This is a genomic window from Kitasatospora sp. MAA4, from assembly GCF_029893355.1.
Taxonomy (GTDB): Bacteria; Actinomycetota; Actinomycetes; order Streptomycetales; family Streptomycetaceae; genus Kitasatospora.
Genome location: NZ_JARZAI010000007.1, coordinates 229,010 through 272,474 on the forward strand (window position 1 = coordinate 229,010; position 43,465 = coordinate 272,474).

Sequence of the window (43,465 nt, forward strand, 5' to 3'; positions counted from 1 at the left end):
GAACCCACGGGCGGGAAGGTCGAGTTCGAGGGGACCGACATCACCCACCTGAGCACCGGCCGGATGCGGCCGCTGCGCAAGGACATCCAGATCATCTTCCAGGACCCGTACTCCTCGCTGAACCCCCGGCACACCGTGGGCACCATCGTCGGAGCACCGTTCCGGCTGCAGAAGGTGGCCACCGAGGGCGGGGTCAAGAAGGCCGTCCAGGAGCTGCTGGAGCTGTGCGGGCTCAGCCCCGAGCACTACAACCGCTACCCGCACGAGTTCTCCGGCGGCCAGCGCCAGCGCATCGGCATCGCCCGCGCCCTGGCGCTGCGCCCGAAGATGATCGTGGCGGACGAGCCGGTCTCCGCCCTGGACGTCTCGATCCAGGCCCAGGTCGTCAACCTGCTGGACGACCTCCAGAAGGAGCTCGGCCTCACCTACCTGATCATCGCGCACGACCTCTCGGTGGTGCGGCACGTCTCGGACCGGGTCGCGGTGATGTACCTCGGCAAGATCGTGGAGATCGCCGACCGCGACTCGCTCTACGCGGCGCCCACCCACCCGTACACGGTCGCGCTGATGTCCGCCGTGCCGGTGCCCGACCCGCGGCGCAAGGAGCGCCGGGAGCGCATCCTGCTGACCGGCGACGTCCCCTCGCCGATCAACCCGCCGAGCGGCTGCCGGTTCCGCACCCGCTGCTGGAAGGCCCAGGACATCTGCGCCTCCCAGGAGCCGCCGCTGGTGGAGCTGCGGCCGGGCCACCAGTCGGCCTGCCACTTCCCGGAGAACACCGGCGCCTGACCTGACCGGCGCCTGACCTGACCGAATCCGCCGTGCGGCGCTGCCGCACGGCGGATTCGGTCGTTCCCGGTCCGGGCGTGGAGACTTGCCCGGTGACATCGCAGATCTTCTCCCCCGACGTTCAGCAGACCCTGGACCTGATCGGCATCTTCGTCTTCGCCCTCTCCGGAGGGCTGCTGGCGGTCCGCAAGAACATGGACATCTTCGGGATCTGTGTGCTGGCCGAGGCCACCGCGCTCGGCGGCGGCGTGATGCGCGACCTGCTGATCGGCGCGACCCCGCCGGTCGCCTTCACCAACCTCGGGTACTTCCTGACGCCGCTGATCGCCGGCCTGGTGGTCTTCTTCCTGCATCCCGAGGTCGAGCGGATCAACCGCGCGGTGCAGACCCTGGACGCGCTGGGCCTGGGCCTGTTCTGCGTCACGGGGACGGTCAAGGCGCACGACTACGGCCTGGGCTCGGTCGCCTCCATCGCGCTCGGGATGCTGACCGCGGCCGGCGGCGGCGTGATCCGCGACGTGCTGGCGCAGGAGACGCCCGCGCTGCTGCGCTGGGACCGGGAGATCTACGCCGTCCCGGCGCTGGTCGGCGCGATGACGGTGGCCCTCCTGATCGCCGCCGACCACCTCACCACGCTCACCGCGACCTCCGCCGCGATGGTCGCCTTCGTGCTGCGGATGTGCGCGCTCAGGTATGGCTGGCGCGCACCGCGTGCTTGGCACCGCAACGGTTCTCGCACCAGCGAGGAGTAGGCGAGCCGCCGTACGCCAGCGAGACCGCCTCGACCGTGCAGAGCAGTTCCGGCAGCAGCCGACTCAGCTCGCTCACCGAGGCCACCCGGGCCGGCGCGGAGATCGCGCAGGCCGCGATGGCGGTGCCGTCGATGCCCTGGATCGGGGCGGCCACGCAGTTCACCGCCTCCTCGTACTCGCCCTGGTCCAGCGCCCAGCCCTGTCGGCGCACCGCGGTCAGCTCGGTGCGCAGCTCGTCCGCCGAGCGCAGGCTGCGCGGGGTGCGGGCGGGGAACTCCTGGTTCTCCAGCGCGGCCGCCAGCTGATCCTCCGACAGATCGGCCAGCAGCACCCGGCCGGCGGCGGTGGCCGCGGCGGGGGCACGCTTGCCGATCCGGGAGGCCGGGCCGAGCCAGCTGTCGGAGCAGGGGTAGCGGGCCTCGACCTTGTCCAGGTAGAGCACCTCGGCGCCCTCCAGCACCGCCAGGTGCACGGTGTGGCCGTAGCGTTCGTTCAGCGAGGCCAGGTAGGGCGCGGAGACCTGGCGGACGTCGATGCCCTCCAGCGCCTGCTGGGCGAGCGAGAAGAGCCGGCCGCCGAGCCGGTAGCGGTGGTCGGACTGGCGGTGGACGAAGCCGTGCTCCTCCAGGGTGCGCAGCAGGCGCAGGGCGGTCGACTTGTGCACGCCGATCCGGCCGGCGGCCTGTTCCAGGGAGGCCGGTCCCTCGCCCAGCGAGGCGAGGATCGTCAGCGCCCGGTCGACGGTCTGCGACATGCCATCCCCCATCCCTGCCCTGTCACGTGTGCAGGAGCAGGAGGCTAACCGTGCGTTGCACGGGCTGCAATGGCCAAATCGTGACCCTCGCGGCACTTACACTGGTCCAGCCATGCCATACCTCGACCATGCGGCCACCACACCGATGCTCCCCGCGGCGATCGCCGCGATGACGGCGCACCTCGGTATCACCGGCAACGCCTCCTCCCTGCACGGGTCCGGCCGTCGGGCCCGCCGGGTGGTCGAGGAGTCCCGCGAGTCGCTGGCCGAGTCGCTGGGCGCCCGCCCGAGCGAGATCGTGCTGACCGGCGGCGGTACGGAATCGGACAACCTTGCGGTGAAGGGCCTGTACTGGGCCCGGCGCGGCGCCGACCCGGCCCGGACCAGGGTGCTGTGCAGCCCGGTCGAGCACCACGCCGTGCTGGACGCCGTGCAGTGGCTGGCCGAGCACGAGGGCGCCCAGGTCGAGTACCTGCCGGTGGACGGCTACGGACGGGTGCACCCGCAGGCGCTGCGCGAGGCGATCGCCACCGACCCGGCGTCGGTCGCGCTGATCACCGTGATGTGGGCCAACAACGAGCTGGGGACCCTCCAGCCGATCACCGAACTCTCTTCCATCGCACGGGAGTTCGGCATTCCGATGCACGCCGATGCAGTGCAGGCGCTGGGTCAGGTGCCGGTCTCCTTCGCCGAGTCGGGGCTGGACGCGCTGACCGTCACCGGGCACAAGATCGGCGGCCCGTACGGGGTCGGCGCGCTGCTGCTGTCCCGCGCGGCCTCGCCCGTCCCGCTGTTGCACGGCGGCGGCCAGGAGCGCGACGTCCGCTCCGGGACGCTGGACGTGCCGGCCGCGGCAGGCTTCGCGGCGGCCGCCGCGATCGCCGTCGAGCGGCAGCCCGAGCACGCCCTCGCGGTCGCCGCGCTGCGCGACGACCTGGTCGCCCGGGTCCGCGCCGCCGTCCCCGACGCGCTGCTCAACGGCGACCCGGACGGCGAGGGACGGCTGCCCGCCAACGCACACTTCTCCTTCCCCGGCTGCGAGGGCGACGCGCTGCTGATGCTGCTGGACGCCGCCGGGATCGAGTGCTCGACCGGTTCGGCCTGCTCGGCCGGGGTGCCGCAGCCCAGCCACGTGCTGCTGGCGATCGGCGCCGACCCGCGGCTGGCCCGCTCCTCGCTGCGCTTCTCGCTGGGGCACACCTCCAGCAAGGCGGACGTGGACGCGCTGGCCGAGGCGATCGGCCCGGTGGTGGCCCGGGCCCGCAACGCCGGGCAGCGCTGAAAGTCACTTCAGCCCACCCCGTACCCTGGAGGGCACTATGACTGACTTCCCTGGTGCCCCGACCGGCCCGTCCACCGGCCCCCGCCTGCGCGTGCTCGCCGCGATGTCCGGCGGCGTCGACTCCGCCGTGGCCGCCGCCCGTGCCGCCGAGGCCGGCCACGACGTGACGGGCGTGCACCTGGCGCTGTCCTCCAACCCGCAGTCCTTCCGTACCGGCGCGCGCGGCTGCTGCACCCTGGAGGACGCCCGGGACGCCCGCCGGGCCGCCGACGTGATCGGCATCCCGTTCTACGTCTGGGACCTCGCCGAGCGGTTCCGCGAGGACGTGATCGACGACTTCGTCGCCGAGTACGCCGCCGGCCGCACGCCGAACCCCTGCCTGCGCTGCAACGAGAAGATCAAGTTCGCCGCGCTGCTGGACAAGGCGATCGCGCTCGGCTTCGACGCGGTCTGCACCGGCCACTACGCCCGGATCATCGATCTCCCCGGCGGCGGACGGGAGTTGCACCGCGCGGTGGACCCGGCCAAGGACCAGTCGTACGTACTGGGCGTGCTGGACGCCGAGCAGCTGGCGCACTCGCTCTTCCCGCTCGGCGACACCGAGAAGGAGGAGATCCGGCTGGAGGCCGAGCGCCGCGGCCTGGCGGTGGCCAAGAAGCCCGACAGCCACGACATCTGCTTCATCGCGGACGGCGACACCCAGGGCTTCCTGGCCAAGCACCTGGGCACCGCGACCGGCGACATCGTGGACGCCGACGGCAGCAAGATCGGCGAGCACGACGGCGCCTACGGCTTCACCATCGGCCAGCGCAAGGGCCTGCGGATCGGCCGCCCGGCCGCCGACGGCAAGCCGCGCTACGTGCTGGACATCTCGCCGGTGAACAACACCGTCACGGTCGGCCCGGTCGAGGGCCTGGACGTGCTCGCGCTCACCGCGATCCGCCCCCGCTGGTGCGGCGCCGAGACGGTGACCTCCGGCTCGTACACCGCCCAGCTTCGTGCGCACGGCGAGGAGGTGCCGGTCACCGCCGAGTTGGTCGACGGCGAGCTGCGGGTCCGCCTCGACCGACCCGTGCAGGGCATCGCGCCCGGCCAGGCGGTCGTCCTCTACGACGGCACCCGGGTGGTCGGCTCGGCCACCATCGCCACCACCGAGCGCCGGCCGGTCACCGCAGATATCGCGTGATTGCCTTCGGTCTCGCGTGATAGACCTTTCAACACCATGAATATCTGCGTCTTCTGCTCCGCGTACTCGCTCGACGACCGCTACACCGCCCCCGCCGGCGAGTTCGCACGGCTGCTGGGGGAGGGCGGGCACACGCTGGTCTGGGGCGGCTCCGACGCCGGCCTGATGGGCGTGCTCGCCGACGGCGTCAAGGCGGCCGGCGGCAAGCTGGTCGGGGTCCTGGTCGAACTGCTCGCGCACAAGGGCTATCAGGGCGCCGACGAGCTGGTGATGGCCCGCGACCTGGCCGAGCGCAAGGCCCAGCTGCTGATGCGCGCCGACGCCGTCGTGGTGCTGGTCGGCGGCCTCGGCACGCTGGACGAGGTCACCGAGGTGCTGGAGCTCAAGAAGCACGCCCTGCACAGCAAGCCCGTGGTGGTGCTGGACCCGACCGGCTTCTACGACGGACTGCGCACCCAGCTGGAGCGGATGGACGCCGAGGGCTTCCTGCCGCGCCCGCTGGCCGAACTGATCACCTTCGCGTCCGACCCGGCCGAGGTCTTCACCCTCCTCGCCACTGCCCAGGAGTAAACCCCCCATGGCTACCCATCTGATCACCGGCGCCGGTTCGGGCATCGGCGCGGTCCTCGCCGAGCGGCTCAGCGAGCGCGGCGACGACGTCTGGCTGCTGGCCCGCAACGCCAAGCGCGCCGCCGAGCTGCGCCAGCGCTTCCCGTCCGCACAGACCCTGGTCGGCGACCTGGGCGACCCCGCCAAGCTCTCCTGGGCGCTGGGCCAGCAGACCCAGCCGGTCGAGCTCGACTCGCTGCTGCACGTGGCCGGCATGGTCGAGCTGGGCCCGGTCGGCGAGACGCCGGTCAAGGCCTGGAACGAGACCCTGGCAGTCAACCTGGTCGCCCCCGCCGAGCTGACCCGCCTGATGCTGCCCCAGCTGCGGCTCTCCCGCGGCCACGTGGTCTTCGTCAACTCCGGCGCGGGCCTGGCCGCCCACGCGACCTGGGGCTCGTACGCGGCCAGCAAGTTCGGCCTGCGCGCGCTCGCCGACTCGCTGCGCGCCGAGGAGCACGCCGCCGGCGTCCGGGTCACCACCGTCTACCCGGGCCGCACGGCCACCCCGATGCAGGAGAAGGTGCACCGCCAGGAGGGCACCGCATACGACCCGTCCCGCTGGATCGCCCCCGAGTCGGTGGCGACCGCCGTCCTCACCGCGATCGACCTCCCGCGCGACGCCGAACTCACCGACATCACCGTCCGCCCGGGCCGGTAGTCGGCGAATCGGGTGGTACCGGTACGAACGGGGCGCGCGGAGCCGATCCGCGTGCCCCGGCGGCCTGTTGGAGCCAGGGGCTCGGGCATTCTGTGGCCAGGTCGTTACACGGCGGTAGAAATATCCGCACCTTTCCCCAAGGTTGGGATTCTAGGGTCGGAGGTATGGCGTCGAAGATCTCCTCCACCTCCTCCGGGCCGGTGGCCAAGTCCCTGTTGGGTGTCCGTTTTCTGACTGTTAGTGCGATTGCCGGCGCTCTGCTCGCCGGTATGGCCATGCCGTTCATCGGGGGCCTCGGCCTCGGGGCGAAGGCGGCCGCCGACAGCTTCGACAGCCTCCCGGACGACTTCAAGGCCCCGCCGCTCTCCCAGGCATCGTCGATCTACGACTCGGCCGGGAACCTCATAGCCACCGCCTACGACCGCGACCGCACGGTCGTCGCGGGCGACCAGATCGCGCCGCTGATGCGCAAGGCGCTGGTGGACATCGAGGACAACCGCTTCTACCAGCACGGCGCTATCGACCCCAAGGGCATCGTCCGCGCGCTCGGCAAGAACTCCGCCGCCGGCGGCACCGCCCAGGGCGCCTCGACGCTGACCCAGCAGTACGTGAAGAACGTCTTCGTGGACGAGGCCGGCAACGACACCGCCGCCGTCCTGGAGGCGCAGCGCCAGACGATGGGCCGCAAGCTCCAGGAGATGCGCTACGCGATCGACGTCGAGCAGACCCTCACCAAGGACCAGATCCTCACCAACTACCTGAACATCACCTTCTTCGGTGAGCAGGCGTACGGCATCGAGGCGGCCTCCGAGCGGTACTTCAGCGTCCACGCCAAGGACCTGAGCCTGCCGCAGGCGGCCCTGCTGGCCGGCCTGGTGCAGTCGCCGACCAGCTTCGACCCGATCGTGCACCCGCAGGCGGCCAAGGACAAGCGCGACATCGTCCTGAAGAAGATGGCCCAGTACGGGAGCATCACGCAGGCCCAGGCCGACCAGGCGATCGCCACCCCGATCAACACCGTGGTCAGCCGCCCGCAGCAGGGCTGCATCACGGCCAAGCAGGGCGAGGGCTTCTTCTGCGACTACGTGAAGAACGTGGTCCTCGCCGACCCGGCGTTCGGCGCCAACGCCGCCGAGCGCAAGGCGCTGTGGAACCGCGGCGGCCTGACGATCAAGACCACGCTGGACCCGAAGGCGCAGGACGCGCTGAACAAGGGCCTTGCGGACAACGCGGACGCCTCCGACAAGCCGGCGGCCGTGATGAGCATGGTGCAGCCGGGAACCGGCAAGATCCTGGCGATGGGGCAGAGCCGCCCGTACGGCCTCGGGACGGACCAGACCCAGATCAACCTCAACGCCCCTCAGTCCATGGGCGGCGGCCTCGGGTTCCCGACCGGCTCGACCTTCAAGCCGATCGTGGCCGCGGCGGCGCTGGAGAGCGGGATGACCGCCTCGCAGACCTACACCACGGCCAACAGCATTCCCTGGCCCAGGATGACCGACTGCAACGGTGGTCTCTACAAGGCGGGGCAGGGGCCCCCGGTGCACAACGACAGCTCGGCCTCGCCCGTCACCTTCGACATGTCCGGCGCGCTGGCGCAGTCGATCAACACCTACTTCGCCACCCTGGAGGGCGACGTCGGCCTGTGCGCGGTCGACCAGATGGCCAACAAGCTGGGCGTCACCAAGCAGGCCGACGGCACCCCGCTCCACGTGGTCCCGACGATGACCCTGGGCGTCAACGACCTCACCCCGCTGACGATGGCCAGTGTCTACGCCACCTTCGCCTCGCACGGCACCTACTGCGCGCCGCTCGCGATCACCTCGGTGACCGGCCCGGACGGCAAGAACCTGCCCGTCCCGGCGCAGAGCTGCTCGCCGGTGATCTCGGCCAACACCGCGGACACCATCACCGCGATGCTCAAGGGCGTGGTCCAGGACGGCGGTACCGCCTCGAACGTCGCGCTGGGTAGCCGGCCGATCGCGGGCAAGACCGGTACCACCGACGCCGCCAAGCAGGTCTGGTTCGTCGGCTACACCCCCGACGTGGTCGGTGCCACCGTGGTCAGCGACACCGCCGACCAGAAGCCGCTGCAGGGTCAGATGTTCGGCGGCAGCCGGATCCAGCAGGCCTTCGGTGCCCAGGTCGCCGGCCCGGTCTGGCAGGCCGCGATGCAGGGCGAGGTCGCCGGCACGCCGGTCAACAGCTTCCCCGACGTCTCGCTGCCCACCCCGCCCGCCCAGAGCCCGCCGTCCACCAGCCCGAGCGCCCCGCCCACCCCGTAGTTTGTACGGTGTGACCACTGAGCAGCCCTTCCCCGACCTGTACGGCGCCGCGACCGGTGTCGGCTCCATGCCCGGCACCGACGCGCGCGAGGCCGCCAAGACCTCCGTCGGCGCGCTGGAGCAGCTTCCGCACCTGCCGGAGCTGCCCGCGCGCGGGCCGGGGGCCGACATGATCGGGCGCGGGGCGGGGCTGCTGGTCGAGCTCTTCGCGCAGGTGGAGCCCAGCGGTTGGCGGTTCGCCGACCGGCCGGGCCGGGACAGCAAGCGCGCGCACTCCTGGCTGCGCGAGGACCTGGACGCCCTGGAGGAGTTCACCCAGGGCTACCAGGGCGCGCTCAAGGTGCAGGCGGTCGGCCCGTGGACGCTGGCCGCCTCGATCGAACTGAAGTACGGCGAGAAGGCGCTGCGCGACCGCGGCGCCTGCCGGGACATCGCGGGCTCGCTCACCGAGGGCCTGCGCCGCCACCTCGCCGACGTCCGCAGCCGGGTGCCCGGCGCGCAGCTCGTCCTCCAGCTGGACGAGCCCTCGCTGCCCGCCGTGCTGAGCGGCGGGGTGAAGACCGCCAGCGGCTTCCAGCGGCTGCGCTCGGTGGACCGCCAGGTCGCCGAGGAGGTGCTGCGCTCGGTGATCAGCGCGCTGGACACCCCGGTGATCGTCCACTGCTGCGCGCCCGAGGTGCCAATCCCCTTGCTGCGCCGGGCCGGTGTGGCGGGAGTCTCGCTCGACTTCGCCCTGCTGACGGAGCGTGAGGACGAGGTGATCGGCGAGGCGGTCGAGGCCGGCACGGTGATCCTCGCCGGAGTGGTGCCCTCCACGGACCAAGGATTGTCGGACCCGGCCGGTAATGTCGCGGGTGTCAGGACGTTGTGGCGCAGGCTCGGGCTCGATCCGGAACTGCTGGGCCGCCGCGTGCTGGTGACGCCGACCTGCGGTCTGGCGGGCGCGAGCCCCGCCTACGCCCGCGAGGCGCTGTCACTCAGCGTGAGGGGTGCCCGGAGTCTGGTGGACAACCCGGAGTGAGACGGTAGGAGGAGTTCGGTGGCGGCTGTCGAGGGCTGGGACGACGTCCCGGCGGAGGCGCGCAGGCGGCACGCCGAGGTGGCGGCCGAGATCGAGGACCACCGGCTGCGGTACTACGAGCAGGACGCGCCGATCGTCAGCGACGCCGAGTTCGACCTGCTGATGCGCGAGCTGGAGGCGATCGAGGCCGAGCACCCGGTGCTGGTCACGCCCGACTCGCCGACCCAGAAGGTCGGCGGTGCGCCGGCCGAGGGCTTCGTGAAGGTCGAGCACCGCGAGCGGCTGCTCAGCCTGGACAACGCGATGGACGACGGCGAGCTGTCCGAGTGGGCCGACCGGGTGGCCCGCGAGCTGGACGGCATCGAGTACCACTACCTCTGCGAGCTCAAGGTGGACGGCCTGGCCGTCAACCTCACCTACGAGCACGGCCGGCTGGTGCTGGCCGCCACCCGCGGCACCGGCCGGATCGGCGAGGACGTCACCGTCAACGTCCGCACCATCAAGGAGATCCCGCACCAGCTCAGCGGCGAGAACATCCCCGCGCTGGTGGAGATCCGCGGTGAGGTCTACCTCCCGACCGAGGCCTTCGCCGAGCTGAACGCCTCGCTCGCCGCCGAGAACGACCGCCGCCGGGCCGAGAACGAGGAGCGCGCCAAGGAGGGCAAGCGCCCGCAGGCGCTGGTCAAGCTCTTCGCCAACCCGCGCAACGCCGCCGCGGGATCGCTGCGGATGAAGGACCCGAAGGTCACCGCCTCCCGCCCGCTGCACATGGTGGTGCACGGCATCGGCGCCCGCGAGGGCTTCGACATCGACTGCCAGTCGCACGCCTACCAGCTGCTGCACGACTGGGGCCTGCCCACCGCCCGGCACAACCGGGTGGTCTCCACTCTGGACGAGGTCCGCGCCTTCATCAGGCAGTACGGCGAGCAGCGCCACTCGGTCGAGCACGAGATCGACGGCGTGGTCGTCAAGGTGGACGAGATCCCGCTCCAGGGCCGGCTCGGCGCCACCTCCAAGTCGCCGCGCTGGGCGATCGCCTGGAAGTACCCGCCGGAGGAGGTCACCGCCAAGCTGGCCCGGATCCAGGTCGGCATCGGGCGCACCGGCCGGGCCACCCCGTTCGCCGTGCTGGCCGAGCCGGTGAAGGTGGCCGGCTCGATGGTCCAGTACGCCACGCTGCACAACCAGCAGGTGGTCAAGGCCAAGGGCGTACTGCTCGGCGACACCGTGGTGCTGCGCAAGGCCGGCGACGTGATCCCGGAGATCCTCGGCCCGGTCGAGGACCTGCGGGACGGCACCGAGCAGGAGTTCGTGATGCCGAGCCACTGCCACGAGTGCGGCTCCGAGCTGCGCCCGATGTCCGAGGGCGACATCGACCTGCGCTGTCCGAACGCGCAGTTCTGCCCGGCCCAGGTCCGCGAGCGGATCGCCTACCTGGGCGGCCGGGCCTCGCTGGACATCGAGGGCCTGGGCTACGTCGCGGCCACCGCGCTCACCCAGCCGCTGGAGCCCAAGGATCCGCCGGTCAAGAACGAGGGCGACATCTTCGGCCTGACCATGGAGCAGCTGCTGCCGATCAAGGTGCTGGTGCGCGACCAGAAGAGCGGTATGCCCAAGCTGGACGACGAGACCGGCGAGGAGAAGCAGGTCGACTTCTTCGCCAACCTCAGGGGCGAGCCGAAGAAGACCGCGAGCGTGCTGCTGGACAACCTGGCGGCGGCCCGCGAGCGCCCGCTCTGGCGCTACCTCAACGGCCTGTCGATCCGGCACGTCGGCCCGGTGTCCGCGCAGGCGCTGGCCCGCGAGTTCCGCGACCTGGACCGGATCTTCGCGGCCACCGAGGAGGAGTTGGCGGCCACCGAGGGCGTCGGCCCGATCATCGCCCGGGCGATCAAGGAGTGGTACCAGGAGGACTGGCACCGCGAGATCGTCGAGAAGTGGCGGGCCGCGGGGGTGCGGTTCACCGAGGAGGCGGCCGAGGAGGCGGGCCCGCGCCCGCTGGAGGGCCTGACCGTCGTCGTGACGGGCACGCTGGCCGGCCACACCCGGGACGGCGCCAAGGAGGCGCTGGTCTCCCGCGGCGCGAAGGTGACCGGATCGGTGTCGAAGAAGACCGACTTCGTGGTGGTCGGTGACAACCCCGGGTCCAAGTACGACAAGGCCGTCCAACTGGGCCTGGCCGTGCTGGACGACGCGGGCTTCACGGTCCTGCTGGAGGACGGCCCCGCCGCCGCCCGCGCGCACCTGGGCCTCCCGGAGATCTAGGACCGACCGGCAAATGGGGGGCGGCGTCGCGACGCCCGGACTCTCGCCTGGACGGCTTCTCCTCAGTCGCCGATGCTCCGCATGGACTCCTTCGTCGGCGCCGCCCAGACTCGGCCCGGACGCCGCTCCTTCACCCACCCCCCATTTGCCGGTCGGTCCGGGGGCGCCCGGGTCCGCGCCGGAGCCTGCGCCGGAGCCCGAGCCGGCGGAGTAACCCCCACAGGGCCTGACCAGGGCTGACGTGTCCTTCTTGTTATCGTGCTGATGCACCGTCAGCAGGGTGCGGGGGCCCCAAACAGGGCATCGTGTGACTGTGTGCGGGGCCGGTCCATGCCGGTGCGCTCCGGATGACTGAAAGTCAGCCTTCACTCAGGGTGCGGACTTACTCTGGAGTGCAACAGCGTGTCAGCAGGAGTGGGGCACCGGGTTCGTCCGGCGCCGACAGGGGCGCTTCCCGGCTGAGACCGACTGGCACACCATCAGGAGTGCCAGGGCCGACCGTTCTTCCGGTCGGTCCCAGCCGCGACGCGGCCTGGCGGGGCGGGCCTGACGGAGGACAGGGCGTATGGATCGTACGACCGGCGGTGCGTTGACGCGCCCGCCGCAGGGGGTGGCAGGCGTGGTCCTGCTGCTCGGTGTGCTGCTGGCCGGGGCCGCACCGCTCATCCCGCTGGCGGTCCTGGTCAGCCGCTACGAGCCCGAACTGCTGCCGCTCTTCGCGGTCCCGCTGGCAGTCCTGGTGGCGGCCTGGCGGATCGCCCGCGACCGGGCCCGGGACCAGCTCACCGACCCGCTCACCGACCTGCCGAACCGGCATGCCCTGCTGCTGGCGGCGCAGGAGGCGATCGCCGAGCACCAGGACGAGGAGGGCTACAGCGTCGGTCTGATCCTGCTCGACCTCGATCGCTTCCGGTCGCTGAACGACACACTCGGCCACGCGGCCGGCGACCGGCTGCTCGTACACATCGCCCGCCGGCTGCACCGGGTGCTGCGCGGCGGCCACCCGGACACCTCCTCCAACGCACTGGACGGCCCGTCCGGTGCGGCCGACCGCCGGCGCGAGACCGAGGAGCTGCTGGCCGACCTGCCGCCGACCGCCGAGCGCGGTCGGCGCGCGGTGGTGGCCCGGATGGGCGGCGACGAGTTCGCCGTGCTGCTCCCCGGCGTCGGCTGCCCCGACACCCTGGAGCGGCTCGCCAAGGCGCTGATCGCCGAACTCGCCGCGCCGATCCGCCTGGACGGTCTGCTGCTGGTGCTGGAGGCCTCCGCGGGCGTCTGCGTCTACCCCGAGCACGCCGGTGACGCAGAATCGTTGCTTCGCCGGGCGGACGTGGCGATGGGCCACGCCCAGCAGGGCCGCACCGGCGTCGAGCAGTACGACCACTCGCAGGACGCCGACACGCCGTACCGGATCGGACTTCTCGGCGACCTGCGCCGGGCACTGGAGACCGGCGAGGTGCAGCTGCACTACCAGCCGAAGGTGGCCTTCGACGGCCGGGTGGTCGGCCTAGAGGCGCTGCTGCGCTGGGAGCGGCCCGGGCGCGGCAAGGTCAGCCCCGACGAGTTCGTGGGCCTGGCCGAGTCCAGCGGCCTGATGCCCCGGCTCACCGAGTACGTCCTGGAGGCGGCCATCGGGCAGCTCGCCAGCTGGCGCGCCCAGGGCCTCCAGGTCCAGGTGGCGGTCAACGTCTCGCCGCGCGACGTGCTCAACCCGGGCTTCGCCCAGCGCGTCGCCGGGCACCTCGCCCGCCACGGAGTGCCCGCCCAGGCACTCCAGCTGGAGATCACCGAACGGCTGCTGCTGGACGACTCGCGCCGGGCCGCCGACACGCTGGCCGAGCTGCGCCGGCACGGCGTCGGGATGTCCCTGGACGACTTCGGCACCGGCCACTCCTCGCTGGTGCGGCTGCGCAGCCTGCCGGTCGGCGAGCTGAAGATCGACCGCTCCTTCGTCTCCCGGATGGTGGCCGACGACCACGACGCCGCGGTGGTCCGCTGCTCGGTGGAGCTCGCGCACTCACTCGGGCTGACCGTGGTCGCCGAGGGCGTCGAGGACGACGAGACCTGGGAGCGGCTGCACGGCCTCGGCGTGGACGCCGTGCAGGGCTGGCTGGTCTCCGCGGCGCTCCCCGCCGACCAGGCCACCGCCTGGCTGCGGGTGCACCGCACCGGCCCGCCGCCCGCCGAGCGGATGACCACCCTGGACCGCTGGACCGGCAAGGCGGAACTCTCCTGCCCGGCCCTGCCCAGGCCGGTGATCCCCACCCAGGCCGTCCAGTCGATGAGCGAGTCGCTGGCGTCCTCGGCCGTCCCACCGCTGCTGCCCCAGCCGGGCGAGACCGGTTTACCGGCCCCCAGCACCCCACAGTGACTGGTCGGACCAGCCAGGCCCCCTAGGATGGGCTGCACAGACCAAGAGGACGCGAGGCCGGGGCGGCAGTGCCGCCGGGTCGCCGTCCGGGCCGGTCACCCTCGGTGTCCGGCCTCACCAGAACTCACCTTGAGGATCGCTGCATGCCTGGCATCACGCGCGAGGAGGTCGCCCACCTCGCCCGGCTGTCGCGTCTGGAGTTGCAGGCGGAGGAGCTGGACCACTTCGCCGAGCAGCTCGACGTGATCATCGGCGCGGTCGCCCGCGTTTCCGAGGTCGCCGGACTGGACGTCCCGCCGACCTCCCACCCGCTGCCGCTGACCAACGTCATGCGCGCGGACGAGGTCCGGCCCTCGCTCACCCCGGAGCAGGCGCTGTCCGGTGCTCCGGCCGCCGAGGAGCAGCGTTTCCGCGTGCCGCAGATTCTGGGGGAGGACTAACACCCATGACCGACCTCATCAAGTACACCGCCGCCGACACGGCCGCCGCCATCGCGAGCGGCCAGGTCAGCGCGGTCGAGGTGGCCCAGGCCCACCTGGACCGGATCGACGCCGTCGACAAGAAGGTCAACGCCTTCCTGCACGTCGACACCGAGGGCGCGCTGGCCGCTGCCCGCGCGGTGGACGACAGGCGCGCCAAGGGTGAGGAGCTCGGCCCGCTGGCCGGCGTCCCGCTCGCGCTCAAGGACGTCTTCACCACCAAGGGCGTGCCGACCACCTGCGGGTCGAAGATCCTGGAGGGCTGGATCCCGCCCTACGACGCGACGCTGACGTCCCGTCTGAAGGACGCGGGCGTGGTCATCCTCGGCAAGACCAACATGGACGAGTTCGCCATGGGGTCCTCCACCGAGAACAGCGCCTACGGCCCCACCGGCAACCCGTGGGACCTCTCGCGGATCCCCGGCGGTTCCGGCGGCGGTTCGGCCGCGGCGCTGGCCGCGTACGAGGCTCCGCTGGCGATCGGCACCGACACCGGCGGCTCGATCCGCCAGCCCGGCGCCGTCACCGGCACGGTGGGTGTGAAGCCGACCTACGGCTCGGTCTCCCGCTACGGCCTGGTCGCCTTCTCCTCCTCGCTCGACCAGGGCGGCCCGTGCGCCCGTACGGTCCTGGACGCGGCGCTGCTGCACGAGGCGATCGCCGGCCACGACCCGCTGGACTCCACCTCCATCGACGCGCCCGTCCCGGCCGTCGTCGCGGCCGCCAAGCTGCGCGACGTGCGCGGCATGCGGATCGGCGTGGTCAAGGAGTTCGCGGGCGAGGGCTACCAGGCCGGCGTCATGCAGCGCTTCAACGAGAGCGTGGAGCTGCTGCGCGAGTTGGGCGCCGAGGTCGTCGAGGTCTCCTGCCCGTCGTTCACTCTCGCGCTGCCGGCGTACTACCTGATCGCGCCGAGCGAGGCCTCCTCCAACCTGGCCCGCTTCGACGCGATGCGCTACGGCCTGCGGGTCGGCGACGACGGCACCCGGTCGGCCGAGGACGTCACCGCGCTCACCCGCGAGGCCGGCTTCGGCCCGGAGGTCAAGCGCCGGATCATCCTGGGCACCTACGCGCTCTCCTCGGGCTACTACGACGCCTACTACGGCTCGGCCCAGAAGGTCCGCACCCTGATCTCGCGCGACTTCGACGCGGCCTTCGCGGGCGTCGACGTGCTGATCTCGCCGACCACGCCGACCACCGCCTTCCCGATCGGCGAGCGCGCCGACGACCCGATGGCGATGTACCTGGCCGACCTCTGCACGATTCCGTCCAACCTCGCGGGCAACGCGGCCATGTCGCTGCCCTGCGGGCTCGCCCCGGAGGACAATCTCCCGGTCGGCCTGCAGATCATCGCTCCCGCGATGGCGGACGACCGCCTGTACCGCGTGGGCGGCGCCGTCGAGGCCGCACTCAACGACAAGTGGGGGCACCCCCTGCTCGAGGAGGCACCGGCACTGTGAGCAAGATCGAGAAGGCAAAAGGCTTCAAGCACTCCAAGCCCGGACTGTGGCTCAGCATCGGCACCAGCGCGTTCGGTGTGCTGAGCATCGTCAAGGACGTCCGCAAGGCCCGCAGCGAGCAGGACAACCTCCTGCTGGCCAACGCCGTGGTCGGCGCCCTCGCCCTGGTCACCGGCACCGCCCTGCTGCTGCGCGAGCTCAAGCACCTGGGCGACGACGACGTGCTGGCGGGCTGAGCGGCCCCGGCCCCGGCTCTCAGGTCCGGCCCCCGTGTCTGTGGGGCCGGACCGGTACCTCCAAGACTTTTAGTGAAGGGGACGCTGTGAGCGTCATGAACCTGGTCTCCTACGACGACGCGATGGCTTCCTACGACCCGGTGATGGGCCTGGAGGTCCATGTCGAGCTGGGTACCAAGACGAAGATGTTCTGCGGTTGTTCGACCACCCTCGGGGCCGAGCCGAACAGTCAGACCTGCCCGACGTGTCTGGGCCTGCCCGGGTCGCTGCCGGTGGTCAACGCGATCGGCGTGGAGTCGGCGATCAAGATCGGCCTGGCGCTGAACTGCGAGATCGCGCAGTGGTGCCGGTTCGCGCGGAAGAACTACTTCTACCCGGACATGCCGAAGAACTTCCAGACCTCGCAGTACGACGAGCCGATCGCCTTCAACGGCTACCTCGACGTGCAGCTGGAGGACGGCGAGATCTTCCGGGTGCAGATCGAGCGCGCCCACATGGAGGAGGACACCGGCAAGTCCTCGCACATCGGCGGCGCCACCGGCCGCATCCACGGCGCCTCGCACTCGCTGCTCGACTACAACCGGGCCGGCATCCCGCTGATCGAGATCGTCACCAAGCCGATCGAGGGCGCGGGCGTGCGGGCCCCCGAGGTCGCCAAGGCCTACGTCGCCGAACTGCGCGAGCTGATCAAGGCGCTGGGCGTCTCCGAGGCCCGGATGGACAAGGGCCAGATGCGCTGCGACGTCAACCTGTCGCTGCGCCCGCACGGCCGCGAGAAGTTCGGGACCCGCTCGGAGACCAAGAACGTCAACTCGCTGCGCAGCGTGGAGCGGGCCGCCCGGTTCGAGATCATGCGGCACGCCACGGTGCTGGACGACGGCGGGACGATCGTCCAGGAGACCCGGCACTTCCACGAGGAGGACGGCTCCACCACGGCCGGCCGGATCAAGGACAACGCCGAGGACTACCGCTACTTCCCCGAGCCCGACCTGGTGCCGATCGCCCCGGCCCGGGCGTGGGTGGAGGAGCTGCGGGCCGCGCTGCCGGAGCTGCCGCGGCTGCGCCGGGCCCGGTTGCAGGGCGAGTGGGGCCTGTCGGACCAGGACATGCAGTCGGTGCTGAACGCCGGTGCGGTGCAGCCGATCCTGGAGACCATCGCGGCCGGTGCCCCGGCCGATCAGGCCCGCAAGTGGTGGATGGGTGAGCTGGCCCGGCGGGCCAACGAGAGCGGTACCGACCTGTCCGAGCAGCCGATCACCCCCGGCCAGGTGGCGCGGGTGTGTGCGCTGGTGGCGGAGGGCAAGCTGAACGACAAGCTGGCCCGCCAGGTCATCGAGGGCGTGCTGGCCGGCCAGGGCGAGCCGGACGAGGTCGTCGCGGCGCGCGGCCTGGCCGTCGTCTCGGACGACTCCGCGCTCGGCGCGGCCGTCGACCAGGCCATCGCGGACAACCCGGCGATCGCCGACAAGATCCGCGACGGCAAGGTCGCCGCGGTCGGCGCCCTGGTCGGCGCGGTCATGAAGACCACCCGCGGCCAGGCCGACGCCGCCCGCGTCAAGGACCTCCTCCTGCAGAAGCTCGGCGCCGCGTAAGTCCTGACACCTCCTAAGGCGTCTCAAACGCCGTTGGCCACCCCTCCTTAGGGGTGGCCAACGGCGTTTTCCGGCCGGTCTAAGGCCCTGACGCTCCGCAAGATGCGGCATGCTGCCGATGCCCGGCACCCCCCTGGGGGAGGAGGCTCTTACCAGGACGACAGACCGGCCGGGAGAGGCCGGGAAGCGTCCCGGAACAGGGGATCCAGGATGAACGAGTACGAGCTCTACTACGGTCAGCGCAACGCCGAGCTGCGCGAGATCGCCGCCCACGAGCGGCTGGTCACCGAGGCCCTCGCGGCCCGCCGGATCGCCCGGCAGGCGGCCCGCCCGCAGGGCGTCAGCGGCCGCGCCGGGGTACTGCGCCGGCTCGCCGCCGGCAGCGGCTGGCGCGCGGCCCACACCGAGCGGGCCGCTGCCGGCCTCAGTGAATGCTGACGGATCGGGACACTCCCGGCGCCACGAGGGGAGCGCCGGGAGACGAGGGGAGGGACGCCACCGGCGCCCTCCCCTCGGGCCGTTCAGCGCCGGTGTCTCACGCCCAGGTAATCGCTCGGCTGGTGTCGGGTCCCTGTGGCATGCTCAGCGCCGTGGATCAGATGTCGGTCAGTCCCGTGTTCGTCGGCCGTGGCAGCGAGACCGCCACCCTCATGGCGGCGCTGCGCCGTGCCTCGGCGGGGCAGCCGCAGGCGCTGCTGATCGGTGGTGAGGCGGGCGTCGGCAAGACCCGTCTGCTGGAGGAGTTCCTCTGCGCGGCCGAGGCCGAGGCCGACGGCAAGGGCAAGGGCGCGGGACCGGACGCCGCAGCCGTGACGATGCTCGGCGGCTGCCTGGAGGTTGGCGCCGAGGGCCTGCCGTACGCCCCGCTGGTGACGGCCCTGCGCCGGCTGTACCGCCGTCTCGGCCCCGAACTGCGCACGGCCGCCACCGGGATGGAGGCCCATCTCTCCCGGCTGCTCCCCGAGTTCGGCGACGTCGACAGCGAGCCCAACGACGAGTACGGCCGGGCCCGGCTCTTCGAGCACATCGGCCGCCTCTTCGAGCGGCTCAGCGCGCAGCGCACGCTCGTCCTGGCGATCGAGGACCTGCACTGGTCCGACCGCTCCACCCGCGAGCTGCTGGCCTACCTGATCAGCACGCTGCAGCGCTCGAGGGTGCTGATCCTGGCCACCTACCGCACCGACGACCTGCACCGCCGCCACCCGCTGCGGCCCTTCCTCGCCGAGCTGGAGCGCCAGCGCACCGTGCAGCGGATGGAGTTGGACCGCTTCGAGTGCCAGGAGGTGGCCGCCCAGCTGGCCGGCATCCTGCGGATCGAGAACCCGGACCGCCAGCTGGTGGAGCGGATCCACCGGCGCTCCGAGGGCAACCCGTTCTTCGTCGAGGAGCTGGCCCACTCCTACCAGGACGGCTGTTCGGTGGGCCTGAGCGACTCACTGCGGGACATCCTGCTGGTCCGCGTCGAGGCGCTGCCCGAGGAGACCCAACGGGTGCTCAGGATCGCGGCCGAGGGCGGTTCCCGGGTGGAGCACGAGCTGCTGGCCGCCGTCCTGGACGGTCCCGAGGACGAGCTGATCGACGCGCTGCGCACCGCCGTCGGCGCCAACATCCTCCAGCTGGACAAGGACGGCGAGGGCTACCGCTTCCGCCACGCGCTGGTCCGCGAGGCGGTCTCGGACGACCTGCTGCCGGGCGAGCGCCACCGGATCAACCGCCGCTTCGCCGCCGCCCTGGAGGCCGATCCCGGCCTGGTCCAGCGCGACGAGCGCCCGGCCAGGCTGGCCAACTACTGGTACCAGGCCCACGATCCGGCCCGCGCGCTGCCCACCGCGCTGGACGCGGCCCGGGCGGCCCGGCGCCGCAACGCCTTCGCCGAGCAGCTGCGGCTGCTGGAGCGGGCCGTCGAACTCTGGGACGAGGTGGACGAGGAGTCCCTGCGCACCACCCTGCGCCCGCACGACTGGGCCGAGACCTACCCGCCCTGCTGCTGCGTCCCGGGCACCTGCGGCACCGAGTGCGACCGGCTGCGGCTGGTCGACGTGCTGGCCGAGGCCGTCGTCGCGGCCCGTCGCTCCGGCGACCGCGAGCGCGGGCTCAGCCTCACCAAGCGCGGGCTCAAGCAGGTGGACGAGAACGAGAACCCGCTGCGCAGCGCCTGGTTCCGGATGCACCGGTCGCGGATGCTGGGCCACCTCAACCGGGCCGGCGGCGTCGAGGAACTCGCGCACGCCCTGCGGCTGGTGGAGGGCCGTCCGCCGTCCGCCGTGCAGGCGGAGGTGTTCGCGATGGGCGCCTCGATGAGCATGCTGCGGGTGGCCACCGAGGGGGACGTCGCGCTCGCCGAGCGGGCCGTCGAGATCGCCCGGCAGGTCGGCGCCAAGAGCGTGGAGCTGCATGCGCGGATGACGCTGGGCACCCTGTACAACGACTTCGGCGAACCCGAGCGGGGCGTCGCCTCGCTGCGCGCCGCCGTCGCGGCCGCCCGCGAGCTCGGCGTTCCAGAGGTGCTCACCCGGGGTCTGAACAACCTGGCCAGCATGCTCGCTCATCTCGGCCAGGCCGAGGAGGCAACCGCGCTGGCCCGGGAGGGCCTTGAGGTGGCCGGCCGGCTCGGCCTGCTCCGCAACACCGGGGCGATCCTGGCCGGGAACCTCGCCGAGTGCCTGATCCTGAGCGGTCGGCCGGCCGAGGCCGCCGAGGTGCTGGCCGGCTGGGACGACGGCGGCCGGGCCGAGAGATACGACGAGTACCTGTACCGGATCCGGGGTGAAGTCACTTTCCTGCAGGGCGACTTCGCGCTGACCGCCGAGCACCTGGTGAAGACCCGGCTGAACTCCCGGGACGATCAGCCACAGCACGTGCTGCCCACCGCCCGGCTGGCGATCGACCTCGCGGGGCGCACCGGCAGGCCGCTGGAGGCCCGTGCCGAGCTGCTGACGGCGCTGGACCGGCAGTTGCCCCCGCAGGGCGACAACCGGCTGCTGCCGGTGCTGGCCAGGGCGGCCGCCGTGGAGGCGGACTCGCGCGGCCTGCCCTCGGCCGACCTCGGCCGGGAGCTGGTCCTTGAGCGGATCGCCGAGGCGCTCGGCCGGCAGCGGCCGGTGGTCCCGCTGCACGTGGGGTGGGCGCGGCTGGCCGAGGCCGAGCTGGCCCGCGCGGCCGGCGCCGACACCCCGACGCACTGGGCCGCCGCGCTCACCCCGCTGCGGGCCGCCGGGCTGCCGTATCCGCTGGTGCTGGCGCTGCTCGGGGCGGGCCGTGCGGCCGCCGCGGCGGGGCGCCGGGAGGAGGCCGGGGAGTTGCTGCGGGAGGCCGCCGCGCTGGCGGAGCTGCGCGGCGACGGCGCTCTCACCCAGGAGATCGCCCGGCTGGCCGAGCGGGCCGGGGTGGCCCGCGCGCTGGCCGCGACGCCCGCGCAGCAGCAGCCGGCGCCGTCCGCTCCGGCGGAGTTCTCGCTGACGCCGCGTGAGACGGACGTGCTGCGGCTGCTGGCACTGGGCCGTACCAATCGGCAGATCGCCGAGGAGCTGTTCATCTCGCCCAAGACGGCGAGCGTGCATGTCTCCAACATCCTGGCGAAGCTGGAGGTCTCCGGCCGCGGCGAGGCGGCCGCCCTCGCCCACCGGCTGCACCTCTTCCCCGAAGCGGCCGACGGGCGGTCTCACGCCCCGGCGCACTGACGCACAGGGCCCGGCGCATGGGCGCACACGCCCCGGCGTGCGCGCTTCATCGCGTGCGCTACGGCCAACCGGGCCGATCTGGTGGAAGCGGGTGCATATCCCTACTCTCGGACCATTACTCTAAGTTGAGTGTGCGTGTCATTGAGTGACCGAAGTGGTGTACTGTCCCGACTGGGAGAACTGGTGCGGCCGCCCGTCTGCGGACGACGCAGTCGCAGTCCGGGTGGCACCAAGCCGCGGGCCGGAGGGGGAGGTACCGGGTGAACCCCACCGATGCCGTGCCATCCGTCGCCGTCGCCGCTGTTGCAGCCGCTTCCGCCGCTGACCCGCCGCGCCGCTTCGCCCGCCCGCGCAGTCTCGCGCTCGACCGGCGCCTGCCCGGCGTACTGGTCGCGTTGACCTGCCTCGCCTACACGCTGGGCGCCGCCAGCGGCTGGGGCTCCCAGGAGGCCGCCGAGTTCATGGGCGACTTCGGCCTCGCGGGCGCCGCCCTGGCCGCCGCACTCTCCTGCCTGGTGCACGGGTGCACGGTGTCGGGTCCGGCCCGCCCGGCCTGGCTGCTCTTCGGACTCTCCTCCTGCACGGTCGCGTTGGGCAACGGCACCTGCGGCTGGTACGAGGTGGTGCTGCGGGTCGATGTGCCCAGCAGGTCGCTGGCCGACTACGCCTTCCTGCTCTTCGCCCCCTTCGCGGTCGCCGGACTGCTGGTGCTGGCCCAGCGCCCGCGCGGCGCGGCCGGCTGGTTCTGCCTGCTGCTGGACGGCTGGATGGTCGGCGGATCGCTCTTCACGCTGAGCTGGAGCCTGGCCCTGGGCCGCACCGCCGCCGGTGACACCAGCCACCCGCTGGGCCTGGCACTCAAGTTGGCCTATCCGGTGCTGGACATCCTGATGGTCTCGCTGGTGGTCGGCCTGCGGTTCCGCAGCCGGGACGGCAACCGGGTCGCGGTGTACACCGCGATGATGAGCCTGGCCGTCACCGTGGTCTGCGACGCGTTCTTCACCTCGCCGACCGTGCAGAGCAGTTACCGCTCCGGTGGGATCCTGGACGCCGGCTGGTTCGCCGGCAGCCTGCTGCTCGCCTTCGCGCCGTGGTCGGCCGCCTGGCAGCGCCGGCACTCCAGCCGCCAGCACCCCTCGGCGGGCGGCACGCCGCGCCGCCGGGTGGCCTCCACCTTCAGTGCGCTGACCCCGTACGCCGCCGCCTCGGTCTGCACGGCGGGCATCCTCTACAACGCCCTCGGGGGGCGCCCGATGGACCGGGTGGTGATCGTGGTGGCCTGCACCGTCGGACTCGCGCTGATCGTCCGGCAGGGCATCATGCTGCTGGACAACCTCTCGCTGGCGCAGGAACTCGCCCAGAAGGAGGCGCACTTCCGCTCGCTGGTGCAGGGATCCAGCGACGTGATCATGATCGCCGGAGCCAACGGCGTGCTCAGCTACGTCAGTCCGGCCGCACTCGGGGTCTACAGCCGCGATCCGGAGGAGCTGGTCGGCAGCCGGCTGCTCGACCTGGTGCACCCGGAGGACACCGACCGGGTGGTCGGCGAGGTCCGCCGGTTCCTGGCCCGCAGCACCCGCCCGGCCCGCCACCTGACCCACCCGCCGGCCCGCAGCGGCGAGCCGACCACCCGGGTGGAGTGCCGGATCCGCTCCGGCGGCGGCGAGTGGCTGCACGTGGAGTCGACCGTCAACCGGTACCGCGACGGGCTGATCCTGAACAGTCGCGACGTCACCGAACGGGTCCGCCTCCAGGCCCAGTTGCAGCACAACGCGTTCCACGACCCGCTCACCGACCTGCCCAACCGGGCGCTGTTCGCCGAGCGGCTGCGCACCGCGCTGGTCGGCCGGGGCGCCGAGGAGGGGCCACGCGAGCACTCCCGCGACCACGCGCCGGAGTACCCGGGCGAGCACCTGCCCGAGGAGATCGGCCCGGTCGCCGTGCTCTTCCTCGACCTGGACGGCTTCAAGGCGGTCAACGACACCGCCGGCCACCAGGTCGGCGACGAGCTGCTGGTCCAGGCGGCCCGGCGGCTGCAGAGCGCGGTCCGCTCGGGGGACACCGTGGCCCGGTTCGGCGGCGACGAGTTCGCCGCACTGGTCTGCGGCCCGCGCGGCCGCGCGCAGGTCCAGGAGCTGGCGGAGCGGCTGCGCCGGGCGCTCTCCGAGCCGTACTGGATCGGCGGCTCCGAGCTGGGCGTGGCCGCCAGCATCGGCATCGCCTTCGGCCCGGGGCCGGCGGACGGCTCCGGCAGTCCGGGGCCGGCCAGGTCGGCCGACCAGCTGGCGGACGAGCTGATGCGCAACGCCGACCTGGCGATGTACCGGGCCAAGTCCGAGGGCAAGGGCCGGGTGGTGCTCTTCAGCCCGGCGATGCGTGCCGACCTGGACCGCCGCAAGGAGCTGGACGAGCGGCTGCGGGTCGCGGTCCGCGAGGGCAGCTTCGCGCTGCTCCACCAGCCGGTGGTGGACCTGCGCAGCGGCGCGGTCACCGGCGTCGAGGCGCTGGCCCGCTGGCGCTCGGCGCAGGGGCTGCTGCTGACCCCGGTGGAGTTCCTGCGCAGCGCCGACCACGGCGACGCCGCCACCCGGTTCGCCCGCTGGCTGCTCCAGCAGACGGTGGCCGAGGCGGCCGTCCGGGCGGATGCGGGCCACGCCTTCGGCGGCCGTCCCGGGTCCGGCGCCGTCCCGGTCTCGGTGCGGCTCTCGGCCGAGCGGCTCTGCTCCCCGGGCGTCTACGAGACGATCGCGGGCGCGCTGCGGGACACCGGCCTGCCCGCCGGGCAGCTGGTGGTCGAGCTGGCCCGCACCGGGCCGGACAGCATCGCGGACGAGCTGGGCCGCCGACTGGCCGCCCTGCGCCGGCTGGGCGTGGGCACCGCGGTGGCGGGCTTCGGGGTGGGCAGCGGCTCGCTCGGCGCGCTGTCCCGGCTGCCGCTCGACGCGCTGAAGCTGGACCGCACGCTGATCCAGGAGCTGCCCGACTCCCCGCGCAGCCGGGCGCTGGCCGGGCACGCGCTGCGGCTGGGCCGGGACCTGGGCCTGGTCACCGCGGCCGAGGGGGTGGACCAGCCGCGCCAGGTCACCGTCCTGCAGGAGCTCGGCTGCCGGCAGGGGCAGGGGCTGGCCTTCGCCCAGCCGCTGGACGAGTACCGGCTGCGCCGGGCGCTGGCCCGGCGGCTGTACCCGCTGCCCCGGCCGGTCGGCGCGATGTCCGCGCGGCGGGCCTACCTGTCCGCCGCAGACACCCGTTCGGGTGGCCGTGCGGAGTCCGCTCTCGGTCGGCTCCCGCACCACCACGGGCCGCTGGAGACCCCGGAGCACCGGGCTGCGGCGGGGCCGAACGGGGGCCCGGGGAGCGGTCCAACGGTGGGTCCGCATGGCGAGACACTGATCCCGCCCGCTTGACACTGGTGGTGGCACGGGAGGAAGGTCGGTGCCATGCGCACCCGAATTCTCGTACTTGGCGGGCGCGTCGGCTGAGTCGGCCAGCAGGACCGACTTGATACAGACCGACGCGCCACCCCTCGCATGCCCTGGGCACGAGGGGTTTTTTGTTGCACTCGTACGTTTGGAACACCGTTGTACCGCCAGCCCTTTTCCCCTGAAAATGGGAGAAAGCGGACAGGCACCCGGCGACCTGAGAAGAGACAGGCAGATGACTGAGCACACGGCATCCCCCCGCCGCGGGGACCACCCGGCCGCCCCGTCCCAAGGCACCCCTGCGGTGGTCGAGACGATGACCGGGGCGCAGTCGCTCATCCGCTCGCTCGAGGCCGTCGGTGCGGAGACCATCTTCGGCATCCCGGGCGGGGCGATCCTGCCGGCCTACGACCCGCTGATGGACTCCGTCAAGGTGCGCCACATCCTGGTCCGGCACGAGCAGGGCGCGGGCCACGCGGCCACCGGCTACGCACAGGCCACCGGCAAGGTCGGCGTCTGCATGGCGACCTCGGGCCCGGGGGCGACCAACCTGGTGACCCCGATCGCCGACGCCTACATGGACTCCGTCCCGATCGTCGCGATCACCGGCCAGGTCGCCTCCAAGGCGATCGGCACCGACGCCTTCCAGGAGGCGGACATCTGCGGCATCACGATGCCGATCACCAAGCACAACTTCCTGGTGACCGATCCGGCGGAGATCCCGCGGGTGATCGCGGAGGCGTTCCACATCGCCGCGACCGGCCGCCCCGGCCCGGTGCTGGTGGACATCGCCAAGGACGCGCTGCAGGCCACCACGGTCTTCCGCTGGCCGGTGGAGACCTCGCTGCCCGGCTACCGCCCGGTGACCAAGCCGCACGCCAAGCAGATCCGCGAGGCCGCCAAGCTGCTGGTCGGCGCCAAGCGCCCGGTGCTGTACGTCGGCGGCGGCGTGCTGAAGGCGGGCGCCACCGCGGAGCTGCGGATCCTGGCCGAGCTGACCGGCGCGCCGGTGGTCACCACCCTGATGGCGCTGGGCGCCTTCCCCGACAGCCACCCGCAGCACCTGGGCATGCCCGGTATGCACGGCAGCGTCCCGGCGGTCACCGCGCTCCAGAAGTCGGACCTGCTCTTCACCCTGGGCGCCCGCTTCGACGACCGGGTCACCGGCAAGCTGGACAGCTTCGCCCCGCTGGCCAAGGTCGTCCACGCGGACATCGACCCGGCCGAGATCGGCAAGAACCGCCCGGCGGACGTGCCGATCGTCGGCGACGCCCGCGAGGTGCTGGCCGACCTGATCGTCGCGGTGCAGGCCGAGCACGAGGCCGGCCACCGGGGCGACTACAGCGACTGGTGGGTCAAGCTCAACGACTGGAAGACGACCTACCCGCTGGGCTACGAGCCCGCCCCCGAGGGCGAGTTGGCGCCGCAGCAGGTGATCGAGCGGATCGGCCAGTTGGTCGGCTCTGACGCGATCTACGCGGCGGGCGTGGGCCAGCACCAGATGTGGGCCTCGCAGTTCATCAACTACGAGAAGCCGGCCACCTGGCTGAACTCCGGCGGTGCGGGCACGATGGGTTACGCGGTCCCGGCCGCGATGGGCGCCAAGGCGGGCCGTCCGGACCTGGCGGTCTGGGCGATCGACGGTGACGGCTGCTTCCAGATGACCAATCAGGAACTGGTCACCTGCGCGCTGAACAACATCCCGATCAAGGTCGCGGTCATCAACAACGGCTCGCTGGGCATGGTGCGCCAGTGGCAGACGCTGTTCTACAACCAGCGCTACTCCAACACCGTGCTGCACGCCGGCCCGGAGCACGACGGCATCGCCAAGCCCGTCCAGGGCACCCGGATCCCGGACTTCGTGCTGCTGTCCGAGGCGATGGGTTGCGTGGGCCTGCGGTGCGAGCGCCCGGAGGACCTGGACGCGGTGATCAAGCAGGCGATGGAGATCAACGACCGCCCGGTGGTCATCGACTTCATCGTCCACCAGGACGCCATGGTCTGGCCGATGGTCGCGGCCGGCACCAGCAACGACGAGATCCTCTTCGCCCGGGGCATCCGCCCCGACTTCGGCGACGACCTCGACTGACGGCCCCGACCTTTCGATAGAGAGATACGACTATGTCCAAGCACACCCTCTCCGTCCTGGTCGAGAACAAGCCCGGCGTGCTCGCCCGCATCGCCGCGCTGTTCTCCCGTCGGGGCTTCAACATCGACTCCCTCGCGGTCGGCCCGACCGAGCACCCGGACATCTCCCGGATGACCATCGTGGTCAACGTCGAGGACCTCCCGCTGGAGCAGGTCACCAAGCAGCTCAACAAGCTGGTCAACGTGATAAAGATCGTCGAGCTCGACCAGTCCGCTGCGATCCAGCGGGAACTGGTCCTGGTCAAGGTCCGGGCGGACAACGAGACCCGGTCCCAGGTCGTCGAGATCGTGCAGCTCTTCCGCGCCAAGACCGTGGACGTGTCGCCGGACGCCGTGACCATCGAGGCGACCGGCAGCTCCGACAAGCTGGAGGCGATGCTGCGCATGCTGGAGCCGTACGGCATCAAGGAGCTCGTGCAGTCCGGCCTGGTGGCGATCGGGCGCGGTGCCCGTTCGATCACCGACCGCTCGCTGCGCGCCCTCGACCGCAGCGCCTGACAGGCCCACCCGCCACCCGCCGCCACCCTTCTTGGGGCGCGCTGCGCGCGGCACCTTACGACCTCTGTCTCACACCCTGGCGCATCCCGCTCCACCCCCACCACCGCGCGTACGGTAGCCAGTGCACCTACGCGACATCACGCAAGGAGAAGTCCCACCGTGGCCGAGCTGTTCTACGAAGACGACGCCGACCTGTCCATCATCCAGGGCCGCAAGGTTGCGGTCATCGGCTACGGCAGCCAGGGCCACGCCCACGCGCTGTCGCTGCGGGACTCGGGCGTGGACGTCCGGGTCGGCCTCAAGGAGGGCTCCAAGTCCCGTGCGGCGGCCGAGGAGGCCGGCCTGCGCGTGGTCTCCGCGGCTGAGGCCGCGGCCGAGGCCGACGTCATCATGATCCTGGTGCCGGACCCGATCCAGGCCGACGTCTACGAGGCCGACATCAAGCCGAACCTGAAGGCGGGCGACGCGCTCTTCTTCGGCCACGGCCTGAACATCCGCTTCGGTTTCATCAAGCCCCCGGCCGACGTCGACGTCTGCATGGTCGCCCCGAAGGGCCCGGGCCACCTGGTCCGCCGCCAGTACGAGGAGGGCCGCGGCGTCCCGTGCATCGTGGCCGTCGAGCAGGACGCCTCCGGCAGCGCGTTCGCGCTGGCGCTGTCCTACGCCAAGGGCATCGGCGGCACCAAGGCGGGCGTCATCAAGACGACCTTCACCGAGGAGACCGAGACCGACCTGTTCGGCGAGCAGGCCGTCCTGTGCGGTGGCACCGCCGCCCTGGTCAAGGCCGGTTTCGAGACCCTGGTCGAGGCCGGCTACCAGCCGGAGATCGCCTACTTCGAGTGCCTGCACGAGCTGAAGCTCATCGTCGACCTGATGTACGAGGGCGGCCTGGAGAAGATGCGCTGGTCGGTCTCCGAGACCGCCGAGTGGGGCGACTACGTCACCGGCCCCCGCATCATCACCGCCGACACCAAGGCCGAGATGAAGAAGGTCCTCACCGAGATCCAGGACGGCACCTTCGCCAACACCTGGATCGCCGAGTACAAGGCCGGCCTGCCCAAGTACAACGCGTACAAGACCGCGGACTCCGAGCACCTGCTGGAGACCACCGGCAAGGAGCTGCGCAAGCTCATGAGCTGGGTCAAGGACGCCTGACGCTGATCGTACGAGCGGGGCAGGTCCGGATCCGGACCTGCCCCGTCTGTACATCACGTCTGGTCCCGTGCGGGTGATTTCGCCGCACGGGCACAGGCAACGACCCGGTACGTCGATAGACTCCGAGTGCGCGTCAGGCCCACAGCGTCGTGCGTCTACCTACGCGGCATGCCACCATCCCCCGAGCTCCGGCCGACATCGTCGGCACGCCACCCACCTGCCCGTGGACCGGGGGAGCACCGGACAGTAAGGACAACTGTCGTGAGCAACGTGTCATCCAAGAACGCTGTCGTGCTGATCGCCGAAGAGCTGTCGCCTGCCACCGTCGACGCCCTGGGACCGGACTTCGACATCCGGCACTGCGACGGCGCCAACCGCACCGAGCTGCTGACCGCCATCGCGGACGCCGACGCCATCCTGATCCGCTCCGCCACCAAGGTGGACGCGGAGGCGCTGGCGGTGGCCAAGAAGCTCAAGGTCGTCGCCCGCGCGGGCGTAGGGCTCGACAACGTCGACGTATCCGCCGCCACCAAGGCCGGCGTGATGGTCGTCAACGCGCCGACCTCCAACATCGTCACGGCTGCCGAGCTCGCCTGCGGCCTGCTGATCTCGGTCGCCCGCAACATCGCGCCCGCCAACTCCGCCCTCAAGCAGGGCGAGTGGAAGCGCAACAAGTACACCGGCGTCGAGCTCTCCGAGAAGACCCTCGGCGTGGTGGGCCTGGGCCGGATCGGCGTGCTGGTCGCCCAGCGGATGTCCGCGTTCGGCATGAAGATCGTCGCCTACGACCCCTACATCCAGGCCGCCCGCGCGGCCCAGATGGGCGTCAAGCTGCTCTCCCTGGACGAGCTGCTGGAGGTCTCCGACTTCATCACCGTGCACCTCCCCAAGACCCCCGAGACGATCGGCCTGATCGGCGACGAGGCGCTGCACAAGGTCAAGCCGAGCGTGCGCATCGTCAACGCCGCCCGCGGCGGCATCGTGGACGAGGCCGCGCTCGCCAGCGCCCTCAAGGAGGGCCGGGTGGCCGGCGCCGGCCTGGACGTCTACGCCAAGGAGCCGTGCACCGACTCCCCGCTCTTCACCTTCGACAACGTGGTGGCCACCCCGCACCTGGGCGCCTCCACCGACGAGGCGCAGGAGAAGGCGGGCATCGCGGTCGCCAGGTCGGTGCGTCTGGCGCTGGCCGGCGAGCTGGTCCCGGACGCGGTCAACGTGCAGGGCGGCGTGATCGCCGAGGACGTCCGTCCGGGCCTGCCGCTGGCCGAGAAGCTCGGCCGGATCTTCACCGCGCTGGCCGGCGAGGTCGCCGTCCGGCTCGACGTCGAGGTCCGCGGCGAGATCACCCAGCACGACGTGAAGGTGCTCGAACTCTCGGCCCTCAAGGGCGTGTTCGAGGACGTCGTGGCCGAGACGGTGTCCTACGTGAATGCCCCGCTGTTCGCCCAGGAGCGCGGCGTCGAGGTCCGGCTGACCACCAGCAGCGAGAGCCCCGAGCACCGCAACGTGATCACCGTGCGCGGCACCCTGGCGGACGGCGGCGAGGTGGCCATCTCCGGCACGCTCTCCGGCCCGAAGCAGCAGCAGAAGATCGTCGGCGTGGACTCCTTCGACGTGGACGTCGCGCTCACCGACCACATGGCGTTCTTCAAGTACGAGGACCGCCCCGGCGTGGTCGGCACGCTCGGCCGGATCCTCGGCGACGCGGGCATCAACATCGCCGGCATGCAGGTCGCCCGGGACGGCGAGACCAAGGACGCGCTGGCCTCGATCACCGTGGACAGCGAGATCTCCCAGGAGGTGCTGGCCGAGATCGCCACCGAGATCGGGGCCAAGTTCGCCCGCGGGGTCGACCTCGGCTGACGCTTGCGGACACCCTGTCAGCAGCCCTCTTCACCTGTTGTGTTGATTGTGCAACAGAGCCTGGAGAGGGCTGTCGGCATGCCGGGCGGCTTCCCTAGGATCGTTCCCGCCACAACGTTCCAAGCTAGGGAAGCATCATGAGTGACGGATTCGGCGGCCTGCTCGGCATCGCCCAGCAGCTCCTCGGTGGAGAGCAGCAGCAGGGCCACGGCGCAGGGCACGACGACTTCCTGCAGGGCCTGTCCCAGCGGCTGCTGGAGGGCCACGAGCCGGTGCAGAACGGCGTGACCTACGAGATCGACGAGAAGTTCTTCTCGCCCACGCACGACTTCTGGATCAAGAACGGCCAGGGCCAGAAGGTCTTCCAGGTCGACGACAAGCTCTTCAGCTTCAGCGGCGCGCTTGCTCTGCAGGACGCCCAGGGCAACGAGCTGTACCGGGTCTCCGAGAAGATCATGACGCTCCGGGACATCCGCTACATCAACCGGGGCGACCAGCGCCTCGCCACCGTGCACAAGGCCCTCTTCTCGCCGCTGGTGTACAAGTTCACCGTCACCTTCGAGAACGGTGCCGAGCTGCACGTCACCGGCAACATCACCGACCACCAGTACGCCATCACGTACGGGCAGCAGGAGGTCGCGCACATCTCCCGCAAGTGGTCGCTGCTGAGCGAGCACTACGGCGTGACCATCGTGCCCGGCCAGGACGACGCGCTGCTGCTGGCCATCTGCGCCTGCGTCGAGGACATGGTCATCGACGACTGATCGCCCCCGACCAGCCGCAGGCCCGGACCGTCCGACGGTCCGGGCCTGCGGCGTTCTCGGTCGTCCCCGTCTCAGATAGTAGGAAATCCGAGTAGTTGTGCAGACAGCCGCTGACCACCGGCGTACCGTGAAACTGCCACACGGTCAGCCTGTCGCTCCCGGCCCCACCAGCCGCCCGGAGTGCACGGCCCGTGCGCGCCGTACGCACTGTGGCGGGCGACCCCCGCCAGGCGTATCCCCCTCCTTCCTTTCCTTGGCACCGCCGCGTGCCCACGAACCCAGGAGTCCGGTATGCCCCCCACCGCAGACCTGCTCACCCACCGCGACCGCACCCCCGCCGCCGCCGCGCAGCCCGTCCGCCGTCGCCGTCGTCCCAGCGAGCCGAACCCCTTCGCCGCCGCCGCCCTCCAGCGCGCCCTCGACCGCCGCGACAACGGCGGCAGCACCGGGCACCTCTAGGCCGTTCGCCTGACGGCCTGTCACCCACGCGGGTGCAACAGGCCGCCGGCCGGGTGAAGTTGCTGGCCACTGCCGACGCGATGATCGTAATTTGATGCCTCCGGAAGGGTGATCGCCGACCGAGGCCCCTCGGTCGGCCGCAGATCAGTCCGCCCCTCCGGGGGAGACGAGCTGTGCGCATCCGATCGCCCCGCAGGCTGACCGTTCCGCTCTGCCTGGCCCTCGCCCTGTCGGCCGCGCTGCCCATCGGTGGCGTGGCCGGCGCCGCACCACCGCGCGCGGCTCCACCGCCCGCGCGCAGCAGCGTCCTGCTGGAACTCGACACCGAGGCCGCCGCCCCCGCCTGGCGGCGCGCCACCGAACAGGCCCGGCGCGAACTGCGCTCCCCGCAGGCGGTGCAGCGCGCCGCCGCGCAGGCCGGCCACGACCAGCACGCGCGGGCGGGCGAGGCCCTGGAGCGGCTGGAGCACGCCGTCGGCCCCGGCGTGCGGATCCTCTACCGCACGAAGACCCTGTTCACCGGCCTCGCCGTGGACGCCCCCGCCGACCGGCTGCCGGCCCTGCGCGCGCTGCCCGGCGTGCGCGCCGTGCACCCGATCACGCGCAAGGACCGCTCGAACGCGCACTCCGTCCCGCTCACCGGCGCGCCCGCGGTCTGGTCCGGCGCGGACGCCGTGCCCGGCAACACCGGCCAGGGCATCACCATCGGCATCATCGACAGCGGCATCGACTACACCCACGCCGACTTCGGCGGCCCCGGCACCCCCGAGGCGTTCCGGGCCGTCGACGGCTCCAAGCCCGCGCCGCCGGGCCTCTTCCCGAACGCCAAGGTGACGGGCGGTCAGGACCTGGTCGGCGACGACTACAACCCCGACCCCTCGGCCCCGGACTTCCAGCCCGTCCCGCACCCGGACCCCAACCCGCTGGACTGCGCCGCCGAGGGCCACGGCACGCACGTCGCGGGCACCGCCGCCGGCTACGGCGTCGGCTCCGACGGCCGCACCTACACCGGCCCGTACCGCAGCGGGCTCGACCCGGCGGGCTTCCGGGTCGGACCCGGCGCCGCGCCCGGCGCCAAGCTCTACGCCCTGAAGATCTTCGGCTGCCACGGCGGCACCGACCAGCTCGCGCACGCTCTCGACCTGGCCGCCGACCCCAACCAGGACGGCGACCTCACGGACCGCCTGGACGTGGTCAACCTCTCGCTCGGCAGCCGGTTCGGCGACCCGGACGACGCCGACGCGCTGGCCGTCGACAAGCTGGCCGAGGCCGGCACCGTGGTGGTCACCTCGGCCGGCAACGACGGCGACGTCTACGGCGTGGGCGGCAGCCCCGGCGTGGCCGCCCGGGCCCTGACGGTGGCCGCCTCGGTCGGCGGCCACGGCGACGCGGACGGCCTGCGGGTGCTCTCCCCGCCCGCCGCGGCCGGCCTGCTGCCCGCGCACTGGAGCGCCGGCTACCGCGGCTGGGCCGACCACGAGGTGGCCGCGCCGCTGGCCCTGCCGCTCGACCAGGCGGACGGCTGCACCCCCTTCAGCCCCGCCGACGCCGACCGGCTGCGGGGCAGGATCGCCCTGCTCTCCTGGCGCACCGAGGACGCCGACCGGGCCTGCGGCTCACCCGCCCGGGCCGACCACGCCGCCGACGCCGGGGCGGTCGGCGCGATCTTCGCAGCCGACGGCGACCACCTCGGCGAGATCACCGGCAACGCCCGGATCCCCGCCGCAATCGTCGCCCCGGCCGACGGCGACCGGCTGCGGCAGGACGCCAGGACCGGCGAGACCCGGGTCGAACTCGCCACCCCGGGCAACCCGCTGCACGGCTCGGTCTCCCAGGACCAGCCCGAGCGGGTGGACACCATGACCGACTTCAGCTCGCGCGGGATCGCGGTGGCCGGCCTGGTCAAGCCCGACCTGGCGGCGCCCGGCGAGACCATCTGGTCGGCCAAGGCGGGCAGCGGCAGCCAGGGCGCCCGCGACGACGGCACCTCGATGGCGGCCCCGCACATCAGCGGGATCGCCGCGCTGGTCCGGGCCGCCCATCCGCAGTGGACCGTCGAGCAGGTGAAGGCCGCGCTGATGGACACCGCCGGCGACACCTGGGCGAAGGGCGGCCGCACCGGACCGGTGTACGGGCCGGAGCGGGCCGGCGCCGGCCGGGTCCGCGCCGACCTCGCGGTCGCCACGCCCGCCGTCGCGTACGCGGTCGGCGAGCGGCCGGGCGCGGTCGGGCTCTCCTTCGGGCCGGTCCCGGTGACCGGACCGCTCGCGCTCACCCGGGAGGTCGAGGTGCACAACTTCTCGACCGCGCCGCTCGACTACACCACCGGCTACCAGGCGGCCACCGAACTGCCCGGCGCCCGGTTCGAGTTGTCGCCGAGCCGGCTCACCGTCCCGGCGGGGGAGAGCGCCCGGGTGCGGGTCACCCTGAGCGTGCCGGGCCTGCTGGAGCGCGCCCCCGACCCCACCCTCACGCTCACCCAGGCCGGCCGGGCCCGCTCCTACCGCGGCGAACTCTCCGGACGCCTGCTGCTCACCCCGGCCGACCCGGCCCAGCCGGTGCTCCGGGTGCCGCTCTTCGCAGCCCCGCGCCCCGCCTCCGACCTCACCGCCGCACCCGGGCAGGCGGTGCCGCGCGCGAACGGCCCGGCCTCGACCCTGCTGACGCTGAGCGGCACCGCCGCCGTCACGGGCAGCGGCACCGCCTCGCTGATCAGCGCGTTCGAGCTGGGCGGCGAGGGCCCCCGCTGGCCGGACTGCCCGGCCCCCGGCCACGACGCGACCTGCGTGGACCGGCCGGGCGAGCGGGCCGCCGACCTGCGGGCGGTGGGCGCGGCCACCGACGCCCCTGCGGTCCCGGGCGACACCCTGGCGGACGGGATGCTCTACCTGGCGGCCACCAGCTGGGCCCCCGCCAGCGGTCCGGTCGCCCTGACCTCCGTACGGGCCTCGCTGGACACCGACGGCGACGGCGTGGTGGACGCGGTGGTGTCGGCCGACCGGCTGCCCGGCAGCGACGTCCTGGTGGCCCGCACGGTGGACGCCCGCACCGGCCGCGAACTGGACGTCCAGCCGCTCGACGCGCGCTGGGGGGACACCGACACCGACCTGCTGGACAGCGACACCGTGGTCCTGCCGGTGCGGCTGGCCAAGCTCCCGGGCCTGCGTCCGGACGCCGCGCGGATCCGCTACGCGCTCTGGACGGGCTACCAGGACGGCTCCTTGGACCCGGCCGGCGCGCTCTCCTCGATCGGCTTCGCCGGCACCCGGCCGACCCTGGAGATCGACGTCCTGCACCCGGCCGTGGACGTCCGCGCGGGTGCCTCCGGACCGGCCGCGGTGGTCGCGCCCGAACTGCCGGGCGCCGTCCTGGAGGTGCGCCGCGCGCAGCCGGGGCCGGTCCGGCTGCTGCTGGTGCACCACCTGAACACCGACGGGAAGCGGGCCCAGCTGCTCACCGTCGGCTGAGCCGCCGGCGCTGCCACCATGCGCCGGCGGCGACGGTGAGCAGCGCCGCCGCGGCCGCCGCCGCCACCGCCAGCCCGTCCATCAGGCCGGGCTGGCGGTAGTCGCACGCCACCCGCGAGGCCCCCGCGCCCAGCGGCACCGCCAGCAGCCCCTCGGCCGACTGCGGTGCCCGGTCCGGCCCGCCGTCCACCGCGCACTGCCAGCCCGGGACCACCGGCAGCGAGAACACCGCCGTGCCGGCGCTCCCGGCGGGCAGCGCCGCGCTGATCGTGTGGCCGCCCGCGCGCACCGCGACCGCGCCGCCGGCCGTCAGCCGCGCCACCGCGGCGGAGAGCGCGGCCTCGTCCAGGCAGCCCACCGGCAGCGCCGGAACCTGGCTGTCGGCGCCGCTGCGCAGCTCGAGACGGACCACCCCGTCGGCGGGGACCGTGCCCAGCAGGTGGATCGGCATCGCGGTCGCGTTCTGCCGTCCGGCGCTGCTGAAGCCGCCGCCCGGGCCGGTCACCGTTCCGTCGAACCAGGGGCCGTAGAAGTACGCGGTACCGCCCGGCGGGCAGCTCAGCGTGAAGCCCGGCGGGCTGCCGTCCGGCGGGACGGGCGGGATCGACCAGCCGCTGCTGCCGTGGTCGGTCGGGGCCGGCGACCCGAACGGCGCGGGCACCGGGATCCGGTAGACCTCGGCGCCGAGCAGCGCCTGCTGGCGGGACCAGACCGAGGAGGTGTCCAGCACGGTCGGCGCGTGCACGGTGACCAGCGGCGGAGCCGGGCGCTGCTGGACGGTGAGCCGCGGGTCCAGCACCCCGCGCACTGCGAGCAGCGCCTGCCCGACCGGGTCGGCGACGCTCTGGGTCCGCCGCCCCTGCGCGGACCAGCCCGCGCCCAGGGCGTGCAGGGTCTGCGCGGTGACGGCGGGCAGGTAGGGGCTGTCGTAGCCGCCGCCCTCGCCGCCGATCAGCAGCGGGTCGTCTGCGGTGAACCGCGCCGGCCCCGGATCGGTGCGGCCGGTCGGCCAGTGGTCCGAGCCCCGGATCGCGTCGCGGGCGGCCCGGACCTGGGTCTCGTCGGGGCGCGGACCGTGCGGCGGGGTGACTGAGGTCACCGTCCAGCTCGACCCGGCCAGCACCAGCAGGGTCAGCGCCGCCGCCGCGACCCTGCGCGGGCCCCGGACGAGCAGCAGCAGCGCGGCCACCGCCAGCGGCACCCCGACCCCCAGCAGCACCCAGGTGATCGGCCGCACCGATCCGTGCCCCCGCGCCACCAGCGCGAGCACCGCCACCACCGCCACGCCGCCGGCCAGCGCGACCCGGTCGGGCCGCCGGGCCAGGCAGCTCCAGGCCGCCATCGTCAGCAGCCCGCTGAGCACGAAGGTCGAACGGTACGGGTCGCCCTCGGGAGCGGCCGGGGCGTGCCACAGCAGGATCGCCGGCCGCCAGGCGAACGAGAGCGCGGCCAGCGCCAGCAGCACGCACCAGCCGGCCCGCTCACGCCACGGCACCGCGCGGTGGAACGGCAGCGCCGCCGCCAGCAGCAGGCCCAGCACCCCGACGAAGACGTTCGGCAGCGCCCGCTCGGACAGGCCGCCGGTCAGCGCGCCCGGCAGGGTCTGGGCCAGGTAGTCGGTGAGCCCCGGAGTGCCCGGTCGCAGGGCCGTCACCGGCTGGGCGGCCCGCCCGGCCCGGAAGGTGACCGTGAGCACCGGCGCGACCAGCCCCACCCCCACCGCCGTCATGCCCACCGCCCGGCCGAGCGCGCGCAGCCGGTCGCGGACCGGGCGGTCGCCGGCCAGGACCAGCCGCAGCAGCAGTACCAGCGCGGCGCCCAGGGTCGCGGTCAGGGCGATGGAGAAGTCGCCGGTCCAGGCCAGCGCGACGCAGAGCGTCCCCAGCCCCCAGCGCTCGCGGCGCAGCGCCCGGTCGAAGGCCAGGCAGAGCAGCGGCAGCGAGACCGGCCCCCACAGCCACGCCGGCCGCCCCGCGCCGTCGACCAGCACCCAGCCGCACAGCCCGTACCCGACCGCGAGCAGCCCCCGCAGCCAGGGCGAGCCGGCCCGCAGCCGGCCCAGGAAGAGCGTCATCAGGGCGGTGGACAGACCGATGCTCAGCAGGGTGGCCAGCAGGACCCCCACGCCGACGGCGCTGCGCGGCAGCAGCACCACCAGCCAGGAGAACGGGTTCAGCAGTGAACCGAACAGATCCGGCAGGAACGGCACCCCGTAGCCGCTGCCCCAGTTGAACAGCAGGTCCCCGGAGGTCTCCCCGTGCACCAGGTCCCACAGATGCGCGTGCAGCGGCACCACCCGCTCGGTCGGCCCGCGTCCCCCCTGCACCGCGAGCCCCACCCCGTACGCCCCCGCCGCCAGCGCACCGGCCGCGACAGCCGCCCGAGATTCCCGCATGCCGCCCATCCTGCCGCCCCGGCCCGTCAGTGCTCGGGCACCGACCGCACCCGTAAGGGTGATGTGAGACGGAAGCTGCTGGGTAACCTGAACTGGATCGCCAGAATCTCCTCGTGGGAGTAATCATGAGCGTCGCACCGCAGCCCGATTGGCCCCAGCCCCCGGTCGGCGGCTGGACGGCCGAGGACTTGGACCGGCTCCCGAACCTGCCTCCGCACACGGAGCTGCTCGACGGGAGTCTGGTTTTCGTGAGTCCGCAGATGATGTTCCACATGCGCACGATGCGTCTGCTGGAGCGCGGCCTGCTGGAGGCAGTCCCGGCCGGGTGGGACGTGCTGCGGGAGATGACCATCGTCCTGGGTGTCCGAAATCGTCCCGAGCCCGATCTGATGGTGGTCCGGCAGTCGGCGCTCGCCGGCCCGGAGCAGACCTCTGTCGGCCCCGAGGACGTCCTGCTGGCCGTTGAGGTTGTCTCTCCCGACTCCGTCGAGCGTGACCGCGAGGTCAAGCCCCGCAAGTACGCGGCCGCCGGAATCCAGTACTACTGGCGCGTCGAGAACGATCAGGGAAGTCCCGTGATCTACACCTACGAGGTCGACCCGGCGACCCGGACCTACGCCCCGACCGGCGTCCATCGGGGCGCACTCAAGACCGCCCACCCCTTCCCCGTCGACGTCTCGCTCGACCTGAGCTAATCACCCGTCCGCATCATGGACATGAGGTGTCAGCAGCTGGGACGCGGAGTAGGGTTCCGGCCATGTCTCGCAGCCTTCGTCTCGCAGTGATCCCCGGTGACGGTATCGGCCAGGAAGTGGTGGCCGAGGGCCTCAAGGTCCTGACCGCCGCGCTTCCCGCCGATGTCAAGATCGAGACGACCGAGTACGACCTCGGCGCCCGGCGCTACCACGCGACCGGTGAGACGCTGCCGGACAGCGTGCTGGCCGAGCTGAAGAACCAGGACGCGATCCTGCTCGGGGCGATCGGCGACCCGTCGGTGCCCTCCGGGGTGCTGGAGCGCGGGCTGCTGCTGAAGCTGCGCTTCGCCTTCGACCACCACATCAACCTGCGCCCGGGCAAGCTCTTCCCCGGTGTGGCCTCCCCGCTGGCCGGCGACCCGGTCATCGACTTCGTGGTCGTCCGCGAGGGCACCGAGGGTCCGTACGTCGGCAACGGCGGCTCGCTGCGCACCGGGACCGAGCAGGAGGTGGCCACCGAGGTCAGCCTCAACACGGCCTTCGGCATCGAGCGCGTGGTCCGCGACGCCTACCGGCGCGCCGCCGCCCGTCCGCGCAAGAAGCTGACCCTGGTCCACAAGAACAACGTGCTGGTGCACGCCGGCCACCTGTGGACCCGGATCTTCCAGCAGGTCGGCCAGGAGTTCCCCGAGGTCACCACCGACTACCTGCACGTGGACGCGGCGACGATCTTCTTCGTCACGCAGCCCGAGCGGTTCGACGTGATCGTCACCGACAACCTGTTCGGCGACATCCTCACCGACCTGGCGGCCGCCGTGACCGGTGGCATCGGCCTGGCGGCGAGCGGCAACATCAACCCCTCCGGTGCCTTCCCGTCGATGTTCGAGCCGGTGCACGGCTCGGCCCCCGACATCGCCGGCCAGGGCAAGGCCGACCCGACCGCCACCGTGCTGTCGGTCGCCATGCTGCTGGAGCACCTCGGCTTCACCGCCGAGGCGGCCAAGGTCGAGGCGGCGGTCGCCGCCGACCTCGCCGAGCGCACCGGCACCCGTAGCACCTCGCAGGTCGGCGACGCGCTCGCCGCCCGAGTAGCCGGCTGAGAGGGCCGGCGCTCCCAACAGCTGTTCGGCACGGCCCTTGAGATGCGACTATCAACAGTGGGCCGTGCCGTCGTGCGTTCAGTCACCGAAGCCGGATGGCGGTCATGGCCCTGACCAACCCCACGGTGAAGGACTGAAGACATGACCACGCCCAACCAGGCGCCAATCACGTTCGAGCTCAAGCCCTCCGCGCACCCGCTGCCCGCGGCCGAACGCGCGGCCCGGCTGGCGAACCCCGGCTTCGGTCGGTTCTTCACCGACCACATGGTCACCATCCGCTGGACCGAGGGCCGCGGTTGGCACGACGCCGAGCTGACCCCGTACGCGCCGCTGGAGATGGATCCGGCGAACATGACGCTGCACTACGGGCAGTCGATCTTCGAGGGCCTCAAGGCGTACCGCCAGCCCGACGGCTCGATCGCGACCTTCCGCCCCGAGGCCAACGCCGAGCGCTTCCAGAGCTCCGCCCGCCGCCTGGCGATGCCCGAGCTGCCGACCGAGACCTTCGTCCGGGCCGTCGAGCTGCTGGTCCAGCAGGAGCGCGACTGGGTGCCCAGCGAGCCCGAGCAGAGCCTGTACCTGCGGCCGTTCATGTTCGCGACCGAGGTCGGCCTGGGCGTGCGCCCGGCCAACGAGTTCCTCTTCATGATCATCGCCTCCCCGGCCGGCGCCTACTTCCCGGGCGGCGTCCAGCCGGTCTCGGTCTGGCTCTCCGAGGACTACGTGCGCGCCGCCCCCGGCGGCACCGGCGCGGCCAAGTGCGCCGGCAACTACGCCGCCTCGCTGGTCGCCCAGGCGCAGGCCGCCGCGAAGGGCTGCGACCAGGTGGTCTGGCTGGACGCGGCCGAGCACAAGTGGGTCGAGGAGATGGGCGGGATGAATCTGTACTTCGTGTACGGGGAGGGCGACGACGCCCGCATCGTCACCCCCGCGCTCTCCGGCGCGCTGCTCCCGGGCATCACCCGCGCCTCGCTGCTCACCATGGCCGCCGACCTCGGCCACGCCACCGAGGAGCGCCGGATCTCCACCGACGAGTGGAAGCAGGGCAACGCGGACGGCACCCTGACCGAGGTCTTCGCCTGCGGCACCGCCGCCGTGATCACCCCCGTCGGCTCGGTCAAGTCCGAGGGCGCGGACTGGACCGTCGGCACCGGCGAGCCCGGCCCGGTCACCCTCAAGCTCCGCAAGGCCCTGCTCGACCTCCAGGGCGGCCACGCGGCCGACCCGCACGGCTGGATGCACCCGATCGTCTGACCCGTCTCCGCTTCCTCCCGGGCGCTCCACGCTGTGGGGCGCCCGGTCTGGGTAACCTCGAAGTGACCCGCTCGTTGAGCTGTGTGGATCGGAAGGAGGGGACCGTGACTGCGTTGACGCACCATGTCACCGACGCCCCGGGCGATGAAGGCAAGAGCCTGCTGGAAGCCTTCCTGGCGCTGGAGACCCCGGAGGGGTTCAAGGCCGAGCTCATCGAAGGGGAGATCATCGTGACTCCACCGCCGGACGGTGACCACGAGACCGCGATTGGCCGGATCGTCTGGCAGATCGCTCGTCAGTGCCCCAAAGGAATGGACTTCGCAGGGGGCAAGGGGCTGATCGTCCCTACTGGTCGCTTCATTCCGGACGGCACGTTCACCAGCCGTGGTGCTATGGCAGGGCGAGGATCCTGGTCGAAGCCCGAGGGGGTGCTGATGGTTCTCGAAGTCACCTCCAGGCGTCCCGAGAAGGACCGTGAAGCAAAGCGGGTCGGCTATGCGGCTGCTGGTATCCCGCTCTACCTCCTCCTGGATCGCCAGGAGAACAAGGTTTTCCTTCACAGCGACCCCCAGGAGGACGACTATCACTCCACCGCGTGGGTGCCGGTGGGGGAAGCCCTGGATCTCCCCGCGCCCTTCGGCTTCGCGCTGGACACCGGCGAACTCCTCTGAGCGTCCCGCATCGCGAGATGGGGCGCCCGTCCTGCGGGACGGTGTGCCAGACTCCGAGTGTGTCCTCGCTCGCGCTCATTATTAGCAGCAGGCGCGCCGGTCCGCAGTGACCGCTCCGCAGTACCCCCGCGGAGTGACCACCGTGTCTCAGACCCGCGCGCAGACCTCTCGCACCCGCGAGGGGTCTTTTGTTTTGGCCCGGTCGCGCCCATCCCCGCCGACCGGGCGGGATCCGGCCCTGCGGCTCCGCCCACGAGGTGGTGCCGGATGCCGGGTGGCGCGCGGGAATGGTGGACAGTGGAGCCGGGAATCCGGCAAGAGCAGTACTCCCCGAACGGAGAATCCAGGGCCATGACCGACGGCACGAGTCACCCCGATGACAGCTTCCACGTCTTCGACACCACCCTGCGCGACGGCGCGCAGCGCGAGGGCATCAACCTCACGGTGGCCGACAAGCTGACCATCGCCCGCCACCTGGACGAGTTCGGCGTCGGTTTCATCGAGGGTGGCTGGCCCGGCGCCAACCCCCGGGACACCGAGTTCTTCGCCCGCGCCGCGGCCGAGCTGAAGCTCTCGAACGCCCAGCTGGTGGCCTTCGGCGCGACCCGGCGCGCGGGTGGCAGCGCGGCCGCCGACCCGCAGCTCGCCGCGCTGGTGGCGTCCGGCGCCCCGGTGATCACGCTGGTCGCCAAGTCGCACGACCGCCATGTCGAGTTGGCGCTGCGCACCACGCTGGAGGAGAACCTGGAGATGGTCCGGGACAGCGTCTCGCACCTGCGCGCCCAGGGCCGCCGGGTCTTCGTCGACTGCGAGCACTTCTTCGACGGCTACCGCGCCAACCGCGAGTACGCGCTCGCGGTGGTCGGCGCCGCCCACCGGGCGGGGGCCGACGTGGTGGTGCTCTGCGACACCAACGGCGGCATGCTGCCGTCCGGCGTGCACGAGATCGTCGCGGACGTCATCGCCGCCACCGGCGCGCGGATCGGCATCCACGCCCAGGACGACACCGGCTGCGCGGTCGCCAACACGCTGGCCGCGGTGGACGCCGGCGCCACGCACGTGCAGTGCACCGCCAACGGCTACGGCGAGCGGGTCGGCAACGCCAACCTGTTCCCGGTGGTGGGCGCACTGGAGCTCAAGTACGACCGCCGGGTGCTGCCGGCCGGGCGGCTCGCCGAGATGACCCGGATCTCGCACGCCATCGCCGAGGTGGTCAACCTGACCCCCTCCACCCACCAGCCGTACGTCGGGGTGTCGGCCTTCGCGCACAAGGCCGGCCTGCACGCCTCCGCGATCAAGGTCGACCCGGACCTCTACCAGCACATCGACCCCGAGCGGGTCGGCAACACCATGCGGATGCTGGTCTCCGACATGGCCGGGCGGGCCTCGATCGAGCTCAAGGGCAAGGAGCTCGGCTACGACCTCTCCGCCGACCGCGACCTGGTGGGCCGGGTGGTCGCACGGGTGAAGGAGCAGGAGAACCTCGGCTACACCTACGAGGCCGCCGACGCCTCGTTCGAACTGCTGCTGCGTGACGAGGCGCAGGGCCGGCGCAAGCGGTTCTTCACGCTGGAGTCCTGGCGGACCATCAGCGAGCAGCAGGCGGGCGGGCAGCCGGGCCTGGCGGCCGGGGGCGGGACGGCGGCCAACGAGGCGACCGTGAAGCTCTGGGCCAAGGGTGAGCGGATCATCGCCACGGGGGAGGGCAACGGTCCGGTGGACGCGCTCGACCGGGCGCTGCGCACCGCGCTGGAGAAGATCTACCCGCAGCTGGCGAAGCTGGAGTTGGTGGACTACAAGGTCCGGATCCTGGAGGGCCAGCACGGCACCGGGTCCAAGACCCGGGTGCTGATCGAGAGTGCGGGCGGCAACGGCAGCTGGTCCACGGTCGGCGTCGCCGACAACGTGGTCGCCGCCTCCTGGCTGGCCCTGGAGGACGCTTACACCTACGGCCTGATCAAGTCCGGCCTGGAGCCGCAGGAGTGAGCTGACGGTCCGTGGGGGCTCCGCGATGCGGAGCCCCCAACACGGGCTCGGTTTAGCGGAGGCGGGCGAGGAGTGGGCCCCTCCTCATCGGAGGCGGGCGAGGAGGGCGTGTTCGACGAGGGTGATGAGGGCGCTTTTGGCGCTGTCTCGGCGGCGTGCGTCGAGGGTG

Annotated in this window: 31 protein-coding genes and 1 pseudogene (1 of these 32 only partly in view); 29 read left to right on the forward strand and 3 right to left on the reverse strand. The window is 72.4% G+C overall.

The features are described from left to right. Nucleotides 1-789, forward strand: partial view of a dipeptide ABC transporter ATP-binding protein gene (locus P3T37_RS12635; RefSeq protein ID WP_280723637.1) — the 3' portion only. Its footprint begins 249 nt before the window's first position; the window shows 789 of its 1,038 coding nt (coding positions 250-1,038); the start codon falls outside the window, past its left edge; the stop codon is at nt 787-789. A gap of 92 nt (nt 790-881) precedes the next feature. Beyond that, nucleotides 882-1,541: a trimeric intracellular cation channel family protein gene (locus tag P3T37_RS12640; RefSeq protein ID WP_280723638.1), complete on the forward strand. Its 660-nt coding sequence runs from the start codon at nt 882-884 to the stop codon at nt 1,539-1,541. On the opposite strand, the gene P3T37_RS12645 is transcribed toward P3T37_RS12640, so the two are convergent. Next, a complete protein-coding gene (locus tag P3T37_RS12645) occupies nt 1,477-2,295 on the reverse strand; it encodes an IclR family transcriptional regulator (RefSeq protein WP_280723639.1) in 819 nt (272 codons plus the stop codon). The two genes, P3T37_RS12640 and P3T37_RS12645, sit on opposite strands and share 65 nt — an antisense overlap. Before the next feature lie 112 nt (nt 2,296-2,407). On the opposite strand from P3T37_RS12645, the gene P3T37_RS12650 reads away from it, so the two are divergent. The 22 genes from P3T37_RS12650 (at nt 2,408) to P3T37_RS12755 (ending at nt 35,195) form a co-directional block, all read left to right on the forward strand. After that, a complete protein-coding gene (locus tag P3T37_RS12650; protein WP_280723640.1) occupies nt 2,408-3,577 on the forward strand; it encodes a cysteine desulfurase family protein in 1,170 nt (389 codons plus the stop codon). A gap of 37 nt (nt 3,578-3,614) precedes the next feature. Next, a complete protein-coding gene (mnmA, locus tag P3T37_RS12655; RefSeq protein WP_280723641.1) occupies nt 3,615-4,763 on the forward strand; it encodes a tRNA 2-thiouridine(34) synthase MnmA in 1,149 nt (382 codons plus the stop codon). A gap of 36 nt (nt 4,764-4,799) precedes the next feature. Next, entirely contained in the window at nt 4,800-5,333 is a 534-nt protein-coding gene (locus P3T37_RS12660; RefSeq protein WP_280723642.1) for a TIGR00730 family Rossman fold protein, read from the forward strand. A 7-nt stretch (nt 5,334-5,340) separates the two neighbouring features. After that, on the forward strand, nt 5,341-6,030 hold the full coding sequence (locus P3T37_RS12665) for an SDR family oxidoreductase (RefSeq protein ID WP_280723643.1): 690 nt from the start codon (nt 5,341-5,343) through the stop codon (nt 6,028-6,030). 164 nt (nt 6,031-6,194) lie between these two features. Further along, on the forward strand, nt 6,195-8,315 hold the full coding sequence (locus P3T37_RS12670; RefSeq protein WP_280723644.1) for a transglycosylase domain-containing protein: 2,121 nt from the start codon (nt 6,195-6,197) through the stop codon (nt 8,313-8,315). A 10-nt stretch (nt 8,316-8,325) separates the two neighbouring features. Further along, nucleotides 8,326-9,336 carry a methionine synthase gene (locus tag P3T37_RS12675; protein ID WP_280723645.1) on the forward strand — a complete coding sequence of 337 codons (1,011 nt, stop codon included), beginning with the start codon at nt 8,326-8,328 and terminating at the stop codon, nt 9,334-9,336. 18 nt (nt 9,337-9,354) lie between these two features. After that, a complete protein-coding gene (ligA, locus tag P3T37_RS12680; protein ID WP_280723646.1) occupies nt 9,355-11,601 on the forward strand; it encodes an NAD-dependent DNA ligase LigA in 2,247 nt (748 codons plus the stop codon). Between the two features lie 565 nt (nt 11,602-12,166). Beyond that, nucleotides 12,167-13,972 (forward strand): bifunctional diguanylate cyclase/phosphodiesterase, encoded by a 1,806-nt coding sequence (locus P3T37_RS12685; RefSeq protein ID WP_280723647.1) that lies wholly within the window; start codon nt 12,167-12,169, stop codon nt 13,970-13,972. Between the two features lie 143 nt (nt 13,973-14,115). Then, nucleotides 14,116-14,412 (forward strand): Asp-tRNA(Asn)/Glu-tRNA(Gln) amidotransferase subunit GatC, encoded by a 297-nt coding sequence (gatC, locus tag P3T37_RS12690; RefSeq protein WP_280723420.1) that lies wholly within the window; start codon nt 14,116-14,118, stop codon nt 14,410-14,412. A 5-nt stretch (nt 14,413-14,417) separates the two neighbouring features. Further along, nucleotides 14,418-15,911: an Asp-tRNA(Asn)/Glu-tRNA(Gln) amidotransferase subunit GatA gene (gene gatA, locus P3T37_RS12695; protein ID WP_280723648.1), complete on the forward strand. Its 1,494-nt coding sequence runs from the start codon at nt 14,418-14,420 to the stop codon at nt 15,909-15,911. Beyond that, nucleotides 15,908-16,147: a hypothetical protein gene (locus tag P3T37_RS12700; RefSeq protein WP_280723649.1), complete on the forward strand. Its 240-nt coding sequence runs from the start codon at nt 15,908-15,910 to the stop codon at nt 16,145-16,147. Before gatA ends, P3T37_RS12700 begins: the two co-directional genes overlap by 4 nt. A gap of 95 nt (nt 16,148-16,242) precedes the next feature. Then, a complete protein-coding gene (gene gatB / locus P3T37_RS12705) occupies nt 16,243-17,739 on the forward strand; it encodes an Asp-tRNA(Asn)/Glu-tRNA(Gln) amidotransferase subunit GatB (RefSeq protein WP_280723677.1) in 1,497 nt (498 codons plus the stop codon). A 210-nt stretch (nt 17,740-17,949) separates the two neighbouring features. Beyond that, nucleotides 17,950-18,177 carry a hypothetical protein gene (locus P3T37_RS12710; RefSeq protein ID WP_280723650.1) on the forward strand — a complete coding sequence of 76 codons (228 nt, stop codon included), beginning with the start codon at nt 17,950-17,952 and terminating at the stop codon, nt 18,175-18,177. Between the two features lie 161 nt (nt 18,178-18,338). Continuing rightward, nucleotides 18,339-21,419 (forward strand): helix-turn-helix transcriptional regulator, encoded by a 3,081-nt coding sequence (locus P3T37_RS12715; protein WP_280723678.1) that lies wholly within the window; start codon nt 18,339-18,341, stop codon nt 21,417-21,419. A gap of 374 nt (nt 21,420-21,793) precedes the next feature. Beyond that, entirely contained in the window at nt 21,794-24,826 is a 3,033-nt protein-coding gene (locus P3T37_RS12720) for an EAL domain-containing protein (RefSeq protein WP_280723679.1), read from the forward strand. 250 nt (nt 24,827-25,076) lie between these two features. Beyond that, nucleotides 25,077-26,930: an acetolactate synthase large subunit gene (locus tag P3T37_RS12725; RefSeq protein ID WP_280723651.1), complete on the forward strand. Its 1,854-nt coding sequence runs from the start codon at nt 25,077-25,079 to the stop codon at nt 26,928-26,930. Between the two features lie 32 nt (nt 26,931-26,962). Then, nucleotides 26,963-27,487 carry an acetolactate synthase small subunit gene (ilvN, locus tag P3T37_RS12730; protein ID WP_280723652.1) on the forward strand — a complete coding sequence of 175 codons (525 nt, stop codon included), beginning with the start codon at nt 26,963-26,965 and terminating at the stop codon, nt 27,485-27,487. A 159-nt stretch (nt 27,488-27,646) separates the two neighbouring features. Beyond that, entirely contained in the window at nt 27,647-28,642 is a 996-nt protein-coding gene (gene ilvC, locus P3T37_RS12735; protein ID WP_280723653.1) for a ketol-acid reductoisomerase, read from the forward strand. Nucleotides 28,643-28,912: 270 nt separating this feature from the next. After that, the gene (gene serA / locus P3T37_RS12740) at nt 28,913-30,505 is read left to right on the forward strand and encodes a phosphoglycerate dehydrogenase (protein ID WP_280723680.1); all 1,593 of its coding nucleotides are present in this window, start codon (nt 28,913-28,915) and stop codon (nt 30,503-30,505) included. A gap of 137 nt (nt 30,506-30,642) precedes the next feature. Next, nucleotides 30,643-31,269: an LURP-one-related family protein gene (locus P3T37_RS12745; RefSeq protein ID WP_280723654.1), complete on the forward strand. Its 627-nt coding sequence runs from the start codon at nt 30,643-30,645 to the stop codon at nt 31,267-31,269. A 291-nt stretch (nt 31,270-31,560) separates the two neighbouring features. Next, nucleotides 31,561-31,728 (forward strand): hypothetical protein, encoded by a 168-nt coding sequence (locus P3T37_RS12750; protein WP_280723681.1) that lies wholly within the window; start codon nt 31,561-31,563, stop codon nt 31,726-31,728. 173 nt (nt 31,729-31,901) lie between these two features. Further along, nucleotides 31,902-35,195, forward strand: coding sequence for a S8 family serine peptidase (locus P3T37_RS12755; RefSeq protein ID WP_280723655.1), 3,294 nt, complete (start codon nt 31,902-31,904; stop codon nt 35,193-35,195). Here the strand turns inward: P3T37_RS12755 and P3T37_RS12760 are convergent. Beyond that, entirely contained in the window at nt 35,182-37,590 is a 2,409-nt protein-coding gene (locus P3T37_RS12760) for a YfhO family protein (RefSeq protein ID WP_280723656.1), read from the reverse strand. The two genes, P3T37_RS12755 and P3T37_RS12760, sit on opposite strands and share 14 nt — an antisense overlap. 125 nt (nt 37,591-37,715) lie before the next feature. On the opposite strand from P3T37_RS12760, the gene P3T37_RS12765 reads away from it, so the two are divergent. From P3T37_RS12765 to cimA, 5 genes are all read left to right on the forward strand, one after another. Beyond that, complete coding sequence (locus P3T37_RS12765) at nt 37,716-38,285, forward strand: Uma2 family endonuclease (protein ID WP_280723657.1); 570 nt, start codon at nt 37,716-37,718, stop codon at nt 38,283-38,285. Between the two features lie 62 nt (nt 38,286-38,347). After that, nucleotides 38,348-39,385: a 3-isopropylmalate dehydrogenase gene (locus P3T37_RS12770; RefSeq protein ID WP_280723658.1), complete on the forward strand. Its 1,038-nt coding sequence runs from the start codon at nt 38,348-38,350 to the stop codon at nt 39,383-39,385. Between the two features lie 141 nt (nt 39,386-39,526). Then, nucleotides 39,527-40,639: a branched-chain amino acid aminotransferase gene (locus P3T37_RS12775; RefSeq protein ID WP_280723659.1), complete on the forward strand. Its 1,113-nt coding sequence runs from the start codon at nt 39,527-39,529 to the stop codon at nt 40,637-40,639. 104 nt (nt 40,640-40,743) lie between these two features. Further along, a complete protein-coding gene (locus tag P3T37_RS12780; protein ID WP_280723660.1) occupies nt 40,744-41,310 on the forward strand; it encodes a Uma2 family endonuclease in 567 nt (188 codons plus the stop codon). Between the two features lie 351 nt (nt 41,311-41,661). Further along, a complete protein-coding gene (cimA, locus tag P3T37_RS12785) occupies nt 41,662-43,296 on the forward strand; it encodes a citramalate synthase (protein WP_280723661.1) in 1,635 nt (544 codons plus the stop codon). Between the two features lie 84 nt (nt 43,297-43,380). On the opposite strand, the pseudogene P3T37_RS12790 reads toward cimA, so the two are convergent. Then, a pseudogene (locus P3T37_RS12790) lies at nt 43,381-43,465 on the reverse strand (ATP-binding protein); the annotation flags it as partial.

Excerpts from the sequence above, each read along its gene's own strand:
- P3T37_RS12645 (WP_280723639.1), bottom strand. The coding sequence starts at position 2,295 with ATGTCGCAGACCGTCGACCGGGCGCTGACGATCCTCGCCTCGCTGGGC.
- P3T37_RS12660 (WP_280723642.1), top strand. The coding sequence starts at position 4,800 with ATGAATATCTGCGTCTTCTGCTCCGCGTACTCGCTCGACGACCGCTAC.
- mnmA (WP_280723641.1), top strand. The coding sequence starts at position 3,615 with ATGACTGACTTCCCTGGTGCCCCGACCGGCCCGTCCACCGGCCCCCGC.
- P3T37_RS12725 (WP_280723651.1), top strand. The coding sequence starts at position 25,077 with ATGACTGAGCACACGGCATCCCCCCGCCGCGGGGACCACCCGGCCGCC.
- cimA (WP_280723661.1), top strand. The coding sequence starts at position 41,662 with ATGACCGACGGCACGAGTCACCCCGATGACAGCTTCCACGTCTTCGAC.
- P3T37_RS12775 (WP_280723659.1), top strand. The coding sequence starts at position 39,527 with ATGACCACGCCCAACCAGGCGCCAATCACGTTCGAGCTCAAGCCCTCC.
- gatB (WP_280723677.1), top strand. The coding sequence starts at position 16,243 with ATGAACCTGGTCTCCTACGACGACGCGATGGCTTCCTACGACCCGGTG.
- P3T37_RS12715 (WP_280723678.1), top strand. The coding sequence starts at position 18,339 with ATGTCGGTCAGTCCCGTGTTCGTCGGCCGTGGCAGCGAGACCGCCACC.
- P3T37_RS12650 (WP_280723640.1), top strand. The coding sequence starts at position 2,408 with ATGCCATACCTCGACCATGCGGCCACCACACCGATGCTCCCCGCGGCG.
- P3T37_RS12760 (WP_280723656.1), bottom strand. The coding sequence starts at position 37,590 with ATGCGGGAATCTCGGGCGGCTGTCGCGGCCGGTGCGCTGGCGGCGGGG.
- P3T37_RS12745 (WP_280723654.1), top strand. The coding sequence starts at position 30,643 with ATGAGTGACGGATTCGGCGGCCTGCTCGGCATCGCCCAGCAGCTCCTC.
- P3T37_RS12750 (WP_280723681.1), top strand. The coding sequence starts at position 31,561 with ATGCCCCCCACCGCAGACCTGCTCACCCACCGCGACCGCACCCCCGCC.
- P3T37_RS12685 (WP_280723647.1), top strand. The coding sequence starts at position 12,167 with ATGGATCGTACGACCGGCGGTGCGTTGACGCGCCCGCCGCAGGGGGTG.
- P3T37_RS12765 (WP_280723657.1), top strand. The coding sequence starts at position 37,716 with ATGAGCGTCGCACCGCAGCCCGATTGGCCCCAGCCCCCGGTCGGCGGC.
- gatA (WP_280723648.1), top strand. The coding sequence starts at position 14,418 with ATGACCGACCTCATCAAGTACACCGCCGCCGACACGGCCGCCGCCATC.
- P3T37_RS12710 (WP_280723650.1), top strand. The coding sequence starts at position 17,950 with ATGAACGAGTACGAGCTCTACTACGGTCAGCGCAACGCCGAGCTGCGC.
- P3T37_RS12770 (WP_280723658.1), top strand. The coding sequence starts at position 38,348 with ATGTCTCGCAGCCTTCGTCTCGCAGTGATCCCCGGTGACGGTATCGGC.
- P3T37_RS12665 (WP_280723643.1), top strand. The coding sequence starts at position 5,341 with ATGGCTACCCATCTGATCACCGGCGCCGGTTCGGGCATCGGCGCGGTC.
- P3T37_RS12670 (WP_280723644.1), top strand. The coding sequence starts at position 6,195 with ATGGCGTCGAAGATCTCCTCCACCTCCTCCGGGCCGGTGGCCAAGTCC.
- ilvN (WP_280723652.1), top strand. The coding sequence starts at position 26,963 with ATGTCCAAGCACACCCTCTCCGTCCTGGTCGAGAACAAGCCCGGCGTG.
- gatC (WP_280723420.1), top strand. The coding sequence starts at position 14,116 with ATGCCTGGCATCACGCGCGAGGAGGTCGCCCACCTCGCCCGGCTGTCG.